57 protein-coding genes and 5 pseudogenes (1 of these 62 cut by a window edge) are annotated in these 55,522 nt (G+C 61.5%); 25 read left to right on the top strand and 37 right to left on the bottom strand.

Translation table 11 applies throughout. The features are described 5' to 3' along the window. From CG471_RS01095 to CG471_RS01070, 6 genes are all read left to right on the top strand, one after another. Positions 1 to 291, top strand: the final stretch of a protein-coding gene (locus CG471_RS01095; RefSeq protein WP_099229973.1) for a F0F1 ATP synthase subunit B. 459 nt of this gene lie to the left of the window's left edge; the window shows 291 of its 750 coding nt (coding positions 460–750); its start codon lies off the left edge, out of view; its stop codon occupies positions 289 to 291. After that, entirely contained in the window at positions 275 to 1,795 is a 1,521-nt protein-coding gene (locus CG471_RS01090; protein ID WP_099229970.1) for a F0F1 ATP synthase subunit alpha, read from the top strand. Before CG471_RS01095 ends, CG471_RS01090 begins: the two co-directional genes overlap by 17 nt. A gap of 68 nt (positions 1,796 to 1,863) precedes the next feature. Further along, on the top strand, positions 1,864 to 2,649 hold the full coding sequence (locus CG471_RS01085) for a F0F1 ATP synthase subunit gamma (protein ID WP_257211375.1): 786 nt from the start codon (positions 1,864 to 1,866) through the stop codon (positions 2,647 to 2,649). Positions 2,650 to 2,909: 260 nt separating this feature from the next. Beyond that, positions 2,910 to 3,563 (top strand): NAD(P)H-dependent oxidoreductase, encoded by a 654-nt coding sequence (locus tag CG471_RS01080; RefSeq protein WP_099229966.1) that lies wholly within the window; start codon positions 2,910 to 2,912, stop codon positions 3,561 to 3,563. A gap of 66 nt (positions 3,564 to 3,629) precedes the next feature. Further along, complete coding sequence (locus CG471_RS01075) at positions 3,630 to 6,005, top strand: phosphoketolase (protein WP_257211374.1); 2,376 nt, start codon at positions 3,630 to 3,632, stop codon at positions 6,003 to 6,005. 135 nt (positions 6,006 to 6,140) lie between these two features. Continuing rightward, positions 6,141 to 6,812: an NAD(P)H-dependent oxidoreductase gene (locus CG471_RS01070; RefSeq protein ID WP_099229964.1), complete on the top strand. Its 672-nt coding sequence runs from the start codon at positions 6,141 to 6,143 to the stop codon at positions 6,810 to 6,812. Between the two features lie 25 nt (positions 6,813 to 6,837). On the opposite strand, the pseudogene CG471_RS01065 reads toward CG471_RS01070, so the two are convergent. Further along, positions 6,838 to 8,363 (bottom strand): annotated as a pseudogene (locus tag CG471_RS01065) (acetyl-CoA hydrolase/transferase family protein). Next, positions 8,363 to 8,557: a hypothetical protein gene (locus tag CG471_RS01060; protein ID WP_099229962.1), complete on the bottom strand. Its 195-nt coding sequence runs from the start codon at positions 8,555 to 8,557 to the stop codon at positions 8,363 to 8,365. The pseudogene CG471_RS01065 and the gene CG471_RS01060 overlap by 1 nt, the downstream one beginning before the upstream one ends. 236 nt (positions 8,558 to 8,793) lie before the next feature. Here CG471_RS01060 and CG471_RS01055 point away from each other — a divergent pair, with 236 nt between their 5' ends. Next, on the top strand, positions 8,794 to 9,321 hold the full coding sequence (locus tag CG471_RS01055; RefSeq protein WP_099229960.1) for a GNAT family N-acetyltransferase: 528 nt from the start codon (positions 8,794 to 8,796) through the stop codon (positions 9,319 to 9,321). Between the two features lie 96 nt (positions 9,322 to 9,417). Here the strand turns inward: CG471_RS01055 and CG471_RS01050 are convergent, their stop codons facing one another. The 4 genes from CG471_RS01050 to CG471_RS01035 form a co-directional block, all read right to left on the bottom strand. Then, positions 9,418 to 10,929, bottom strand: a complete 1,512-nt coding sequence (locus tag CG471_RS01050) for an MBL fold metallo-hydrolase (RefSeq protein ID WP_257211373.1) — start codon at positions 10,927 to 10,929, stop codon at positions 9,418 to 9,420. Between the two features lie 189 nt (positions 10,930 to 11,118). After that, complete coding sequence (locus tag CG471_RS01045; protein ID WP_099230053.1) at positions 11,119 to 11,517, bottom strand: response regulator transcription factor; 399 nt, start codon at positions 11,515 to 11,517, stop codon at positions 11,119 to 11,121. Between the two features lie 82 nt (positions 11,518 to 11,599). Further along, positions 11,600 to 12,223, bottom strand: a complete 624-nt coding sequence (locus CG471_RS01040) for a response regulator transcription factor (RefSeq protein ID WP_099229956.1) — start codon at positions 12,221 to 12,223, stop codon at positions 11,600 to 11,602. Continuing rightward, a complete protein-coding gene (locus CG471_RS01035; protein ID WP_099229954.1) occupies positions 12,213 to 14,102 on the bottom strand; it encodes a PAS domain S-box protein in 1,890 nt (629 codons plus the stop codon). The genes CG471_RS01040 and CG471_RS01035 overlap by 11 nt, the downstream gene beginning before the upstream one ends. Positions 14,103 to 14,580: 478 nt before the next feature. Here CG471_RS01035 and CG471_RS01030 point away from each other — a divergent pair, with 478 nt between their 5' ends. Then, on the top strand, positions 14,581 to 14,769 hold the full coding sequence (locus CG471_RS01030) for an ATP-binding cassette domain-containing protein (RefSeq protein WP_306552705.1): 189 nt from the start codon (positions 14,581 to 14,583) through the stop codon (positions 14,767 to 14,769). An 87-nt stretch (positions 14,770 to 14,856) separates the two neighbouring features. Further along, a pseudogene (locus tag CG471_RS01025) lies at positions 14,857 to 15,171 on the top strand (sigma factor-like helix-turn-helix DNA-binding protein); the annotation flags it as partial. Positions 15,172 to 15,226: 55 nt separating this feature from the next. Here the strand turns inward: CG471_RS01025 and CG471_RS01020 are convergent. After that, entirely contained in the window at positions 15,227 to 17,815 is a 2,589-nt protein-coding gene (locus tag CG471_RS01020; RefSeq protein WP_099229952.1) for a Tn3 family transposase, read from the bottom strand. A gap of 83 nt (positions 17,816 to 17,898) precedes the next feature. On the opposite strand from CG471_RS01020, the gene CG471_RS01015 reads away from it, so the two are divergent. Beyond that, positions 17,899 to 19,482: a DDE-type integrase/transposase/recombinase gene (locus CG471_RS01015; RefSeq protein ID WP_099229950.1), complete on the top strand. Its 1,584-nt coding sequence runs from the start codon at positions 17,899 to 17,901 to the stop codon at positions 19,480 to 19,482. A gap of 10 nt (positions 19,483 to 19,492) precedes the next feature. Here CG471_RS01015 and CG471_RS01010 read toward each other — a convergent pair. Continuing rightward, positions 19,493 to 19,852, bottom strand: a pseudogene (locus CG471_RS01010) (DUF4158 domain-containing protein); the annotation flags it as partial. 157 nt (positions 19,853 to 20,009) lie between these two features. Here CG471_RS01010 and CG471_RS01005 point away from each other — a divergent pair. From CG471_RS01005 to CG471_RS00995, 3 genes and pseudogenes are all read left to right on the top strand, one after another. Beyond that, positions 20,010 to 20,561 carry a recombinase family protein gene (locus CG471_RS01005; protein ID WP_004213210.1) on the top strand — a complete coding sequence of 184 codons (552 nt, stop codon included), beginning with the start codon at positions 20,010 to 20,012 and terminating at the stop codon, positions 20,559 to 20,561. Beyond that, on the top strand, positions 20,558 to 21,343 hold the full coding sequence (locus CG471_RS01000) for an SDR family oxidoreductase (RefSeq protein WP_004213209.1): 786 nt from the start codon (positions 20,558 to 20,560) through the stop codon (positions 21,341 to 21,343). The genes CG471_RS01005 and CG471_RS01000 overlap by 4 nt, the downstream gene beginning before the upstream one ends. A gap of 109 nt (positions 21,344 to 21,452) precedes the next feature. After that, a pseudogene (locus CG471_RS00995) lies at positions 21,453 to 22,292 on the top strand (Tn3 family transposase); the annotation flags it as partial. A gap of 198 nt (positions 22,293 to 22,490) precedes the next feature. Here the strand turns inward: CG471_RS00995 and CG471_RS00990 are convergent. Next, positions 22,491 to 23,051: a hypothetical protein gene (locus CG471_RS00990; RefSeq protein ID WP_099229948.1), complete on the bottom strand. Its 561-nt coding sequence runs from the start codon at positions 23,049 to 23,051 to the stop codon at positions 22,491 to 22,493. Then, the gene (locus tag CG471_RS00985; protein ID WP_099229946.1) at positions 23,048 to 23,677 is read right to left on the bottom strand and encodes a recombinase family protein; all 630 of its coding nucleotides are present in this window, start codon (positions 23,675 to 23,677) and stop codon (positions 23,048 to 23,050) included. Before CG471_RS00985 ends, CG471_RS00990 begins: the two co-directional genes overlap by 4 nt. A gap of 95 nt (positions 23,678 to 23,772) precedes the next feature. Between CG471_RS00985 and CG471_RS00980 the strand changes: the two genes are divergently transcribed. From CG471_RS00980 to CG471_RS00970, 3 genes are read left to right on the top strand one after another with little or no spacing between them, the layout of a single operon-like run. Continuing rightward, positions 23,773 to 26,682, top strand: a complete 2,910-nt coding sequence (locus tag CG471_RS00980; RefSeq protein WP_099229944.1) for a Tn3 family transposase — start codon at positions 23,773 to 23,775, stop codon at positions 26,680 to 26,682. A 43-nt stretch (positions 26,683 to 26,725) separates the two neighbouring features. Continuing rightward, positions 26,726 to 27,376 (top strand): UPF0149 family protein, encoded by a 651-nt coding sequence (locus CG471_RS00975; protein ID WP_099229942.1) that lies wholly within the window; start codon positions 26,726 to 26,728, stop codon positions 27,374 to 27,376. Continuing rightward, entirely contained in the window at positions 27,373 to 27,822 is a 450-nt protein-coding gene (locus CG471_RS00970) for a hypothetical protein (RefSeq protein WP_062069227.1), read from the top strand. Before CG471_RS00975 ends, CG471_RS00970 begins: the two co-directional genes overlap by 4 nt. A 180-nt stretch (positions 27,823 to 28,002) precedes the next feature. Here the strand turns inward: CG471_RS00970 and CG471_RS00965 are convergent, their stop codons facing one another. Beyond that, positions 28,003 to 29,034 carry a tyrosine-type recombinase/integrase gene (locus tag CG471_RS00965; protein WP_231746507.1) on the bottom strand — a complete coding sequence of 344 codons (1,032 nt, stop codon included), beginning with the start codon at positions 29,032 to 29,034 and terminating at the stop codon, positions 28,003 to 28,005. A 153-nt stretch (positions 29,035 to 29,187) separates the two neighbouring features. Between CG471_RS00965 and CG471_RS00960 the strand changes: the two genes are divergently transcribed. Beyond that, complete coding sequence (locus CG471_RS00960; RefSeq protein WP_062069225.1) at positions 29,188 to 30,123, top strand: helix-turn-helix domain-containing protein; 936 nt, start codon at positions 29,188 to 29,190, stop codon at positions 30,121 to 30,123. Between the two features lie 132 nt (positions 30,124 to 30,255). On the opposite strand, the gene CG471_RS00955 is transcribed toward CG471_RS00960, so the two are convergent. Continuing rightward, positions 30,256 to 30,741, bottom strand: a complete 486-nt coding sequence (locus tag CG471_RS00955) for a restriction endonuclease (RefSeq protein ID WP_062069223.1) — start codon at positions 30,739 to 30,741, stop codon at positions 30,256 to 30,258. Between the two features lie 366 nt (positions 30,742 to 31,107). Between CG471_RS00955 and CG471_RS00950 the strand changes: the two genes are divergently transcribed. The 4 genes from CG471_RS00950 to CG471_RS00935 all read left to right on the top strand — a co-directional run bounded on the left by CG471_RS00950 (position 31,108) and on the right by CG471_RS00935 (position 33,844). Continuing rightward, a complete protein-coding gene (locus tag CG471_RS00950; RefSeq protein ID WP_099229940.1) occupies positions 31,108 to 31,629 on the top strand; it encodes a 2'-5' RNA ligase family protein in 522 nt (173 codons plus the stop codon). Positions 31,630 to 31,838: 209 nt separating this feature from the next. Next, on the top strand, positions 31,839 to 32,405 hold the full coding sequence (locus tag CG471_RS00945; protein ID WP_062069214.1) for a hypothetical protein: 567 nt from the start codon (positions 31,839 to 31,841) through the stop codon (positions 32,403 to 32,405). 396 nt (positions 32,406 to 32,801) lie between these two features. Continuing rightward, positions 32,802 to 33,473 (top strand): ParA family protein, encoded by a 672-nt coding sequence (locus tag CG471_RS00940; RefSeq protein ID WP_062069211.1) that lies wholly within the window; start codon positions 32,802 to 32,804, stop codon positions 33,471 to 33,473. After that, the gene (locus CG471_RS00935) at positions 33,470 to 33,844 is read left to right on the top strand and encodes a hypothetical protein (RefSeq protein WP_062069208.1); all 375 of its coding nucleotides are present in this window, start codon (positions 33,470 to 33,472) and stop codon (positions 33,842 to 33,844) included. The genes CG471_RS00940 and CG471_RS00935 overlap by 4 nt, the downstream gene beginning before the upstream one ends. 98 nt (positions 33,845 to 33,942) lie before the next feature. Here the strand turns inward: CG471_RS00935 and CG471_RS00930 are convergent, their stop codons facing one another. The 11 genes from CG471_RS00930 to CG471_RS29980 all read right to left on the bottom strand — a co-directional run bounded on the left by CG471_RS00930 (position 33,943) and on the right by CG471_RS29980 (position 44,306). Then, complete coding sequence (locus CG471_RS00930; RefSeq protein ID WP_062069205.1) at positions 33,943 to 34,659, bottom strand: sigma-70 family RNA polymerase sigma factor; 717 nt, start codon at positions 34,657 to 34,659, stop codon at positions 33,943 to 33,945. Beyond that, positions 34,656 to 34,955, bottom strand: coding sequence for a hypothetical protein (locus tag CG471_RS00925; protein WP_180275584.1), 300 nt, complete (start codon positions 34,953 to 34,955; stop codon positions 34,656 to 34,658). The genes CG471_RS00930 and CG471_RS00925 overlap by 4 nt, the downstream gene beginning before the upstream one ends. A gap of 143 nt (positions 34,956 to 35,098) precedes the next feature. After that, complete coding sequence (locus CG471_RS00920; RefSeq protein WP_062069190.1) at positions 35,099 to 35,299, bottom strand: DUF5818 domain-containing protein; 201 nt, start codon at positions 35,297 to 35,299, stop codon at positions 35,099 to 35,101. Then, a complete protein-coding gene (locus CG471_RS00915) occupies positions 35,292 to 35,561 on the bottom strand; it encodes a hypothetical protein (protein ID WP_143560113.1) in 270 nt (89 codons plus the stop codon). Before CG471_RS00915 ends, CG471_RS00920 begins: the two co-directional genes overlap by 8 nt. An 80-nt stretch (positions 35,562 to 35,641) precedes the next feature. Next, entirely contained in the window at positions 35,642 to 36,532 is an 891-nt protein-coding gene (locus CG471_RS00910) for a CsgG/HfaB family protein (protein WP_062069184.1), read from the bottom strand. Positions 36,533 to 36,701: 169 nt separating this feature from the next. Continuing rightward, on the bottom strand, positions 36,702 to 37,355 hold the full coding sequence (locus CG471_RS00905; RefSeq protein WP_062069181.1) for a hypothetical protein: 654 nt from the start codon (positions 37,353 to 37,355) through the stop codon (positions 36,702 to 36,704). Positions 37,356 to 37,365: 10 nt separating this feature from the next. After that, positions 37,366 to 37,824, bottom strand: a complete 459-nt coding sequence (locus CG471_RS00900; RefSeq protein ID WP_143560112.1) for a hypothetical protein — start codon at positions 37,822 to 37,824, stop codon at positions 37,366 to 37,368. A 118-nt stretch (positions 37,825 to 37,942) separates the two neighbouring features. Further along, positions 37,943 to 38,347: a thermonuclease family protein gene (locus CG471_RS00895; RefSeq protein ID WP_062069168.1), complete on the bottom strand. Its 405-nt coding sequence runs from the start codon at positions 38,345 to 38,347 to the stop codon at positions 37,943 to 37,945. Positions 38,348 to 38,411: 64 nt separating this feature from the next. After that, complete coding sequence (mobF, locus tag CG471_RS00890) at positions 38,412 to 41,672, bottom strand: MobF family relaxase (RefSeq protein WP_062069166.1); 3,261 nt, start codon at positions 41,670 to 41,672, stop codon at positions 38,412 to 38,414. A 2-nt stretch (positions 41,673 to 41,674) separates the two neighbouring features. Then, positions 41,675 to 44,029, bottom strand: a complete 2,355-nt coding sequence (locus CG471_RS00885; RefSeq protein WP_062069164.1) for a type IV secretion system DNA-binding domain-containing protein — start codon at positions 44,027 to 44,029, stop codon at positions 41,675 to 41,677. After that, entirely contained in the window at positions 44,016 to 44,306 is a 291-nt protein-coding gene (locus CG471_RS29980; RefSeq protein WP_143560111.1) for a hypothetical protein, read from the bottom strand. Before CG471_RS29980 ends, CG471_RS00885 begins: the two co-directional genes overlap by 14 nt. A 552-nt stretch (positions 44,307 to 44,858) precedes the next feature. On the opposite strand from CG471_RS29980, the gene CG471_RS00875 reads away from it, so the two are divergent. Continuing rightward, complete coding sequence (locus CG471_RS00875; protein ID WP_062069159.1) at positions 44,859 to 45,083, top strand: hypothetical protein; 225 nt, start codon at positions 44,859 to 44,861, stop codon at positions 45,081 to 45,083. A 219-nt stretch (positions 45,084 to 45,302) separates the two neighbouring features. On the opposite strand, the gene CG471_RS00870 is transcribed toward CG471_RS00875, so the two are convergent. The 4 genes from CG471_RS00870 to CG471_RS00855 form a co-directional block, all read right to left on the bottom strand. Further along, positions 45,303 to 45,608: a hypothetical protein gene (locus tag CG471_RS00870; protein WP_062069156.1), complete on the bottom strand. Its 306-nt coding sequence runs from the start codon at positions 45,606 to 45,608 to the stop codon at positions 45,303 to 45,305. A 342-nt stretch (positions 45,609 to 45,950) separates the two neighbouring features. Beyond that, positions 45,951 to 46,532, bottom strand: coding sequence for a hypothetical protein (locus CG471_RS00865; RefSeq protein WP_062069153.1), 582 nt, complete (start codon positions 46,530 to 46,532; stop codon positions 45,951 to 45,953). 533 nt (positions 46,533 to 47,065) lie between these two features. Beyond that, entirely contained in the window at positions 47,066 to 48,214 is a 1,149-nt protein-coding gene (locus CG471_RS00860; RefSeq protein ID WP_099229937.1) for a DUF2493 domain-containing protein, read from the bottom strand. Between the two features lie 75 nt (positions 48,215 to 48,289). Continuing rightward, positions 48,290 to 48,739, bottom strand: a complete 450-nt coding sequence (locus tag CG471_RS00855) for a DUF736 domain-containing protein (protein WP_099229935.1) — start codon at positions 48,737 to 48,739, stop codon at positions 48,290 to 48,292. A gap of 920 nt (positions 48,740 to 49,659) precedes the next feature. Here CG471_RS00855 and CG471_RS00850 point away from each other — a divergent pair. Beyond that, on the top strand, positions 49,660 to 50,247 hold the full coding sequence (locus tag CG471_RS00850; protein WP_062069147.1) for a hypothetical protein: 588 nt from the start codon (positions 49,660 to 49,662) through the stop codon (positions 50,245 to 50,247). Between the two features lie 81 nt (positions 50,248 to 50,328). Next, positions 50,329 to 50,634 (top strand): integration host factor subunit alpha, encoded by a 306-nt coding sequence (locus CG471_RS00845; RefSeq protein ID WP_062069382.1) that lies wholly within the window; start codon positions 50,329 to 50,331, stop codon positions 50,632 to 50,634. On the opposite strand, the gene CG471_RS00840 is transcribed toward CG471_RS00845, so the two are convergent. The 4 genes from CG471_RS00840 to CG471_RS00825 form a co-directional block, all read right to left on the bottom strand. Next, positions 50,607 to 50,807 carry a hypothetical protein gene (locus CG471_RS00840; protein ID WP_062069144.1) on the bottom strand — a complete coding sequence of 67 codons (201 nt, stop codon included), beginning with the start codon at positions 50,805 to 50,807 and terminating at the stop codon, positions 50,607 to 50,609. The genes CG471_RS00845 and CG471_RS00840 overlap by 28 nt on opposite strands. Before the next feature lie 63 nt (positions 50,808 to 50,870). Next, complete coding sequence (locus tag CG471_RS00835; protein WP_082635349.1) at positions 50,871 to 51,140, bottom strand: helix-turn-helix domain-containing protein; 270 nt, start codon at positions 51,138 to 51,140, stop codon at positions 50,871 to 50,873. Then, on the bottom strand, positions 51,137 to 51,490 hold the full coding sequence (locus CG471_RS00830) for a hypothetical protein (RefSeq protein ID WP_099229933.1): 354 nt from the start codon (positions 51,488 to 51,490) through the stop codon (positions 51,137 to 51,139). Before CG471_RS00830 ends, CG471_RS00835 begins: the two co-directional genes overlap by 4 nt. Before the next feature lies 1 nt (position 51,491). Further along, the gene (locus tag CG471_RS00825) at positions 51,492 to 51,722 is read right to left on the bottom strand and encodes a hypothetical protein (protein WP_062069138.1); all 231 of its coding nucleotides are present in this window, start codon (positions 51,720 to 51,722) and stop codon (positions 51,492 to 51,494) included. Positions 51,723 to 52,081: 359 nt separating this feature from the next. Here CG471_RS00825 and CG471_RS00820 point away from each other — a divergent pair, with 359 nt between their 5' ends. Then, positions 52,082 to 52,546 (top strand): hypothetical protein, encoded by a 465-nt coding sequence (locus CG471_RS00820; protein WP_062069135.1) that lies wholly within the window; start codon positions 52,082 to 52,084, stop codon positions 52,544 to 52,546. Positions 52,547 to 52,550: 4 nt separating this feature from the next. Here the strand turns inward: CG471_RS00820 and CG471_RS00815 are convergent, their stop codons facing one another. From CG471_RS00815 to CG471_RS31630, 6 genes and pseudogenes are all read right to left on the bottom strand, one after another. Continuing rightward, positions 52,551 to 52,745, bottom strand: a complete 195-nt coding sequence (locus tag CG471_RS00815) for a hypothetical protein (protein WP_062069132.1) — start codon at positions 52,743 to 52,745, stop codon at positions 52,551 to 52,553. Positions 52,746 to 52,939: 194 nt separating this feature from the next. Then, positions 52,940 to 53,491, bottom strand: a complete 552-nt coding sequence (locus CG471_RS00810; RefSeq protein WP_062069129.1) for a hypothetical protein — start codon at positions 53,489 to 53,491, stop codon at positions 52,940 to 52,942. 415 nt (positions 53,492 to 53,906) lie between these two features. Further along, the gene (locus CG471_RS00805) at positions 53,907 to 54,383 is read right to left on the bottom strand and encodes a hypothetical protein (RefSeq protein ID WP_143560110.1); all 477 of its coding nucleotides are present in this window, start codon (positions 54,381 to 54,383) and stop codon (positions 53,907 to 53,909) included. Then, the gene (locus tag CG471_RS00800; RefSeq protein WP_008830216.1) at positions 54,304 to 54,603 is read right to left on the bottom strand and encodes a type II toxin-antitoxin system prevent-host-death family antitoxin; all 300 of its coding nucleotides are present in this window, start codon (positions 54,601 to 54,603) and stop codon (positions 54,304 to 54,306) included. Before CG471_RS00800 ends, CG471_RS00805 begins: the two co-directional genes overlap by 80 nt. Positions 54,604 to 54,663: 60 nt before the next feature. After that, the gene (locus tag CG471_RS00795) at positions 54,664 to 55,032 is read right to left on the bottom strand and encodes a DUF3768 domain-containing protein (RefSeq protein ID WP_082635348.1); all 369 of its coding nucleotides are present in this window, start codon (positions 55,030 to 55,032) and stop codon (positions 54,664 to 54,666) included. A gap of 17 nt (positions 55,033 to 55,049) precedes the next feature. Further along, positions 55,050 to 55,400: pseudogene (locus tag CG471_RS31630) on the bottom strand (hypothetical protein); the annotation flags it as partial. Positions 55,401 to 55,522: the final 122 nt, after the last annotated feature.

Below are 55,522 nucleotides of genomic sequence, written 5' to 3'. Positions count from 1 at the left end.
GTCGAGCGACTGGACAGCCTTTCGGAAGAGGAAAGGCGCAAGCTCGCCGACGATTCCCCGCTCGCGATCCATACCCCTTCCTCCATCGGCGCACCCGACCAGGCACGCTATCTCAAAGCGCTGAACGGCTTGCTTCCCGGGGCGCCCGTTTGGGAGTTCGCGGTCGATCCGACCCTGATCGCAGGGTTCGAGGTGCGCGGCGCCCATATACGGATACGCAACAGCTGGCGCACTGATCTCGACGGAATGTTGGCGGCTCTGAAGGAGAGCGACAATGCCCGACTCGCCTGACGACTGGCTCGCGCGGGCAGAGGCGCGCGTGACACAAACCGCGATCGGCGCGTTTCTTCACCAGACCGGACGTGTCGAATCGATCGGCGACGGCGTGGCGATGATCTCGGGCCTGCCCGACGCGCGCCTCGATGAACTGCTGCACTTCGAACATGGTCAGGCCGGGTTCGTCCAGACGCTCGAGCACGACCGCCTCGGCTGCGTGCTGCTCGACGATGCCGACAGTGTCGAGGCAGGCGACACGGTTACGTGCAGCGGCGAGGTCGTGCGTGTGCCGGTCGGCCCGGCGCTGCTCGGCCGCGTCGTGGATCCGCTCGGCCGTCCGCTCGACGGCGGGCCAGCGCTCCAGGCGGAGCGATTCGATCCCGTCGAACGGGCCGCGCCGACGATCATCGAACGCGATCTGGTTACGCAGCCGGTGCAGACAGGCATCCTCGTGATCGATGCCATGTTCGCACTCGGCCGCGGCCAGCGCGAGCTCATCCTCGGCGATCGCGCGACCGGCAAGAGCGCTCTGGCCGTCGATACGATGATCAACCAGCGATCGAGCGACATCGTCTGCGTCTATATCGCGATCGGACAGAAATCCTCCAGCGTCGCGCGGGTGATCGATCAGGTGCGGCGTCATGGCGCACCGGAACGCTGTGTCTTTGTCGTGGCCAGTTCCGCATCGGCGCCCGGCCTGCAATGGATCGCACCGTTCGCAGGCGTCACCATCGCTGAATATTTCCGGGACAAGGGCGGCCATGCGCTGGTCGTGATCGACGATCTCACCAAACACGCCGCGACGCACCGCGAGATCGCGCTCCTGACGGGTCAGCCGCCGGGGCGAGAAGCCTATCCCGGAGACGTCTTCTATCTCCACGCGCGGTTGCTTGAACGCGCCGCGAAGTTGTCACCGGAGAAGGGCGGCGGGTCCCTGACGGCGCTTCCCATTGCGGAGACCGACGCCGGCAACCTCAGCGCTTATATTCCGACCAATCTCATCTCGATCACCGATGGGCAGATCGTCTTCGACACCAGGCTGTTCGCAGAGGGCCACAAACCCGCCGTCGACGTGGGCGCCAGCGTGAGCCGTGTCGGTGGAAAGACCCAGGCAAAGGCGCTCCGCGACGCCACTGGCACCATGCGGCTCGATTACGCTCAGTTCCTCGAACTCGAGATGTTCACTCGTTTCGGCGAACAGCCCGAGCCGCGCGTGAAGGCCCAGATCGAACGCGGCAGGCGATTGCGCGCGCTGTTGGGCCAACCTTTGTTCCAGCCGCTGCGCGTGATCGATCAGGTCGCGCTGGCGCTGGCCCTCGGTCATGGCCAGTTCGATCCGCTTGCCGTTAACGACCTCTCCCGCCTCCGGGCGGCCCTGCCCGATTGGCTCGACGCCAACGCGGGCGATCTTGTCGCCCGCACCCAGTCGGACGGCTTGCTGAATGGCGAGCAGGCGACGGCCTTGCTCTTGGTGGTTCAGCGCCTCGTTGAGAGCCTGCTGCCAAAGGCTGCGCCGTGAGCGCGCTCCTAGCCGACGTCGAGCGACGCATCGCGAGCGTTCACCAGCTCGATGCGGTAGTGAACGCGATGCGCGGCATCGCCGGCGCCCGCGCACAGCAGGGCCGGCAAATCCTGCCGGCTATTCGGACCTATGCGCAGACCGCTGGACGGGCGATCGCACAGGCGCGCAGGATGCATATCGGTGTGCCCGAGCCGGTAGATCATCCCGCCGCGCGGCGCCAGCCAGGCTTGATATTGTTCGGCGCTGAGCAGGGTTTCGCAGGAGCCTATCCCGAGCGTGTCCTCGACGTGGCCGCCAACGACTTTGCCGACGCTCATGTCTTCCTGGTCGGTGCCCGATCGGTCGCTTTGGCTCGTGAGCGCGGCCTTGCTCTCGCATGGCAGACCAGCCTTCCCAGCCGGGTGGCGGAGCTTTCCGGTCTCGCCATAGCCCTTCTGGACGCGCTCTCCGAATATCTCGCTCGCGCCGGCGCAGTTCCGGTGACGATGGTCTATCCGTTCTGGACACCCGGTCAGGGGCTGAAGATCATTCACCGAAAGCTGCTGCCGCTGGATGCCGAGACGGTCCCGGCGACGGGGTCCGGCCCTGTTCCCCTTTCGAACCTGCCCGCGGCGAAACTCCTCGAAAAACTGGTTCAGGAATATGTGTTCGCACAGCTTTGCGAGGCTGCGGCGGAAGCCTTCGCCGCCGAGAACGAGGCACGCATGGCGACCATGGCGGCCGCGAAGACCCATATCGACGGCAAGCTTGCAGCTCTGCAGCTTGAGGAGCGCCTGACCCGGCAAAGCGAAATAACCGCAGAGGTCGTCGAACTCGCGGCCGGTGCGCGCTTCCGCATTCACCGGCGCTGATTTGTTCGCGGTCAAAGAGCGATCTACATTCCAGCCTATCATTCGATCTGACGCGGGCAACCTCCTCCCCGCCCGCGTTCGAAACTCGCCCCGTCCGGCGCAACCGGGTGGGGTGTCCTTTCATCTTCACTTCGCCGAGAGAAGCACGCAAGCGGCTGACTGCCATGCCGATCGCAGGCTGGCGATGCGGGCATTATGCGTAGAATCCCCAAGGGTCTCTGCTGTGCCGACTCAATAGGGTGCGCGCAAAGGAGCCCGGAATGCCGCATCAACCCGCCGCCTATCGTCCGAGGCATGTTGTTATCCTCGCCCATCCCGAACCGGGAGGCTTCAATGGGCTTGTCGCCGACGCCTATTGCGAGGCGGTACGGTCCTGCGGACAGGAAGCGATCGTTCGCGATCTCTATACTATGGACTTCAATCCTGCGCTCAAGGCGTCCGAACGGCCCGGCAAGGAAGGGTTCGCGCTCTCTCAGGATGTCATCTCCGAGATCGATGCCATCCGCAGCAGCGACGTCTTTGTTGCTGTCTATCCAATCTGGTTCGGCATGCCCCCAGCCATCATGGTGGGCTATATTCAGCGCGTGCTTGGCGCCGGCGTGACAGCCCGGCAGATCCAGGACCAAAACGCCGACACGACTATGCGAAGCAAGCGTCTCGCCGTCATCAGCACATCGGGCAACAGCAAGGCGTGGCTCAACCACGAACATCAGATCCAGTCACTCCGGTCGATCATGGGCGAATATCTCGTGCACGCTTTCGGGTTCAAAGACTTTGACGATCTGCATTTCGGCGAGACCGTCGAAGGGCTCGACCAATTATTCGTCGATCAGCTTCTCGCTGACGTCGACCACCGCGCGCGCAGCATCTGTGCCGCGATTTCGGCAGACCGCCCAAGCGATGCCGCAGACTGAGCGCGAACGCCGAGACCGTCAGACCGCGGCGACGTAGCCACAGACGCCTACCAGAATCGGAAAAAGATGATGAGCGACACCCTACTTGCGCTTCCCACGCCGCTCGATAGCGAGGAGCTGCGCCTCATCGACGCTTGGTGGCGCGCCGCGAACTATCTCAACATCGGCCAGATCTATCTGTCGGCAAACCCTCTCGTGCGTGAGCCGTTGCGGGTCGAGCATATCAAGCCTCGCCTGCTCGGCCATTGGGGCACCTCACCCGGGCTCAGTCTTATCTATGCCCATATGAACCGGCTGATCTCCAAATATGATCTCGACACGATCTACATGGCGGGACCAGGCCATGGAGGGCCGGCCCTCATCGCCAATGTCTGGCTCGAGGGCAGCTACACGGATTTCTATCCGGAGGTGACGCGGGACGAAGCCGGCATGCTGCGGCTCTTCCGGCAATTCTCGACGCCCGGCGGCGTGCCCAGCCATGTCAGCGTGCCGACGCCGGGGTCGATCCACGAGGGCGGCGAGCTCGGCTACGTACTGCTCCACGCCTTCGGTGCCGTCATGGACAATCCCGATCTGCTGGTGACGGCCGTCGTCGGCGATGGGGAATCCGAGACCGGACCGCTTGCCGGAAGCTGGAAGAGTATCGACTTCATCAATCCGGTGCGCGACGGCGCGGTCCTTCCGATCCTGCATCTCAACGGCTACAAGATTTCCGGGCCGACGGTCTGGGCGCGGCATACGGACGCCGATCTCACCAAATTCTTCGAAGGCCAGGGCTACGCCGTTGCGTTCGTCGAGGGTGATGATCCCATGACCGTCCATCGGCAATTCGCGCTCGTTCTGGAAACCGCGGTGTTGCGGATTCGCGAAATCCAGGAGGATGCCCGGTCAAACGGCCTCCGCGAGCGGCCTGCCTGGCCCCTTATCGTCCTGCGTACACCCAAGGGTTGGACCGGGCCCAAGGTCGTCGACGGCGTCAAGATCGAGGGGACATTCCGGGCGCATCAGGTGCCGGTGTCCGAGGTGCGGACCAACCCGGAGCATCTGCAGATCCTCGAAGAATGGCTGCACAGCTATCGGCCGGAAGAGCTGTTCAATGCCGACGGGCGTCTCCGGCCCGATATCGCCGCCCTCGCCCCTGCTGGACAGCGCCGCATGGGCTCCAATCCGCAGGCCAATGGCGGGCTCCTCACGAAGCCGCTGAACCTGCCGGATCACACAGCCTTTCAGGTGCGCTTCGAAGAGCGCGCCTGCGAGCGCCTGGGATCCACGGCAATCCTCGGCGCCTATCTGCGCGACATCTACCGTGCGAACCCCGACAATTTCCGGCTGTTCTGTCCCGACGAGACCAACTCGAACCGGCTCGGCGCCGTCTTCGAAGCCTCCGATCGTTGCCTGGTCAGCGCGATCGAGCCGGGCGACGAGCATGTCTCGCACGATGGCCGGGTCATGGAGGTGCTGAGCGAGCATTGCTGCCATGGCTGGCTCGAAGGCTATACGCTCACCGGCCGCCACGGTCTCTTCGCCACCTATGAGGCCTTCGCGATGATCATCGATTCCATGGCGATGCAGCATGCGAAATGGATCGAGCATGCCCGCCGCGTGCCGTGGCGGGCCGACATTCCCTCGCTCAATTATCTGCTCACATCGACCTGCTGGCGCAACGACCATAATGGCTTCAGCCATCAGGGCCCCGGTTTCATCGACACCATCATTCATCGCAAACCGATCGTCGCGCGGGTCTATCTGCCGCCCGATGCCAACTGCCTGCTGTCGGTCGCCGACCACTGCTTTCGGAGCCGCAACTATCTCAATCTGATCGTCATCGACAAGCAGCCGCAGTTGCAGTGGCTGACGATGGACGAAGCCCAGGCCCATTGCGCGCGCGGCGCCGGCGTGTGGCCGATGTACAGCTCCCAGCCGGAGGCGCCTGACATTGTGCTCGCCTGCGCCGGTGACGTGCCGACGCAGGAAACCATTGCCGCCGCGTGGCTGCTGCGCCGGTTCGCGCCCGACCTCAAGGTCCGCGTCGTCAATGTTGTCGATCTGATGCGGCTCTGTCCGGCCGACCGCCATCCGCACGGAATGAGCGACGCGGAGTTCGTCGAGATTTTCACGAGCGGCGCGCCCGTGGTTTTCGCCTTTCATGGCTATCCCGGAGTCATCCACGACCTGCTGCACGGCCGATGTGCCCATGGGCGCTTCCATGTGCGCGGCTATATGGAGGAGGGCACGACCACCACGCCGTTTGATATGGTGGTCCTCAATGAGATGAGCCGTCTTCACCTCTGCCTCGACGTGATGCGCTACGTCCCGCGTCTGCCTGCCGCAAATGACGAACTGGTCGCGCATTGCAAAGGGCTGCTGGTCGAGCATGACGCCTATATCCGCGAGCATTTCGATGATCTCCCGGAAATCAGGGACTGGGCCTGGTCGGACTGATGGCGCCGCGAAGGTGAGCGCAGAGCGAACGTGCCAGGGAACGGCTGTCCGCCCGGCAATGCCCATCATTGCGTATTTTCCCCAAGGGCGAGCCTTGCTACGACCGGCTAGCTTCACGGGGCAAGGAGTCGTTCGATGACTGACGCGACGAAGACCCATGGCCGTCATGTGGTGGTTCTCGCCCACCCGGATCCGACAAGCTTCAACGCGGCGGTGGCCGAGGCCTATTGCCAGGCGGTAAGGAAATCTGGGCAGGAGGTCATCCTGCGCGATCTCTATGCAATGAACTTCAACCCCATACTCAGGAACGATGAGCGGCCCGACAGGCCTGGCTTCGAGATCGCACCCGATGTCCAGGCCGAGCTCGCGGCGATCAAGGGTTGTGATGTCGTCGCCTTCATCTATCCGATCTGGTTCGGCCTGCCGCCCGCGATGATGAAGGGCTATGTCGACCGTGTGATCGGTTCCGGCGTCACGCCTCACCAGGTCCAGGATCGCGCCGGACAAGGGCCTCTCACTGCCGGCCACATGATCTCGATCACAACCTCGGGCGCGCGCGACGCATGGCTCGACGAGCAGGGCCAGATGGAATCGCTGCGGCAACTGTCGAGTCGATATCTCTTCCGCGCCTTCTCGATGAAATCGGCCCACTATCTCCACATCGGGAGTATCGTAGAGGGTCTGACCGAACGCTTCGCCGATCAGCATCTTTTCGATGTCCAGGAGAAAGCGCGCACGGTGTGCGCGACCGTGGCGGCGGAGCGTTATGGAGCAGCAGCCCCACCTACGATATTTGACGGAAGCTGAGAGATCTTGCCGGGCAAACCGAAGCTCATGGCAAGGGCTTGGGCAACATGGTTCCGCTGTCGATAAAGCGCTGATGCCAGGACAGTGCCTCGGCGGGAAGCATCGGCGTTTGAAGGCCGTAGGATCCACGCTGCGCCCTCTCGAAATAGTCTTCGAGCATTGGCCGGAAAGTCGGATGCGCGCAGCGCGCGATGATCAGCTTTGCGCGCTGTTTCGGACTGAGCCCGCGTAAATCCGCCAGCCCCTGCTCGGTGACGAGAATCTGGACATCCTGGGTGATGTGATCGACATGGCTGCAGAACGGTACGATCGCCGAGATCGCACCGCCTTTGGCCGTCGATGGCGTCATGAAGATCGAGACGAAAGCGTTGCGGGCAAAGTCGCCCGAGCCCCCGATGCCGTTCTGGATGCGCGAGCCCATCACATGCGTCGAATTGACGTTGCCGTAGATATCGGCTTCGATCAGGCCGTTCATGGCGATACAGCCCAGGCGCCGGATCAGCTCGGGATGGTTGCTGATCTCCTGCGGACGGATGATCATTCGATCACGATAATGCGCCATATTGGCGTTGATCCGCGCGGCGACGTCCGGACTCAATGAGAACGCCGTGGCCGAGGCCATACGCAGTTTTCCGGCGTCGAGCAGGTCGAGCATGCCGTCCTGGATGACTTCGGTGTATGCGGTGAGATCCGTAAAGCTGCTATCGACCAGCCCGGAAAGAACGGCGTTGGCGATATTGCCGACGCCTGACTGGAGCGGCAACAACGTGGACGGCAGGCGGCCTCGTGCGACCTCATTGTGGAAGAAGTCGAGAAGATGCCCCGCAATCGCCGCGGCGGCGGCGTCGGGGGCGCAAACGGGAGGTTGCGATCCGGTGCCTCGGTTTCGACGATCGCGACGATCTTGGCCGGATCGCAGCGGAAATAGGGCTCGCCGATACGATCGTCCGGTCGGATCAGCGGAATAGGCACGCGGTTGGGGGGAAGCGCGGTGCCGTAATAGATGTCGTGCATGCCCTCGAGCGCAGGGTTTTGCCAGCGATTGACCTCTAGGATGACCTGATCGGCCCGATCGAGCCACGTCTTGTTGTTTCCGACCGACGAGGACGGGATCAGCGACCCGTCCTCGCGGATACCCGAGACTTCGATGACGGCGGTGTCGAGCTCGCCGAGAAAACCCTGCCAGGCCATGGGCGCGACCTGGCTTAGATGCATATCGAGGTAGTCCATCTTGCCCGCGTTGATCTTCTCGCGGGCAATCGGATCCGAATTATAAGGCAACCGAAGTTCGATCCCATCGACCTTGGCCAGTGCCCCATCGAGCTCCGGGCCGGTCGATGCGCCCGTCCATACGCGCAGGCGGAAGGGATTACCGGCGTCGCGCTCCGCTTCGATCCGCGCGGCCAGCGCCAGGGGCACGGCCTTGGGATAACCGGAGCCAGTGAAACCGCTCATGCCGACGGTCGTGCCGGAACCGATGAGAGCGGCCGCCGCCTCGGCTGACATCAGCTTCGTGGCGAGGGAAGGGTTTGCGATTCGATTGGCCTGCATCACCGGGCCGACCACTCCACCATAGCCATTCGATCGTGCAAGGCGGCAACCTCAATTGCCTGCTCGCCGGGCGACGTCATCGCAACGACCCCCTGAACGAGCAGAATCCCGAGCAGGAGGCCAAGACCGACTTGCATCCGCATGCGGCCCTGTTCGTTCCTGCAAGCAACCGCCTTGGCCCTCACGTCTTTCATCGCACGCTCCCAATTGCAACTTTCCTGCGCATCGCTAGCGCCGGGTCGACCGCACCTACATCCGTGAAACTACTAGGATCGGTGATCCGACAGAGCATAGCAAAGCGTGCCAGAGGACATCTACGTAGTGCGAAAGCTTTGCTGCACCTGCACAGGCAGGTGATCCGAAGGAGCGATTTCAGGATGGCCGCTGGCAATTGCCTGATCGACTACCCGATCTGAAAAGAGGTCTTCCCATGACTGATGACATTGCCACCATGCTTGAGACCCGGTCGGGCCTGGTGATTTCCGTTAGGCAAGCCGGGCCGGACGACGCACCGATCCTCGTGAAACTCTTCCACAACGTAAGCCCGGAGGATTTGCGCTTTCGGTTTCTCACCGGCCTGAACGAAGTCGGTGCCGAACAGATCAAGGCAATGACGCAGGCCGATCACAGCACAACTGACAGCTATATCGCTTTCGCACCGGATGGCGAGGCGGTAGCGACCGGCATGCTCGCCTGTGACATGAAGAACAAGCGCGGCGAAGTCGCAATTTCCGTTCATGCCAGCCATCACAAACAAGGCATTGGATGGACCCTGCTCGACTTTCTGGCCGATCGCGCGACGGCGCGGGGCCTGAAGGTCATCGAATCAATCGAGAACAGGGGTAATCGCCAGGCGATCGAGGTCGAGCGCGATTCAGGCTTCTCGTTTCGAGAATATCCCGGTGATCCGACCCTCGTTCTTGTGACGCGCAATCTGGCGATGCCACCTGCCGCCTGAACTGGATTTGCCGGCAGAAAATCCGACGCCCTGACGGGGCCAATCCATCTGCCGCCGCCCTCCAGGCTCCCGGTCATGCGCAAACCGGGCTTTCTCTCACGCCCGCCGGCTGGCCAGAGCATCCATCATTTGACGCAGCACGGCAGATCGCCCGGCGTTTGTCGGAATCGCTTTGAGATCCTCCTTGAGATTGGCGAGAAGGCTCGCGCATTCGTTTCGCCAGTCCAGGCCGATTGCCTCGCTGGCGTTATCACTGGCTCCGTTCAAGAGGGTGGCGGCCCCGCCATGTTCGAGATGGTAGCAATCGCCGATGTCGGGGGAAATGATCGATCGCGCCGCACCCCGCGCAGCCAGCTCGGAACCCAGCGCTTCGATTGTTCGCGCCTCGCCGTGCGTCAGAAACAGGCTGCCCGTGATAGGATGACGATCCTCGATCCATCCGATCAGGCTGTCGCGATCCGCGTGCCCGGCATAGCTCTCAATCTGCCGGATCCGGGCCTGAACGGCGATAGCGCGGCCCGACATGCGCACGCGCTTCGCGCCATCGAGGATGGTGCGCCCCAGCGTGCCGGCCGCCTGAAATCCGACGAAGAGGATCGTCGAATCCGCGCGCGCCAGATTATGCCAGAGATGATGGCGGATACGGCCGCCCTCGCACATTCCGGACGCTGCCAGGATGATCGCACCCGACACATCGTTAAGCGCGATCGAATCGGTTGACGTCTCGACATAATGGAAGTTCGGATGATCGAAGATCCTGCCTCGTCCCATGTCCTCGAGCCCGTCGGCATATCGCTCGTAGACCTCGGTGGCCATCCTTGCGAGCGGCGAATCGATATAGACGGGCACGCGGGGCAGCCGACCCGCATTGAGGAGGCTCGCAATATCGAGCAAAAGTTCCTGCGTGCGTTCAAGCGCGAACACCGGAATGATCAGATTACCGCCTGATGCCATGGCCTGCCTGATTTCGCCCTGAAGCAGCGTGCGTCGTTGCCGGATGGTGGCTTGCTTATGCGTCTTGTCGCCGTACGTGCTTTCGCAAATGACATGGTCGAACCCGGCAGGTGCGGTCGGGTCCGGATAGAAGGCCTTGTGTTCGGGCCCAAGGTCGCCGGAAAAGAGCAAACGAAGCCCTCCAACCGCCAGTTCGACCGAAGCCGAGCCGAGAATATGCGCGGCATTCCAGAGGCGCGCGCGGAAGCCGGGCACCGGCTCGAACCATGTCTCCAGAGGGACGTCACATGTCCGCAGCGCCGCCTGGGCCCCGTCCCTTTCCGTATAAATCGGTTCAAAGGGCTGCTCGCCCGCGCGGTCCGGGCGCCGGTTTCGCCGGGCCGTATCATTCTCCTGAAGGCGCCCGGCATCGGGCAGCATGAACGCGAGAAGGTCTCGCGTCGGCGAGGTACACCAGACCTTCCCGGAGAACCCTGAGGCGACGAGCCTGGGCAACAGGCCGCAATGATCGATATGGGCGTGGGTGAGGATCACCGCATCGATCGCGCCCGGGTCGAACGCAAACGGCCGCTGATTGAACGCCTCCAGACTGCGCGATCCCTGGAATAGTCCGCAATCGATCAGGAGCCGACGTTCTCCCAGCATCACTTCCATGCAGGACCCGGTCACAGTGCGACCCGCACCATGGAATGCGAGTGAAACAGGTTCTTCGTGGTACATTACCGTCCTTCGATCGACCGCCGGCGTTCCGGCGTCTCCTTACCCTTTCCCAATTTCACGATCTTCGACAGCAGCGACAATCGGGAGCGGTTGCTCTGCCTATCATGCGCGTTCGCCCGAAGGTCATCTGCTTTCAGCGATGAGCCGGGACACGGTGTCCGCCAGGCTATGCTCGCGCAGTGGCTTTTCGATGACGCAGGCAAACCCTTCCCGCATCGCCTGTTCGACCAGGCGAGGTGAATGATAGGCGGAAACGAGCACCGCCGGTCCCTTCCAGCCATTGCTGCGCAGCGCGTGCAGGACGCCGATGCCGTCGATCTCCGGCATCAGATAGTCGGTGACAAGGCAGGCAGCCCCCATCGCGAGAGGATCGGCAAGCAGCGCCTTGCTCGAGGCATGGGATCGAATGTCATAGCCTTTTGCCTGAAGAAGGAGTTGGACAGAGCGTCGGACACCCGGATCGTCCTCGACGAGCGCGATGACAGGGCGGGTTGCTTCGGGCGTTGCAAGATGTGCGTTCATGATAGTCCTGACAGACCGGCTATCGAAGTGCCGGATCAGCCAGATGAGGGACATGAGCCCTTTGCGTCTTTACGTAGTGGTCCTAGGCGTCCTTGGCGCCGAGATTGGCCGCGAAGGCGATGCGCAGCGCGTCGGACAGGCTCTTCACGTTCAGCTTTGCCATGAGGTTTGCCCGATGCACCTCGACTGTCCGGGGCGATATGCCAAGGTCGAAGGCGATCGTCTTGTTCGGCAGCCCGTCGGCAAGCCCCTTAAGGACATCCTGCTCCCGGCTCGTCAAACCGGCGATCAGCACACCGGCTTCAATGGCACGCTCCGCGCGCCGGCCCAAACCATCGAGCCGCTCGAAGCCGGCGGTGATTGCCTCGATGAGCGTCGCCTTCACGAACGGCTTCTCGATGAATTCGACGGCGCCTGCCTTCATGGCGCGGACGGCGATGGAAATGTCGCCGTGCCCCGTGAGAATTATCACGGGCATTGCGACGCCGCGCTCGATCAGCGCCTTCTGCACCTCGAGACCGTCCATGTCCGGCATGCGCACATCGAGGAGGATGCAGCCCGGCTCGGCGTGGCGAACCTCTCGCAGGAACGCGACGCCTGACGGATAGGTGGCGACCGTGTAGCCCGACGTCTTGAGCATGAACCCGGCCGAGCGGCGGATAGCCTCTTCGTCGTCGACTATGTGGATCATCCGTCTATCCGTCATTGATCGTCTCCGGGGCCGCACCGACCAGCGTGAAATGAAATTGCGATCCGCCCCCCTTGCGCGGCTCAAGAAAAATACGTCCGTCGTTGGCCTCGACGATCGTCCGGCAGATCGAAAGCCCCAGGCCCATGCCTTCGCTTTTCGTCGTCACAAAAGCGGTGAACAACTGCTGTGCGACATGCTCCGCGACACCCGGACCTGTGTCCGCCACCGTGACGCGAACCATGCCATTATCTTCCTGCCGTGTGCAGACCCATATCTGCCGCTCCGGGGAGTTCGCCATCGCTTCGACCGCATTACGGATCAGGTTGATCAGAACCTGCTGAATCTGCACCTTGTCGACCAGTACCAGCCTCGCGCGGGTATCGAAATCAAAATGGGACTGAACCCCCTTTTCCTTCGCACCAATCAGTCCAAGCGCCGCCGCCTCTGCGATCAGATCGGGCAGGTTCTCGACGGTCTTCTCCACTTCGCCCCGCGCGACGAAATCACGCAGCCGGCGCACGATCTGTCCCGCGCGGATCGCTTCGCCGGCGGCATCGTTCAGCGCCTCGGTGATCATCGGCAGATCGTCGGGATTGCCCTCGGCCAGCAAATCCCGCACCGCCTCGACATAGTTGGCGACCGCCGTGATCGGCTGGTTGAGTTCATGCGCCAGGGTCGACGCCATCGTGCCCATCGCACTGACGCGCGCTACATGGATGAGCTTGGATTGCAACTCCTCCAGACGTTCCTGGGTCTCATGTCGCTCGGAAAGATCGCGGATGAAGCCGGTGAACACGCGTTGCTTGTCGCTGATCGCCTCACCCACCGAAAGCTCCACGGGAAAGGTCGAACCATCACGCCGGCAGGCCAGCACCATTCGGCCAATGCCGATGATCCTGCGCTCGCCGCTGGTAAGATAGCGCTCGAGATAGCCGTCATGGCGATCCTTGTCCGGCGACGGCATGAGCCGGCTGACATTCGATCCGACAACCTCCGCTTCCAAATAGCCAAAAAGCTTTTCGGCGGCGGTGCTGAAGGAGATGATGATGCCCTGCTCGTCGATCACCACCATTGCATCGGGGACCGTCGAGAGGATCGAGCGAAGGTGGCTGGCATTGGCCTCCAACGCACTTTCCGCGGCCCGCTGCTGCGTGGCGTCGCGCACGACCTTCCCGAACCCGCGAAGCGCTCCATCCTCCTCATGCAGGGCAGTGATCGACACATGCGCCAGAAATTCCGAGCCATCCTTGCGGACCCGCCAGTCCTCTTCCTCGAATTTGCCAAGTTCGCGCGCGCGTGAGAGATCCATTGCCGGCTTACCGACTTCCACGGCATCGACCGGATAGAAAATCGAGGAATGCTCGCCCACGATCTCTGCCTCGGTCCAGCCTTTGAGGCGCTCCGCGCCTTCGTTCCAGATTGTAACCCTGCCCTCCGGATCCAGCATGTAGATCGCATAGCCCTCCGCGCCGTCGATCAGCAGGTTCAGTTCCTCAGCGGCAGCGGCCCCCTGACGCAGGCGCGCCGCGACTTGTTCATTCTCCCTGCGGGAGCGTCGTTGCCACGGAGCAATGCCGGCGGCGAATAATATGATACCGCCAGCCAGCGCTAGCGAGGTCACGACGCTTATCGGATCGAACATGACGGATGGTTCAGCCAGTTCTAGCATTATTGCGGCGACGACCGACAGGATCGCAGCGAGCAGCGCCTGGCGCGCGCCGCCTACGGTTGCAGAGATCAAAACGGCCACGCAAAAGAGGAAATAGGGCTCGCCGGCTACAAGCCACGGTTTGAGGGTGTAGCGAGCAACGATCGCGAGCAGGACTGCGGCGACCGTGATGATCGACGCCAGCATCCAGGACCGCTTCACCTGTGTGTCAAAACCCGCCACCATGCGTTCACCAGTCCTCCTCAGGCAGGTGGGGCAATGGATCGGTGCAGGGAGCGGATCTTCCGACAGTTTCTCGCCCCGCCCAACGGCGTTCCAGATGGGAGGCGATCCACCCTGCGAATCGCCTCAAAGAGGGCAGAGACATGACGCACTCCCGCTGCCGCCCCGCCAGCCGGGACGGTTGATCGCGCGCAAACATAGGAAAACGCGCCCTGCGTATTCCCCGAAGGTCTTTCATTTCGCAGGCCGCCCGACCGAAGCCGAGAGCCTATGTTAAACGCGCCAATTGCGACCTTTTCCTCACGATCAAGATCGGTAAAGGCCAGCGCACGCTATGATTTCCGGCGACGCATGTCCACAGGCGAGTTCATTCCGTGCCCCTCAGACAACGCCTGGCTTGCGCCGCGCCGAACTACGTAACCTTACAGATACTCCGGCAACCCTCGACGTGGGAACCTGAGGATACAAAGGAGATTCACGTTTGACCGATATCCTCCTGGAAATCCGAAATCTGTACGTTTCGGTGGACGGCCTGCCCGTTCTGCACGGCGTGAACCTCACGATACCGACCGGCGAAACCCATGTGCTCTTCGGCCCGAACGGGTCGGGCAAATCGTCGCTCCTAGCGACGATCATGGGTCTTGCGCTGTTGATTGCTGCTGAGAAGTGACCCGGGGAAGCCCGTAATTTTCACTGAGAAGTGACCCATGTTTGAACACGTCCCTGGCTTTGAGCGGGGGACCATGGAGTGTTGGACATGGCATTATTGAGCGTCATCCGGCGCTGGCACTACCGCGATCATCTGTCGATCCGAGAGATTGCCAAGCGCACCGGTCTATCGCGCAACACCGTACGCAAGTATCTCAGGTCTGACGCGGTGGAACCGCGGTTCAAGACGCCTGAGCGGCCGAGCAAGCTGGACCCTTTCGTTGAGCGACTGACGGTCTGGCTGAGGCGGGAGATGGGTCGCCCGCGCAAGCAGAAGCGCACGATCAAGCAGTTGCATGCCGATCTGGTGAGCCTTGGCTTTGACGGTTCCTACGAGCGCGTGGCGGCCTTTGCCCGGAGTTGGGGTGACTACACGAAAGTGACGTATCTGCACGGAAAGGGCGAACGGATAGCGAACGTCACGCGGCAAGTAGGGAGTTGACGGCGCGCAGCGGTCGCAAGGCGTCCGGATCGGGTTGATCTTCAACATTCCAGCTATAGTCACCGGTCAGCGAGATATGCTCCCAGCCCAATGGCGCGATGTGGCGTGCGATTTCGTCGGCTGTGCCGATGTCCGCCAGCGCCATTTCGAGATAGCGAGTGTTCCACAAGATGATGGCGGCGACGAGCAGGTTGAGGCCGGAGGCGCGATAGGTCTGGTTCTCGAACCGACGATCGCGCAGTTCGCCGAGCTGGTTGAAGAAGAGCGCGCGGGCGAGCGCGTTGCGGGCTTCGCCTTTGTTGAGGCCCGCCTGGGTGCGCCGGCGCAGGTCGATGTCGCGCAGCCAGTCGAGCATGAAAATGGAGCGTTCGAGGCGGCCCAGCTCGCGTAGTGCGAGGGCCAGTCCGTTCTGTCGCGGATAGGCGGACAAGCGGCGCAGCATTGCCGAAGCAGTGACGGTGCCGGTGCGGATCGACGTGGCGAACCGCAGCAGTTCGTCCCAATGCGCCGCGACATGACCCAATGCGATCGGTTCGGCCGTCATGCCGGCAAGCAAGGGGCCGGATTCTTGGCCGGGAAGGAGGTGTAAACGACGCTCCTTGATGTCGCGCAGGCGCGGCGCGAAGCGGTAGCCGAAGAAGGGCATGAGGCCGAACACATGGTCCGATGCCCCGCCCGTATCGGTGTAGTGCTCCTCGATCGTCAGGCCGGTCTGGTGATACAGCAAGCCATCCAGCACATAGGGCGCTTCGCCAGCGGTCGCCGCGATCACCCGACTTGCGAAGGGGTCATATCGATCCGAGACATGGGTGTAGAAGGCAACGCCTGGTTCGTTGCCGCTGCGCGCGTTGATGTCGCCGATCGCGGCCCCACGGCCCCCGGCATGAAATTGCTGTCCGTCGCTCGACGAAGTGGTGCCGTCTCCCCACAGCGCGGCGAGCGGCATGGCGCGATGGGCGTCGATCAGCCTTCCCAACGCTTCGCCATAGGCGGCTTCGCTGATGTGCCAGTCGTGAAGATGGGCGAGCTGACGCAGACTTGCGCCCCGGCAGGTTTCCGCCATGCGTGTGAGGCCGAGATTGATGCCATCGGCGAGGATGACCGTGAGCAGCGCATTGCGATCGTCGGCTTCCCGGCCCGAACGACGATGGATGAAGCATTCGCTGAACCCGGTCCAGGCATCGACCTCCAGCAGAAGATCGGTGATCTTCACGCGCGGCAGTCGATCATAGGCGGCGCGACGGGCAATCTCGGTGGCGGGCGGTGTTGCCGCCTTCAGCGGCGAGATGATGAGACCGTTTTCGTCAAGCTTAACCTGGGGCAGCTCCCCTTGCCGTGCAAGGACCGTTACCTGCTCGATCGCCGTGTCGAGCCTGGTGCGCCGTTCCTCGATATGGCGCTCGAAATCCGTTTCGATGGCGAGCGGCAACGGCCCCTTCTCGCGCAGCGCCGCAAAGGTCGCCGGCGGTATGAGATAGCTGTCGAAATCGCGAAACTGCCGGCTTCCCGCGACCCATATATCCCCGGCTCGCAACCGCTCGCGTAGTTGCGACAAGGCGCATAGTTCATAAGCGGCACGATCAACGATGCCATCCCGCAGGACGAACGGGCGCCATGCGGGCGGCACAAAGCGTAGCGGCACGCGATCAGGCAAGCGCCGTTTGCCGGTCCGATATAGCTCCGCGATGATGGCCAGCGCTGACAGGAGCCCCTGAACCGCGCCGGCGCCGCGAAACTCGAAGGCGTTGAGAAAAGCGCCGACAAAGAGCTTCACCGTCCGATGCCGCTCGATCAATTCGGCGGTGCGATCGACGGTTTCCGGTCGCCCGAGCACTTCGGCCTGCTCGACGGCCACGGCGAAGTGCTGCCAGTCCAGCGCCTCGATCTGCGCCAGAGAATCCACGCCCTTGCTGCGCGCGTCGATGAGGAGGCGGCAAGACCCCGTGAGCGTCCGGAGGTGGCCTTGCAACTCGCGCACCGTCTTGAGGGCTTTGTCGCGGGTCCGGTTCTCGGCGCGGCGCGCCATGCTGCCCAACAGCTTGTCGAACATCGTCAGGGTGGCGTCGGTCAGGCTTTCCTCAAGCCGGATGCCGGTTGCCGCCAGCGTCGCATGGCGGCGCAGGGCATTGAGTTCGCCAAGGTGCTGGGGTGTGATGCGGCTGCCTTCGTCCGCCAGCCTGTCAAAAGTCAAAGCCGGGATCATGTCGGCACGGGCGCGATCGAGGCCCAGCGCGCGGATATAGGCGAGCCGTTCGATCAGGCGCAGGATGTTGCGCGCTGCCGGCGATTGTGGCGCATTGCGCATCCAGGATAGCCATGTCGCGACCTGCCCCGGTCGTCGGGCCAGCAAATCGTCCAGGCCCTGAAGGGTGTCAGGCAGCAGGCCATTCGTGAGCACTTCATAGGTAAGCTGTTCGGCTTGCTGGCGCGCCCGCCGCAGCACCGCTTCGAGAATCGACGGAGAAGGCAGGAGGATCTGCAGGCGCCGGAGTTCATCGACGATGACGTCTGCCATCTGGCCGGGGTGTATGATGGTCTGCGCGATTGGGACCGAGAAGGCGCGCATTGCCTTGAGCAGAATGTTACCGGTAGGATCGGCGTCCCGACGGAGATGGAGACTGTTCTATCGTCCGGATTCGGGGAAGTCGGATGGTCGGGCGGATCAGCATGGCGACACGATCGGAGTTGGTTGGAGCGATCATCGAACGGTATCGGTCATGCTCCCGGTCGAACAAACGGCAGATCCTGGACGAGTTCGTCGCGGTTACCGGTTATCATCGCAAGCACGCGATCCGAGTGCTGGGTCGCCGGGAGACGAAGCCGCCTCGCAATCGCCGACAGGCGACTCGGTACGGTGCCGATGTCCGGCAGGCGCTGGTGGTGCTGTGGGAGGCATCCGATCGCCTCTGCTCGAAGCGCCTGAAGCCGCTGATCCCGGTGCTGCTACCAGCGCTCGAGCGGCATGGCCGGCTCGACGTCGGCGCCGAGCTACGCGACAAGTTGCTCACGGTCAGCGCGGCGACGATGGACCGGCTACTGTCGGAGGTGCGTGTGGTAGCGCGCGGCGGACAGCGCCGCCGAGCCGGTATGAGTTCCGCGGTGCGGCGTTCGGTCCCGATCCGCACCTTTGGGGACTGGGACGATCCTCTGCCGGGTTTTGTCGAGGTCGACTTCGTTGCCCATTCCGGCGCCTCGTCATCCGGCAGCTTCGTGCAAACGATGGTGTTGACCGACATCGCGACGGGCTGGACCGAATGCGTGCCGGTCCGCAGTCGCGACAGCAGCCTTGTGGTTGGGGCGATCCGGCAAGCGCAGCAGCTCTTTCCGTTCCCGCTCCTGGGCGTCGACTTCGACAACGACAGCGCGTTCATGAACGAGCTGGTGGTATGCTGGTGCCGCAGTCAGGGCCTGGAAGTGACGCGATCCCGGGCATACCGCAAGAACGATCAGGCATGGGTTGAGCAGAAAAACGGCGCCATCGTGCGGCGCCTGGTGGGCTACGGCAGGTTCGTTGGCGCGGAAGCAACGGCGTCGTTGGCGCGTCTTTACGACGTGGTGCGGTTACACGGCAATCTGTTCCAGCCCTCGTTCAAGCTGCGGGAGAAGACCCGGATCGGCGCGCGTGTCATCAAGCGATATCATCCGCCGGTTCCGCCGGCCGCGCGCGTGCTGGCGCATCCCAATGTCGCCATGGCCGACAAGGAGCGGCTGAGCCGGGTGCTGGATTCAGAGGATCCCGTGATGTTGTTCGCCGCAATTCGGGCGGCCCAGGACGATCTGGGAAAGCGCGTCGATCGCAGAGGGCTGAATGCGAAGCTTGAGGAGCCGGCCGTGATCGACCTGCAGCGCTTCGCCGCAAATCTGGAGACCGCCTGGCAGACAGGTGAGAAGCGCGCGACACATCGACGCCCCTACCGGCGGACCAAGCCCTACCCGAAAAGGGGGCACATGCTCGATCCGTTCGAGGCTCAAATCCTCGTCTGGCTCGAGGCTGATCCGGCAATCTCGGCCGCTGCGGTGTTGGAGCGGCTCATGAACGCGGATCCATCGCGCTTCACGCTGAAAAGCGCGAGGACGGTGCAAAAGGCAGTGAAGGTATGGCGTGCAGAAATAACCGGACAGATCATCCTTGGCGGGGACTGGATGAAGAGCCTCGCCACATCACCACCCGCCGCGGCGGGTGGTGATGTGGCGCATCTTGCAGTCGCTCAACTCGGTAACAATCTTCGGTGAGGCAACACGAGGCGACAACTTCACGGAAAGCGTTGCGGTCAAAAATCCTGAACCCGTGCGATCGTCGGATTTCGACGAGATGCTCGCGACGGGTCTGGTCCCGATGGGCATAATCCGCGAAGGCTGCCGGCGCGACGCCGAGTTGCTGCGCCACATAGGCGAGCACAGGAGCGGGCGGGACTTCGCCCGCTTCCAGCGCACGGCCAGGCCATCTCATATATAGCATGAGCATCGCATAGCCGAGCCGGGTGGCATCGCCGCGACGGCGGCCGACAATTTCCAGGTCGTCGCTGGTCAGCGTATAATGACGCGCGATCTCGCGCTCATCGAGCGGCGCGCCATAATGCCTCGCCCAGATTTCCAGGCTCACCAGTCGCCGTCTCGCCAAGCATCATCTCCTTCGCTTTGCGTGTCCGTCAGACGGTCCTCTGGCGGCCAACAGGAATATGTCCGTTAACTCTGGACCTGTAACGGCGATTCGGACAAGATCGCATAATGACGGGAAAACGGACAGGATCGGGCATCATGTGGCGCTGATCGGCTATGCGCGCGTCTCGACCGCAGACCAGAAGCTGTCGCTCCAGCTTGACGCGCTGAACACTGCCGGGTGCGACCGTATATTCGACGATCACGCATCCGGGGCAAAAGCCGATCGGCCTGGCCTAACCGAAGCGCTCGCCTATTTGCGCCCCGGCGACACGCTGGTGGTCTGGAAACTCGACCGCCTCGGCCGCTCGATGAGCCACCTGATCGAGAAGGTCGGCGAGCTTGCGGCGCGCGGCATCGGGTTCCGCTCACTCACCGAGAATATCGACACCACCACTTCGGGCGGCATGCTGGTGTTCAACATCTTCGGCTCGCTGGCCCAATTCGAGCGTGACCTGATCCGTGAACGCACTCATGCCGGCCTCAAGGCCGCACGCGAGCGGGGCAACAAGGGTGGTCGCCGGCCTGTCGTTACCCCCGACAAACTACGTAAAGCGCGGGCGCATATCGCAGCGGGCCTCACTGTTCGTGAGGCGGCGGCCCGGCTCAAGATCGGCAAAACCGCCCTATACAAGGCTCTGGAAAACGCGTGAAACCGCTGGCGATCAAGAACTCGTGGGTGCTGGTCACAGGGGCTTCGACCGGTTTGGGCAGAGCGTCCGCCCTCCGCTTGGCGGCATCGTACCAGGCCAAGCCCCTGATTGTTGGACGAAGGCTCGACAACTTGCGGGAGCTACAGACCGAAATTGACGAGCGGTTCAATGTGCCGTGCGAGATTATAGTGGCTGATCAACGTGAAATCGAGGGCAGGGAGAAAATCGCGGCTAAGGTTGCAGAATTGCAAGTAACAGCCGCTTTGTTGGTTGCCGGAATGACGAGCGTTGGTTCATTTGATGCAGGCCGTGCCGACACTTATGCCGAGGTAATTGAAACAAACATACTCGGTTTCACGGATTTGCTGGCTCGCCTGATTGCGATTTTCAGGGAGCAGCCGTTTGAATCCTCAGTAATCGCCGTGTCGAGCCTGGCGGGCGAAACATCCGTGCCCTTCCAAGCGGTCTACGGCGCGTCGAAAGCCTATGTAAGCACCCTCATGCGAGCGCTTTCCGTGGAGCTTGCCGGGACGGGAGTGAGTGTTGGGTCTTTTGCACCCGGTGGAATCGACACAGACATGGCTGCCCTCAGCGATTTGAAGTGGGGGAGGTTGGGTTTGATGGACGTTGACCGGTGCGCGGCCCATGCAGTCCACGCTCTGGTTTATCGGCAATCCTTCGCCATACCGGGGATGGGCAACCAGCTCACATATTTGGCGAGCAGGGTTCTACCTCGATCGTTGGTCAATCGGATTGCCGCCCTCCCATATCGGCGCCCGTAGGGCGGCACCACATAAAAGGGGCAGGAAAGCCTGCGAATAGCATCTGCTGGCATCGTACCGGATTTGTTCGCCCTTAGCGTGCAGATACGTCACTTTCGTGTAGTCACCCCATGTTTCCGATCAGCGCGCGCCCTATCACATCAACGTGATCTCAGCGGCGACGCATGAGGCGCCCTATGTCCTCGACGGCCTGACCAGCCATGGCACCGATCTGAAAATCGTCGAGCATTACACCGACACCGGCGGAGCGACCGATCATGTCTTCGCCCTGTGCGCCATGCTGGGATTTCGCTTTTGCCCGCGTCTGCGCGACTTTCCAGACCGGCGCCTCGCGCCGATGGCGCCGGTCACGGCCTATCCGTCCATCGCTCCGCTGTTGGGCAAGCGCATTCGCACCGAAGTCATAGCTGAACAATGGGACGACGTGCTGCGCCTTGTCGGGTCGATCAAGGCCGGCCATGTCGCGCCATCGGTCATGCTGAGAAAGCTCGCCGCCTATGAGCGGCAGAACCAGCTCGACATCGCGCTGCAGGAAATCGGCAAGATCGAGCGAACGCTGTTCATGCTGGACTGGCTGGAAAATCCCGATCTGCGCCGGCGATGCCATGCCGGGCTCAACAACAGCGAGCAGCGCCATGCCCTGACGCAGGCGATCTATACATTCCGCCAGGGCCGTATCATCGACCGCAGCCATGAGGCGCAGCAATATAGGGCATCCGGCCTCAATCTGGTCATCGCCGCAATCGTCTATTGGAACACGATCTACATGGATGCCGCCGCCCAGCATCTACGATCAACATCGGTCCCGGTGCCTGATGATCTGCTCGCCCATACGTCCCCCGTGGGTTGGGAGCATATTGCGTTCTCCGGCGATTTCCTCTGGGATCGTGCAGCCGCTTCCACTGGCCGAAAGGCCCTCAATCTCCCGCCGGATAGCCGTGCGGCCTAAGCGTTCGCTGATTGTTCGCCCTTAGCGTTGTTTAGCGTACCATCCACGCTATGCCCTCTAGCAGGCGTCAAAACGGTATTTTCGCGTATTCACCTGGACACCATTTCGGCGGCGATGCCTGCGCGACCATCCGTGCCGCACTTGCCGGGGTGATGTCCTTTCCCGACATTTGAGTATCGAAGCCGGATCACGATCCGCTTAAATATCAGTAAGATCTTCAGGGTACCGGCCTCCACGCTGGCAAAAGAGTTGCCAGGTTTCCTGCCCCCGTCCGGTCACCACCAAATGGACTGACTTGTCTGGCGCATATTCCAAGAGACCCAGACGGATTAGGGGGCCGATGGTTCGATCACCGATTACTTTTTCCCTGTTTCGTCCTGGCATGACCATCGTCCATCCCGGCGTACCACGCTCGGTGAGCGCGGGCTCCAGGTACCCATTCCGGGTATTATCCGCTTCCCGGCCAAGAAAAAACAGGCAGATGCTCCAGAAGGCATCCCTGGGTCGGGGCGGGATCATCGCCCATTCGAGAGGGCCCGTTGTATCGGGCTGCTCATGCACCGTGGTAGTAATTGTTGGACCGTCTCGTACGCCTTCACGATACGCGCGCTCCAGCGCCTGTGCGATAGCGCCGGCGGTGTCGACAGTGTAACCATATTTGCGGTCATGGCGGTCTTTGGCGACGATGCCGCGAGCGATCTCACGGAAGCGTACCTTGCGCCGTGGATCGGGCGGCAGACGTGGCGGCGCTTTTGTCATGCCGCTATTTCCTCGTCAGGGGCGCCATCCGCTCTCGCGCGCCCGACGATTGCAGCGACCGTGTTCTTGCTCAGGCCAAGATCACGCGCGATCCAGCGATAGCTGCGCCCCTCTTCAACCAGCGCCAGCACTTTGGGCCCAAGCCGATCGGACTTGGGCCGTTCCCCCGGTTGCCGTCCGAGCTTGCGCCCCCTCGCTCGGGCCGCAGCCAGCCCGGAACGGACACGCTCGCTGAGCATGTCGCGCTCGAACTGCGCGATGCCGGCAAGCAAAGTGGCCATCATCCGCCCATGTGGTGTGTCGACCTCGAACGTCATGCCGCTCATCGCCACCACGGACACACGCCACCCGGACAAGCGGTTCAACGTGTCGAGCAGATCCTGAGTGGAGCGGCCCCACCGGCTGAGTTCGGTCACAAGGATCGCATCGATCTGGCGTGCCTGCGCCAGCTTCATCACCTGGTTACGTGCCGCCCGGTTCGCCTTCATGCCGGAGGCGGTCTCGCGGAACACTTCCACCACTTCATAGCCGCCCCGCTCGGCGAAGGCGGCAAGGTCGCGCAGTTGCCGCTCGCAAGATTGGTCGGCGGTCGAGACCCTGGCATAAATGGCGACGCGCTGTCCCAATTGAACCCCTCTGAAATTAGGCTCCAAAAAGCCTTGATCTGCGCAGGGTCAATGTTGTCCAAAACAGACTTCTGATCAACTGGGACAATGCGCCTGTGCCAAGACGCCACATCCTGACGGCGCGTCAGCGCTCGGCACTGCTCGACCTGCCGACCGACGAGGCATCGCTGCTCCGCCATTATATTCTGGCTGACGACGACCTGATCCACATCGACCGGCGACGCAGGCCGGAGAACCGGATCGGCTTCGCGCTTCAGATATGTGCGTTGCGCTATCCTGGACGCGCTCTTGCTCCGGGCGAACTGATCCCACAGGCCATCTCAGCCTTTTTGGGTGCCCAACTCGGTATCCCGGGTGAGGCGCTCGTACGCTATGCTGTCCGTCGTCAGACCCGGCAGCAGCACATGGAAGCGCTGCGTCGTATCTACGGCTATCGTATGTTTCCGGGGCAGGGCCGCCATTCTCGAGCCTTTCGGCAGTGGCTTGTCGAGGAGGCCGAACAGGCCCATTCGAATGAAGATCTGGCCCGCCGCTTCGTTACACGCTGTCGCGACACGATGACCATCTTGCCGGCGATATCGACAATCGAGCGATTATGCGCTGACGCGTTGGTTGCAGCAGAGGGTCACATTGAAGCCCGTATCGTGGGCCGGCTTGATGCCGAAATGCGTAAACGATTGAACGCGCTGTTGACCGAGGTCATGCCCGGCAACGTCAGCCGTTTCGTCTGGCTCCGCAAATTCGAGGTGGGCCATAACTCGGCGGCAGCAATCCGCCTTTTGGATCGGCTTGAATTCCTTCAGGGCTTTGGTTTGTCGGTACAGAGCCTCGCCGGTGTTCCGATACACCGGATTGCACGGCTACGCCGGCAGGGGGAGCGTTACTTCACCGATGAGGTGCGCGATACCGGCGCGAACCGCCGGTTGGCCATTCTCGCGGCCTGCGTCGTCGAATGGGAAGCGGCCATGGCCGATGCGGTGGTGGAAACTCATGACCGCATCGTGGGCAAGACCTGGCGCGAAGCAAAGCAGGTGCATGAAACCCGGATCGGCGCTGCCCGCACGAGCGTCACCGATACACTGCGTGCATTTACCGCACTGGGATCGGCCATGATCGAGGCCCGCAATGATGGCGTGGCGATAGAGACGGCACTGACGCAATCGCCGGAATGGGCCAGGCTTGATGAATGGGTGGCGATCGCAGGGCAATTGAGTTCGACGATGGCGGAAGAACCGCTTGCCTATGTCGAGCGCGGATACCACCGGTTTCGCCGGTATGCCCCGCGTATGCTCCGCTGCCTCAGGATTGGTTGTGCTCCTATAGCAAAGCCGCTCTTTACGGCGGCGATGGCGATCGGCGATAACCGGTCACCGATTCAATCTGGCGTCGATTTCCTCCGCCCCAATTCCAAATGGCACCGATACCTCAAGGCGCAGGAGGCCGGGGACGGCCGACTTCGGGAAGTGGCCATTCTTTTCCATTTGCGCGACGCCTTCCGGTCCGGGGACATGTGGCTGACGAAATCCCGGCGCTACGGCGACATCACCCAGGTGTTGGTCCCGTTGGCGATGGCGCAGGAACAGATGGGTCGATTGACCTTGCCGCGCGATCCTCATGCCTGGCTCGATGATCGAACGAGGCGACTGGAAGAGGGGCTGAAGCGGCTCGGGGCTGCCGCCCGTGACGGCACGATCCCCCACGGAAGCATCGAGGACGGTGAACTGCGGATCGATCGGCTCACCGCCGCTGTCCCGGATGAAGCCGAGGAACTGATCCTTGACCTCTACCGCCGTCTTCCTCCCGCCAGAATCACGGACATCCTTCTCGAGGTCGATGCGGCGATCGGCTTCACTGAGGCTTTCACCCACCTGCGAACCGGCGCACCGTGCGAGGACAACATAGGCCTGCTCAACGTCCTGCTCGCCGAAGGCCTGAATCTCGGCTTGCGCAAAATGGCCGAGGCTTCGAACACTCATGATTATTGGCAGCTGTCACGGCTCGCCCGCTGGTACGTGGAAAGCGAGGCCATGAACCAGGCATTGGCCATGGTCGTCGCCGCGCAGGGCAAACTGTCTATGGCAGCGCACTGGGGCATGGGTGCCAGCGCGTCCAGCGACGGCCAGTTCTTCCCCACCGCACGGCAGGGCGAGGCGATGAATACGATCAATGCCAAGTATGGATCGGAGCCCGGTCTCAAAGCCTACACCCATGTCAGCGACCAATTCGCGCCCTTCGCCTCGCAGACCATCCCGGCCACGGTGAGCGAGGCTCCCTACATTCTGGACGGCCTGTTGATGAACGAGGCCGGCAGACAGGTGACGGAACAGTTTGCCGATACGGCGGGCTATACCGACCATGTTTTTGGACTGAGCGCGCTTCTCGATCGCCGGCTCGTGCTGCGCATCCGCGATCTACCCTCCCGGCGCTTCTACGTGTTCGATCCGAGGGCGACGCCGACCGAACTACGAAAACTCGTCGCCGGTAAAATACGCAAGGACATTGTCGTCGCCAACTGGCCCGATCTGTTCCGCAGCGTCGCCACGGTCAACGGCGGCAGGATCACTCCCAGCCAGTTGCTCCGCAAACTGGCGTCCTATCCTCGGCAGAACGATCTGGCCCTGGCCTTGCGCGAGGTAGGCAGGGTCGAGCGTACGCTGTTCCTGATTGACTGGATTCTCGACGCTGACATGCAGCGGCGGGCGCAGATCGGCCTCAACAAAGGCGAGGCGCATCACGCACTCAAGAATGCGCTGCGCATCGGCCGTCAGGGTGAGATCCGGGATCGGACCAGCGAAGGCCAGCATTATCGGATCGCGGGGCTCAATCTGCTTGCAGCCATTATCATCTACTGGAACACGCTCCACCTTGGTAAGGCTGTCGACCTGCGCCGCCGGGATGGTCTCGACGTTCCGCCTGAATTGCTCGCGCACATCTCGCCGCTTGGATGGGCTCATATCCTGCTCACCGGCGAATACCGCTGGCCCAAGGGAGCCGAGCCGTTATAAAATTGTCCGGTAAATCCGTGATCTGTATCTGCAAGAAAGTACGATGGGCCAGTCCAAGGATAAACTGCCAACCGAACGTGCGATCCGCGATCTGCTCGACAAGCATGCATGTCCGGTTCCTTACCATGAAGTGAGGACGCGGCTGCTAGGCAACATCGCCTGTCCCGATCCCGCCGTGCAACCCATGGCGGTCATCGCCGGCTTATGGGGCGGAGCGTTACCCGAGTTCGACAGCGTGGATGATGCCAATGCGCTGCTTGGCGCGCTGGTCATGGGCCTGTGGAATGAACTGGCCGACCATCAGGACCCCAAGAAGCCATTTCGAGCCACTCGTGTTCCCCTGGAGCCAACCAGCGCCAATCTGGGAAATCTGGGTATGGTCCGCGCGCAGGAAGTCGAAGGTTTCGTCGAAGGCCTGTTCAATGGCGAGGAGGAGGCCGGGCTGCCCGAACGCGCCCATGAAGCGGTCACGCATCTCGGGGAAATCAGAGCGATGATGGCGGGCGTCGCCGACCTCATCGAACGCACCAGGGACGAACCTGAGGATCGCAGGCAAATCAAGGAGACGATCAAGCATCTGCGGGTGATGACCGAGATCATGGAGACCGAGATCCATGCCGCGGTTCTGGCCTGCACGCGGGCGCGCGCCCAAGGCCTCCTCGGTATCACTACGCCGTTGGGAACGCGGCATTGAACCAGAATTCAGATGCGGAGCAGCGTCTTCGCGAAAAGCTGCGCAAGATCGAAGACCTGTTCGCCGGCGCTGCCACCGCAGGTGAAAAGGCCGCAGCGGGTGCCGCCGCAGAACGTATCAGGCGCCAGTTCACCGAAACGAGCCGCCGCGAAACGTCGGAAGAGTTCAAGTTCTCGATTCCAGACCCGTGGTCACGACAGCTCTTCACAGCCCTCTGCAGGCGCTATGGCCTCAAGCCGTTCCGCTATTCACGCATGCACCGGCAGACGGTAATCGTCCATGCGCCCGTCAGTTTCATCAATCAGGTCCTGTGGCCCGAGTTCGAGGAGCTCAGCGAGGCCCTCTCCGCCCATCTCCTCGAGATCACCAATCGGATCATCCGCGAGGAGGTCTATGCGACGCCCGGAGAGGCTGATGAAATTGCCGAGCCAGCACGGCTACGATAGCGAAAATCCTTGACTGATCGCTTAGGGTGTCATTTCGCCCCCTACCGGAACTGACCCGAATGATAGATGGGCTGGATACCGCTTGAAACCGACGGCTGCAACCGGCGCCAATTTGACGAAAGTCGGCGCGTGCGAGCTATCGCGGCCCCATCCCCGATCCCGCCCAGGACACCTGTCCTTCTACAAGAATCCCGCACCAGCGTGGTCATCGAAACGCTCAGCCGAGCGGACGTAGCCGAGCAGAACTTTGAGCGACTTGTGCCGCGACACCTCCTGCATCTTAGCGAGCGAGGCGCGGGTGCGCGCCGCCTCGGTCAAAAACCCGGCGCGCAGCGAATGCCCGGCGATCGTCTCGGGATCAAGGCCCTGTAGGGTGGCGTAGCGCTTGACCAGGCGCGCCACCGAGCGATCGGACATCGCCGCCATCGTGAACTCACCCTGGGTGCCCACGCGGGTAAATAGCGGCCCGGGCGCCCCGCCCCGGATCTGCAACCAGGCATTGAGATGGGCAACGGGGCGGAGCACTTCGCCTACCGGCACGGCGATGGTAGCCCCCCCGCCTTCCTGATCGGTCTTGGAATGGCGCACGAAGACGGTAAGCCCCTGGTCGACCAGCTGGATGTCGGCGAGCTGGAGCGCGACGAGCTCGGACCGGCGCAGCGCGGCGGCAAGGCCCAGCGCCAGGATCGCCCGGTCGCGCACCGCACGAGTGTTCAACCCGTCTGCCTTGGCGATCATGCCCGCCAGATCCTTCGCGCCGATCGCCGCCTTCTTCCGGGTCGGTCGTGCGCGCTGCTCGCGGCGGATGCCCGAAAGGGTATCGGCGATCAACTGGTGGGTGTCGCGGGCGCTCGGGGGCGGCAAACCGTCGTGATGATGCCGCCAGGTGATCGCCGCGAGATGGCGGGTGACGGTGCTGTCGGCGCGGCCCGCGCGGGCGAGCGACGCCAGATAGGTGGCGACGACCTCGGGGAGCGCGGGAAGCGGTTCGAGCCCCCTGCCCCAGCACCAGTCCTGGAACTGGTGCCAGTCGCTGGCATAGGCGCGCAGGGTGTTGGCGCTGCGCGCCCGCAGGCGATAGGCCCGGGCGGCCTCAACTTCCGCGGCGAGTTCGGGGGCGCAAGCTGGCGAGAGGTCGCCGGCCGCGACCAGCATGTTCGTTGTGCTCGTCCTTTCTGCCCGCCCTGCCCCGTCGCCGATCTTCTTGTCCACCCGCCCGCTCCGTGCTGTCCGTTCGTGCTTTCACCCGGAAAACCTGCCGCGTTGTAGCCCGATCTATCCTGTCCGTGAAGGGAACTTATCGGACAGTGTACCCAGCCTCATAGCTGAGTTTACCTTTTTGGCATTTCCTATACTCTCGGTCCAATGACCACCTCACCCGCTTCCTGGCAACTCACCCTCGCCCGCATCGAAGGCGCGCTGCCCTTGCTTACCCGAACGGAAGCCACCCTTCTCGCCCGTCGCTCGCTGCGCCGCCTGTGGGCGCACCATGTCCGCGCTTATCCTTTTGAAAACCTTGGCCCCGATCACGATCCTGGCCCGGATGCCGCCGAGCTGGTCCGCACCCACCACACCGCCGAGCGCGATGCATTCTGCTCGTGGATCGCGCGCCGCGCCGCCCCGCCACTCGCCGAAGCCGCCACTAGCGTGCTCACCGCCAAGGGCGTTCCCGAAACCTTTGAGAGCACCTACGAAGCCGCCGATAGCGCGCTCGACCGGCTCGAGGCGCTGCTGCCGGCCGAGGATCCGCTCGGCGCACTAGTCGCGCTCGTCACGCAGTTACGCGAGCAGGAAACCGCCTTCCTCGAGGGCGGCTCGGAGACGTACATCACCGCCGGCCGCACCTTCAGCCGCTCGCCCCCGCGCGGCGGCGCCTGGGCCGCAGCGCTCGCGGTCGCGCTACGCCCGCAGCTGTTCGCCCTGGGTGCAGCGCCGCTTGCGCTTGCCGGCGTTGCCCCGCGAGAAGCCTTCAGCAGTTTCCGCGAACGCTCCATCCCCACGATTCTTGCCGAGGCGCTGCGCACCGGCGCCGCTGCCGTCCGCACCGACATTATCGGTGCCCGCGCCGCGGTAGACCTCGGCAAGGCGCGGCTCGCTGGCACCAACCGTTCGTCGCGGGCCCGCGATGCCTGGCTGCTGCTCGCCGGGCTCGGCCCCCTCACCCGCGCCGAGATGGCCCGCGCTCTGGGTGTCACCAAACGCACCGCCTCGCAGGCCGCCACGACACTCGAAGACGCCGGGCTAATCGCGGCTGCCGGACGGCACGAAGGCCTTCGCATAGTGGCCCTGCGTGAAAGTTGAGCCGGGCGTAGCGTGCGCCCTATCGTCCGGCCGTCAAACCGGGGCATCGCTGAATCTGGTCGTAAAGGTACGCTGGCGAGCCGCTGGCGGTGGCTATCGCCTGTTTGTCTTCATCCCTGCTAGGTTAGGCGACTAGAGGTTTTCGTGGCGGGCACTCCCACGTGATTTTTTAGCTAGCGCGGCGCTGATACGAAAAGCAAGGTCAGGATCGGTGGCGGGGTCTTGGGCGATAGCCTTCAGATCCTTGTGAAGCACGACCTTGATGACCTCTTCGTCCTTGTTGATTTTTCTCAGCAAAGATTTGGCGCCTTTACGCAAATCTTCAGCAGTGGACACAATTACTCCGGTCGCATTCGCGTGGTAAAGGTCCCCGGCTCGCTTGGTCGCCACCCAGAGCCTATCGATCGCTGCCATGGGGACTCGCCCATCTTCGCGCAAGAACTTGGCCTCGCTGACGGTCACTTCGCCTGTCTCCCTATGGCGATGGATACCATCATCGCCACCATCGTTGCTCGGCCCTCGGACCTTCAACTGGTCGGGATCACGCTCGATCAGAGAGTGGGCTATCGCCTCTAGGTCGGCATTTTGCGGATCATAAGCTGGATCTGTCGTTTTCATTAGGCCCCCGAGGTCATGACCCTAAAGGTGGCCACGCATACCCGCCAGATCAAGGTGCCCTCGGCATACCGAAATTGGCAATCGAACATCGAGAAACGGGAAAGACCGAGGCGACGGCGAACACATGAAATGCGCCGGACCCTGCTGGCGGTCGCGGCCAGGTGCCAGACCAACGCCGACACCCCCTGACGAAAAACCCTGCCACCGGCATTGTCGGACACTTTCACAATCCGACATTGAGTTTCGGACATTCCAGGGGATAACAGGACCGCGCAATTCCGTGCGCGCCGGAGTTTGGGCGGAACCACGTGACGACTGTATGGGATTCATGTGGTTTTCGACACTAGACCGGGTATTGAACGCGCTATGCTCTTCGGCATCAATCTTCGCGCCAGTGGGGACGCCACACCTTATTGGGAACTCGTCGAGCGTGCTGCTGCATTAGAGGACGAGCCCACAATTGAGGCCCTTGAGTATCCGCCGCACATTACGCTCGCCAAATATGCCGATGCTAACCCTCAAGAGCTTCAGGCTGTTGTTACCGATCTGTCGGCTATGCGGCCCTTGAAGATATCTTTTGATCGTATTGGGGCGTTCGATCCGGGGTTCTTGATCCTGTGGGCGTCTCCAAAACCGCACGAAGGTCTGCTGGACCTGCATAATCAAGTGCACACCCGCATTGATCCGGGTCGATGCAAGCCGCCATACCGTCCAGACAATTGGACACCTCATTGCTCGATTGCGTTGCGAGTAGCTGACCACCACCGCGAGGCCGCAAATCGGATGGTGGTAGCCGATTTCACTCCATTCGTGCTGACATTCGACGTGGTAGACTGCGTATCCTCGCCGCCGATTTCGGTCATCGCGGAACGCGAACTGATCGGATAACAGGTGAAATACGTTCGGGGAGCTTTTGACTTAACCCATCACTCGCCCGCCAGCCCGCGTCGCAATGGTGTGAATTGGTCGGCAGGCGATCCTGCGTGAGCGTCAGCTATGCCACACGCCTGTTTCAAGCGCCACATTCGCCTATCGCCCCCCTCTCCTGTCGGCTCGGGCGTTGATTATGGCAGCTGCCTCAACCATGTCCTTGGTGTATGAACAAGCCCCAGCTTACGCCTGAGCAGCACCTGAAAGGTCAGCACCATCGACTGATGATGAGCGCCCTGGATTTTCGTCATGCTTTAAGTGCGGCGACATTCTTGATGCAGGACGTCGATTGGGAAATAGGCCGATGCACGCAGGAAGATCGGCGCCGGTTCAAGTGCTACGAAACGTCGATGGTCGTTTCCTACGGTCGGCCATTTTCAACGGCGCGCGGCATGGCAGCGCCATTCAACTGGAAGCATTTGGGGCGAGAGTTCGCAATGTCTGCCGGGGAAACGAGCCTGCACGAGATGCTGCTCGAGGCTCGCAATAAAACCTATGCGCATTCCGACGGCGATCACAGCGACATCACTGCTGCGATCTGGCGAACTGACCTTGGTGAGGGCAGGACTTTCGATTTCCTGTCGGTTGAGGGCGGCGAACTGCTTCTCTTCGACCAAGCACAAGTGCGCGCCATTCATGCATTTCTTTGGAGAGTGAGGAATCACGTAGATAGGGCCGTTCAGCGTCATCCTGCCCCAAGGGATGGCCTACCCGTTCATCTGATCGAAGTTTGATGGCTAAATACTGGTGCGGAGCCACCAGCCCTAGCTGCAGCGAGGCAGTCTAACGCTTAGCATTGGGTGCGATTGCTGAATTTTTGCATTGGAGGGCGCGCCTTTGATACGTACCCCCTCCCCTGCCCTGTTATGTGGCGTTCCGGCAGCCAGCTTCCTTTTGGGTGCCGCATGCCCGTCAATTCGCTGTCGTTTGCCAACCGCTTTATATCGGTATCGGATACGTTTATTTATGGTATACCTTTACGATACCGCTATTAGATATATCCCCATTATCCGCTATGGGTTGACAATCCTAATTGTGAACCGCTAGGAAATGTCCGGCAGCCGATTGCGCATGCAATGTGCGTCGATCACCAATCAAAGCGTAAGGTCTATAAAACGTAAGGTCTATATATGCCCGTCATTTCGATTATGACCACGAAAGGTGGAGCGGGGAAAACTACTGCTACACTTCTCTTGGGTACCGGATTAGCTGAGCAAGGCGCAGACGTTTGCCTGATCGATGCCGATCCGAATCAACCCTTGGTCCGATGGGCCGAGGAAGCGAACCTCCCGTCGAATCTATCGGTTGTCGGGAGCGTGACCGAGGAAAACATCATTGAGACGATCGAGGAGCAGTCCGCCAAGGTTAGTTTTGTCATAGTCGACCTTGAAGGTTCCGCGAACCTTTCAAGCGGATATGCAATCAGTAGCAGCGACCTTATTTTGATCCCGCTCCAGGCATCCAAATTAGATGCGAACGAAGCGGCCAAAACGCTGAAATTCATTCTGAGGCAGTCGAAAACCACCAACAAAAACATCCCGGCTAGAGTGCTATGGAGTAGGGCGCCAGCAGCGTATCAGACACGCAGCGGTCGAGATATGGGTACGCAGTTCGAGGAGGCGGGTATTTCGTTCCTCAACACCCGGGTAGTGGAGCGAGAGGCATTCAAAGGCGTTGTAAATTTCGGCGCTACACTTGCTGACCTTACAGATGAACAGGTCCCGGGGCTAGATAAGGCTCGTGTCAATGCTGCTGCATTAGTAAAAGAAATTATTGAGGTATTGAGGGAGGCGCGCAAATGACTTCGGGAAAGATCAGCCTCGACCTTGATGAATTCAAGCCTCAGCCGGTCAAGATTGACGCGGATTCACGGGCTCAGATCAAGGAAGCCTCCGATAACGCGGGATTTACCGGCCGCCATGCGGTCGCCAAGACTAAGCCAGCATCTCTGCCGGTAAGCGCAGAGCAGGGTGGGGCCAGTGAAGTAAAGCGTCGCGGCCGAAAGCGGACGACGGGTCGGGATGTGCCTTTCACCGTCAAATTGCGACGCGATACAAACAATCAGATTTATGAACTCGCCGATCAACTGGAATGTGGCGCAATCGCTGAGGTGATTGAAATGGCCTTGCAAGCGCTGACGGAAAAAATCGCACGAGGTGAGCCAACCCGTTGAATGCAAACCCTTGGATGATAATGAGGCACCGGCATATCATGAGCACGAAAGGGTATGTTCAAACGCAACTCGTTTCGCCACGCTTGAGCTTATATTTCTTATCGGCTTTCCACCCAACGTTCATAAGCAAACGCCATGGCAGGCATGGCGATAACTGAAGCTAGCAGCCCTACAAATCCACCAAACTCGGCGCCAGCGACTATAGCCGCGGCTCCGGCAGGCAGCACGAAAGCCCGCCCAGCGCCGATAAGCCCATCGACACAGCTTGCACGATGGACAGAGTCAGGTTCTTGAGCGTGGAGGATCGGAGACGGTGTCCATGTCCGCATCGGCGCCGCGACCTTTTGTGTCTTAGGTTTTCGAGGTTTCTTAACCTTGCTCTTCTTCGCCGCGGCCACCGGCAATCCCCGAGCGTCATTAATGCGGTCCACGAACCGGCTATTAGTGATCTCGAGGTCGGGCATGCTCCAGCCTCGCGGTAGCGGATAGGCAGGGTCAGCTATCAGTTCCGGTTCAGCCGCATCGATATACTTTGCTGCTATCCGCATCCGCCGTAAGGCTTCTCGGCGCATCATATCAATGCGTGTTCTAGTGATTCCGAAGCCGTCAGCGATTTCAGCAGCACCGGATTGCGGGACGCCGATTCCGTAACTGAGGCGGATCAACCGCTCCAGACGCGGTGATAAGGTACGCAGTAAGGTGGTCACGAGCTGGCGCCGTTCGAGATCCTCGTGCGGGGAGGGGGCAGCCTCAACAAGTGCTTCTGCTAACACTGCCACAAGATCGCTGTCGAGAAGATCGGCCGAGCGGGTCATATGAGCACCCCGACGATGGTGAGCAGGAAGGCCAGCGATCCCGCTATGATCTTACCAGCGGCCATGGCCTTGGCTGCCGTTCCGTAGCGTACATGGCTCCATGTACGGTCGATACCCGAGACGATTCCAAGGGAGCCATCGACGAGCAGGATCGAGCCCATGACGTAAAGCAGGATGGCAATTGCCTTGACCAGGCCGAGGAGGGACAAAGCACCGAGCGCGAACAGGGCGCCGATGGTGATTGTGGCGTAAGCCTGAAGTTTGGAGGCAAGGTCGAACAGGCCGAGGAGGCGCAAGGGGCTCCTCCAGGGCAGGGGATAGCGCAGCAGGACCATGGGACGGCGGCACTGACGGCATCCCTCAATAGGAGAACCACGCCGCCACTCATGCACTGGATGGCCGCAGTATGGACATTTGGGGAGGTGTCGGGGACCGTGCATCAGTTTGCCGCGGGCCCGAGATAATCAATCTCAATAGCAGCAGCGCCGCGCTTGCGCCCCACGACGCGCACGAGGTTATCCGCTCTGGCGATCGAGTCGATCTCGCCGATCAGCCACCACCACATCCCATCCGTGTCCTTTAGCATGGGGCCGCGCTGCGAAGTCGCTATGGTGCTGGTCAGTCCTATCGTTTCACTCATTGCCTCGGTTCTCCATTGGATCGCTAGGCTTGCCATGAGAGGCGTTAAAGCAGGCCATCTCGCAGTGGAGCATGGGTCGGCCGTGGCTGTGCAACCGCTTCCCGTTCATCATCACGGGGCGCGAAGCGAGCCGTTTGCAGCGGGTATTGGAGCGATCAAGGAACCCACAGGGCATTGCCAGCGGTTCTGCTGGCGTGATGGCGGTGTCCTCGATCGCGGCGTCTAGCGGCTCCTCGCCGAACAGATCCGACTGGGCGTTCATGATCCATGGCTCCAAGCTGGGGGGGAAGGGCAGGGGGCTCATCCTCCTGTCGTGTCCCCCCTTCCATTCCCTCTCCCCTCCTACTGCGCCGGTGTTCCAGGTCCCTGTGCGTTGCCGGTGGAGGCTGCTACAGGAGCCGCTACGGACGCAGCTGGAGCCGCAACACGAGCGGGGACAGCTGACGTCGCGAAAGGTGGCGAGATGCGCCCCTGCGCGTCTCTGGCGAGCTTGCGGAAGGCGTCGAGCAACGCGAAGGACGTGATTTTGCCGATATCGGTGCTGGTGTAGCCGCCGCCAAGCGCACCGATACCTGAGCCCATCAGTGCGCCGCCGATGATCGATATGTCTTTTTTGCGGGCTGAGCCGGTAGCGACAACTTTCTGCAGTCCGGTTTTCACCTCCACGAGAGTTAGCATCGTCTGGCTCTCCAGCTTCTTCGACTTGAAGCCAATCCCGCCTGGAAACAAAGTGCCGAGCCCGCCACCGCTTCCACCGGCATTGCCATCAGAATAAAGAACACGGGCGGTGAGCAGGTAGTCGGCAGCCAACAGGGTCGCTTGCGTATTGCCGTTCACGATAGTGCCGCCCGCGGCAAGCGCGCGTTCGCGCTGAAGCGCATCGAAACCTTCGCCTCGATCGAGCACCTGGAAGCAATTGGACTGCGAGGTCAGCAGCTTCAGTAGCGGCAGTGGGTCGATCTTCTGCGAGCCCCCGCCATTCTGTGCCTCGGCCATACGGATCATGGCGCGAAGCCCTGGAGGAATATCTTCCTCGCTCGGCGCGGCAGTGCGATCCTCGACCAGCGCAATGGTGCCGAGGGGAACATCGCAGCGGGGAACTTCTGAAGTTTCATCGATGCCGATACCACCTTTGCCCGTCTTCTGGGCGGTGGCAGGTGTAGCGGCCAGCGCTGCGAGTGTGAAAGCAAGGCCGGCGCTAAGGTGAGCAGCAGCGGTGAGCATGTGTCCCATAGCTAATTATCCCTGTTGAGCGTGAAGATTGGCCAGCTGAGGGCCTGAAGCTGCCCCTCCGATTCCAGCTAATGAGTCGGTAATTAGGGCCGCGCGCACCTTTTCAGCAGCATCGGTTTCGCACAGCCAGTTGCGGTATTGTCGGTTCATGGTGAATCGATCGTCCTGTTCAGTTGAGAGGGTTGGGTGATCGGAAGTCTGCACTGGTGCGAAGATTACCCCAGCGACTGCGGTGCAGGTCGATTACGCGGGTCCAGTGCGGGTCTATGCGCATGGGTGCGCTGACAGTCTGCGAGACTGTCGAAATTCCGAAATATCGTTGCGTTCCATGCCACTTGTCGCCTTCGACGATCCTGACACGGTAGGTTCCGGGCGGAACGGGTACGACAACGTCTGCATTGCGCCGTGCATAGACCGAGATCACATGCGCCGATGTGTGGGGGTCGTAGAGCTGGACCATGGCGTTGCCGTGTGCAGAGATAATGCGAAGCTGTGAGATCGCTGATTTGGGATCTACGGTCCGGTTGACGGTGACGCTGCCGGAGGTGGGGAAGGGCATCTCGGGATCGTTGTCAGGTAGCCACCCGGTTAGCTTGATGTCGCGCCAGGCGGGTATGGCGATGGCGATCAGTACGACCGCGCCTGCAATCGCCCATCCGTTTTGGCCCGAAGATTTACGCCGCTTCGGCCGCCAGCGGTTCTTCTGATAATCAAAGCCTTGGTTTTTCGCTGCAAACCATGCTCCGTCCTGCTCGACGCGCGATTTGCGATCGTTCCAAAGGGTGCCCCCGAGACCCCGGCGCTTGCGGTAGCGCTCGCGCATGTAGTCGCGGTCATTTATTCCCATGGCCGCCTCTGGATGTCGCTTCGAAGCGATCCTCATGCTCTTGTAGCCATTTCGCGTCGCGTTGGATCTGTTCGGGATCGGTCGGTTCGATCGGCATGGTGGAGGCGATCAAGGCGATGAGACAGACAAAAGCGGCGCAGGGGATGAGCACACCAAGCGCGACTTTCGCGCCATCGCGCCAGGTCGGCACGCGCATGGGGTTATGGGTGATGGTGGGGGTAGCGGTGGCTGCGGGCGTGGATGCGAGCGTCTCGAGGTCGGCTATGCACTCATCGAATGCCTTGACGCAGTCGGTGAGGGAGCGGCGCAGGGTAACGGGCATCTGTATCGTCTCTGGCTCGCGCAGGATGCCGTGTATCCGCCCCGAGACGCGGCGCAGGATGAGCGCATATTCGATCATAATATCGCGGGGGGTGAGTGGTGTGGGAGTTACATCCTCGCGCACGGAGTCCTCCTGTAACAGCCGTTGAGGTGGGGAAAGGGGATAGAGCTGGATAGCGCATCGATCTGCGGGCCGATTCCGGCCAACGACATCTCGAGTGACCCGCAGATTGCTGGGCCGATCATCGCCGTGCGCTTGCTGCCGCGCGCGGGCACTCTCGCGCGACCCGGGTGTCTTGATCCCACCGCGCAATATAGGCGGCTTGCCCACCTTCGATCTGTTGGCACGAAAGGCTCCGGCCCTGCGCGTAGACCATTGCAAGCGTGCGCCCGTAAGGATCTGTGCCCACGCGCTCGATAGACAGAGGCCCGGCCATGATCCTTTGCAGCGAAGCCATGCTCGCGGCGGCCCGCTGCCGGTCGCAGATCGCGCCGGGTTTGGGCACTGGCCTGCACCGGCTGTTGCCGGGATCGTCGGGGGCGTCCACGCCGAGCAAGCGGATACGCTCGCCATTGCATCTGATCGTGTCGCCATCCGTCACGGTGCAGCCCGCCAGCGCGGCGGCGGCAATTATTATCAAAGACATCAGATGATCCTTTCCAACCAAGATTTTGCGCGCCAGGAACAGCAGTCCGCCGGTTTGTCGTGTGTCATAGATCGAGCCCTAGGTTCTTCTCCGGCAGGCCGGGTATCTGATCTGGATCGCGGCCCGGCATGGGCGGGATGCCGCGCAGGTCATCGACGGTCTGATCGACGACGCCGAGGCCATCGCCCTCGAGCCAATGGCGAGGATCTTTGTCTTGATTCCCGTCTTTCCCATCGGCTTCGAAGGCCAGAGAGGCTTTCTCCATGTCCGCGTCGTATTTGGAGTAGTCCGTGTCCGAGGCGCCCATGGCGGGAAGATCATCAAGATCATGCCCGTTCATGAGCGCCTCGACGTGGATTGGTTCGGCTGTCTCGAGTTCGCTCTTGTTCAGCGCGGCCGTCAGGGCATCGTCAGCTGCCTGGCGCTTGGCATCCGGCCCGTCGATTTCCAGCTTTCCGGTCGCCTCGAGCGCGGATGTCTTGTCGCCAGGATTGTGATCGAGCTGGCGCTCCAGCTTCTGCTGGTCATCGACGATCATGGTGATGTCGTCGCGTACACGGGTTACACCAACGTTGAAGAGACGCTGGTTCGAGAGGTTATGCTCGTAGCTGAGCATGACGGTGATCGCCTTGTCGGAGGTTATGCCCTGCGCCATGTGCATGTTGAGCGAGTAGGCCAGGTCGATGCGGGAGAGCATGGGGTCGCCGCGCTCGAGCGTGACCTGTTCCTTCGCGGCATTCTCGACGATGACGCCGCCCGCATCGATAGCGACGATCGTCGCCTGCGCAGAATTAAGGAGACCGCGATCCTTGTCGTTGGTCGTCCAGCGGATCTTGTCGCCCTCGTAGATGGTGAGAGACTGGCGGGTAGAAAGCTCAAGGCGCTCGCGGGTGATGGAAGGATCGATCCGCTGCGGGTCGAAACGAGTACGGCGCCCATTTTCGCCCGTAACCTCGACCTTGCCGTTGGCGTAGACCTTGCTGACCTCGTAGACGCCACGGCCCAGCCCGATCTCATCGACGCGGCCGGTCACATGGAGAGATTGGCCAACAGTGTAGTTCTGCGCATAGCGCAGTTCCTCGCGGGTTTTGCTGACGCGATCGTAGATCGTGACGTCCATGCCACCACCCTTGAGTGTGCCCTCACTTACAAGGCCCTGCTGGATCTCCTGATTGATCGTCGCCCGGGTTTCGCGGCCTGACGCGAATACGGCTGTCACATCGCGCTCGTCTTTGGGCAGCGCCAGCCACGTCTCGGCTGCGTGTTCGGCAGGGCGGTCGTTCTCGATGACCTTGTCGCCGAGCACCTTGAGCGCCTGACTGGCCTTGCCGACGTTGGCTAGGGCGGCGACCGTGCGCAGCTGGTCGGTACGCTGGCGGATATTTTCGTCCATGCGCTCCATGGTGGCGCCGGCGGCCTGGACCATCGCGAAGGCCTTGCCCCAATCGATCGGCATCAGCTGCTGGCGGTCGCCGACCATGGCGAGCTTGTCGATTCCGAGCCCTTCGCTGATCTCGAGCAATTTGAGCATGTCGGCGCTGGAAACCATCGAGGTTTCGTCGACGACGATCGTGGTATCCTTCAGCTCATCGCGACGTTGCTGCGCGGCCGCGCCGGTGGGATCGGCAAGATATTGCTGGTTCTGCCAGATGAAGGAAGCGATGGTCTGTGCCTCGAGGCCGGCCTCCTTCATGGTCTCGACGGTCATTTCCCTGGGCACCATGCCCTCGCGCATGTCGGCGACCATCTTGTTCTGAAAGGCGAGGCCGAGCACCTTGCGGCCTTCCTCCTGCGCTACGGTAGTGACGGCCTGCAGCATGGTTGACTTGCCGGCGCCGGCGACGCCCTGAACGACCACATAGCGATCGGTGCTCGAAACGATCATGGTTGCGGCCGCGAGCTGTCCTTCGTTCAGCTGGTGCGGGGAGGCGGCCTGCACGCGGTCAGGGGCCGAGGCTGGAGCGATCATCGCCTCAGCCGTACCCTTGCCGGCTTCCATGCGGTCAAGGATCGCCTGTTCGGTGGCAAGGGCCTCCGGTGTGGTCACGGCCTGTTCCACGCGGCCAGAGACACGAATCTCGCCCGGTATGAGCTGGCCTTTCGCGACAAGGCGATCAACTCGGGCCGAAACCTCGTCGATCGTCACGCCCTTCAGTCCAAAATCCAGCGCGGTTTTGGCGACCTTGCCAATGTCGAAGGCTGCTTCGCGCTGACCGAGATGCCGGATGGCGGAGGCGACAGCGATCTGCGCGCGGGCCTCTGCCGGCGACTGGACAATGCGGGCGATACCCTTGTCTACCAGAGGATCGGGTGAGCGCAGGAGGCCGGATACGAACTCGCGCGCAGACTTCACGACTTCCACCATGGCCTGGTAGCTGCGACCGATCATGGTGTCCTGCTGTGGAGAGGCGGACACGCGCAACGCGGTGGCGAGAACATCCTTGCCGGTGAAGCCCAGCTCTTGGGCCTTGTCGATCCACCCCTTGATCAGGCCATCGCGATCCTCGACGTTGAGTTTCGGATCTCGTGTCCGGGCCGTCACTTCACGAAGGCCCTGAGTGCTCTTGATGCCAAGGTTCTGAGCGGTGGCGACGATGTCCGCGCGGCGCTGGCTGAAAACCTCTATCACCTTCTTAGGCACACCGGACAGTTCGAAGGTGCCGTGCTTGCCCTGCAGCTCGACCTTGTAGCCCAGCTTCTCCATCTCATTGCGCAGGAAGGCATGGTAGATCGAGCCGATGACCGAGTTGTTGCCCCATATGCGATCGGCATGGAGCGCTTGCCATTTGCCGTCCGGCATGCGCGTCATGTTGGCGACGATGGCGTGGATGTGCGCCTGAGGATCTAGTGCGCGGCTCGTATCGTGCTGGAAGAGGGCATAGACCAGATTTCCGGTCTTTACGGGCACGGTCTTCCCGTCCGCGGTCTTGCGCCCCTCGGCCAGGTTCTTCTCGACCCACGCCATGGTTTTCTGCACCGCGTTGATATGCGCACCCTCTGGACCAAGGATGCGTTTGTCACCTGCAATGTAGGCCATGACGGATACCGATTTGGGCGCGGAGAACGTCAGGTCGTAACCGGGCCTTCGGTTCTCCTTCGCCTCGATCTGCTCGCCGGTCGGAGTTTCGCCCAGAAGCACCTTCTCGAAGGCTTCGCGCGTTACGGCGGAGCCTTCAGCGATCGGGGTATCCTTCAGCCCCTCGCCGCCCCACTGGCTAACGTCGCCGGCCTGCTCGCTGGTATAGTAGTCACCGGCGACGAAATCGTCGTTGGTGAAGTATTTTGCGGCGCCGCCGGCGGAGCGGACAGAGGCGATGGAATGCATGGTCAGTCACCCATGCCAAGGCCGTCGTCATGACCATGACCATGATCATGATGGTGATCGATGCCATCGCCGGTCCCGAAACCATCACGCGCCTCCCGCACGCCAAGATCTTCCTCGTGGGGCAGGGGATTGTGATTTCGGAACTCCGATCCCCGCGACTGAGTGGAGGCGCTGTCCTGGCCGGCGTCGAGGTCGCGCACATCACGATCACGCTCGTCACGCCGATCGCCATCGTCTTTGCCATCGGCGGGGGTCTGGACGCCCAGATCCATGCGCTGAGCAGCCTCGTTCTCAACTGCCTCGCGCTGCTGTTCCTCGGTGGGCTGGGAGAGAATATCGGCGGCAAGCGCGATCGGCGTCACCCCCATTTCCATGTCCTCTGGCGCGGGGGTCAGGCTCTCACCACGCCCACCGTCATCTCCACCCTTCGGCTTTCCCCCACCTCCGCGAACCTTACCGTCCGGATCGCCCGGCTTTGACGGTGGTCGGCGCATGAAGCCCTCGGCAACCTTGGCATAGTGCTGCCACTCCAGCTGGATGCGCGCTGCAGGAAATCCATCCGGGAATTTTACGAAGCCATGCATCGAGGGCAGGTTCATGATGTCATCGGGAATAACGAGCGGTTCGATCTGCTTGCGCGGTGTCAGCGTCGATGCGTCGCGCGTGGAATTGTAGCCGTAGGAATAGCCCTCATCCATTTGCCGGATTTCGCGATTGCCGATGTAGCGGGCGCACTGCTCGGCGGTGTCGAGATCAGCGGCAGCTAGCATCAGCTTTGTGCGCGCAAGCGAGGAGAGGTTACGGGCGTTTTCTTCCCCGTAGACCTGCACCAGCTTGTCGAAGGAGTGCAGGCCAAGGATCATGGCTCCGCCGAAGTTACGGGCGGTCTGAAGGCCGTTCTCGATGGCGGGTAGCCGGTGAAGTGCACCCAGCTCGTCGAACATGAACCAGGTGCGGAGCGAACGGGTGTGCGGCATGGTCATGAGCGAGTGAATGGCAAGGTTAGACCAGAGGGTCAGGAGCGCCTTGTTCATCTCGAGGTCGGTATAAGTACAGGTGGTGAAAAGGATCGATCCGGGCTTCTTCTCGCCGGTGATCCACTTCTTGATCGAGTATGGCTCGCCCTCGTCGGGAAGGAACCGTAGCGCCTGCGCATTGGTGTTGAAAACGGCGCGGATCGATTCCGCCATTCGGGCGGCTTCCGGGGCAGTGAGCGGATCGGCAATCGTCTTCTGAAGATGACGGTGGACCTGCTTGAGATCGGCCGTCATCAGGTTGTCGGCGAGCGCCTGATTGGAGGTCTGCCCTTTCTCAATGAGCTTCATGCACATTTCGATGAAGAGGGTGCGCGCGGCGAGGGCCCAGAACGGTTCCGACGATCCACCATCGGAAGGGATCAGGGCTGCAGCGGCGGCGGTGAACTCGCTGTATGTCGAGCAGTCATTGAAGATCGACCATGACGGGCAGCGCACGTCCATGGGATTGAGGATCGTGTCGCGTTCAGGGTCGTAGAATGCTTCGACGTAAGCACCGGTAAGATCGAATACTACGGCGGTATCCTGACGTTCGCGCATCTGAGCCAGGTGTCGCCGAAGGACCGTGGTTTTGCCGGTGCCGGTGGTGCCGAGCAGCATGGTGTGGGATTGCTCGAGGCGGTGCGGGTAGGGGATACCGGCAAGATAATAGGGATGGTGGATGCCGGCAGCCTTGCGGGCATCGAATGGCATTTTGAGAACAGCTTGTGGTTTCTTGTCGGGGAAGAGGTCTTTGGCCTCCTCGACGAACTTCATATAGTTGTGCTGGTTGATCTCCTTGTAGAGCAGATCACGATCCACCAGCATGGCGCCGCGCTCGTGCCGCTCTTCCATGATCGAGCCGCCGCGCCGCCGAGAGAAATCGACATACCAGATCGAAGCCGGGATGGTCGCAAACGAGGCGATCAGGATCGAACCGATGACGCCGCGTACTGCCTTGTGCCAGGCGAGAGCGACCTCGGGAACATAGGGCACGTACCCCATGTAGGTATGGCGCACGGTATGGTCTGGCAGCTGCAGGTTGGCCTGCTTCATGGGATCGAGGGCACACCAGTCCCAGAGCCAGGACAGAATGCGCATGCAGATGAGCTGGAAATTGTTCTCGTCGAGGGTGAACGAGAGGATCGTGAAATAGGAGAGGGCGAAGATGCCCAGCCACATGAGGAAGGGCATCTTCGCGCCCTGCAGCCACATGATGACCTGGGTGTTGAGCAGCTGGCTCCCGCGCACGAAATTGCCGTTGTTACGAGGCGTGTCGCCGCGCGCGGAATGGTGCTTGAGAGGGACGGGCCGACCGTCGTTGCGGATATCAGCGCGAGCCATGATACCGCTCCATGCGCCGGGCCGTTTCCGCAAGGATGCTTTCGCGGTGTTCGGGGTGATCCTGGAGGATGATCGTGTCGAGCGCGGCCTGAGTATATTCGGCGACTTGTGCGACACGACGCGCACTGGAAGCAACGGTATCGCGCTGTTCGAAATAGTCGCTGATTATCGACCGCAGAAGTTCCGAAATCGAACGGTTCTGCTGTGCAGCGATCTTTCGTAGTGCCGCGTACTGTTGTGTTTCGAACCGGACGGTTCGTTGATGTGTCGATGACAATCCAACCTCCTAGCAGGGAGGCTGGTGGGCTTGCGTAAAGTGCGAGTTAGATATTGCAAAATCGAACTAAATGCAAGTTTCTTTGGGGGATCTTGCTACAATGCGTGTCCCAAAAAGTCCCACGTATGTAGTTGTAATATCACGTTAATTGTATGTGAACCCGTTGGGACACAACATGATACCCGTTGGGACACAATCGAATTTTCATCTAAAACTTTGTTTTTACGTCATAATCCTGCAACGACGTTGCGTTCGGTGTGCTACTGTAGCTGACATATCGTTGTTGGAGCCTCGGTCTGTTCCTGCGTTCGTCTGGTGCGGATATGATTCCGGTTTCCGGTGGGCACTGGGCCGCCGTGAGGCGGAAACGCCGGAGGGAATAGAGCGCTTCGCGCGGGTGAAATGGGCCAGATGGCGCATGATTTCTCCGTGAGTGAAGGGGTGATTTCGAAGGGTTGCCGTAGGGGAGTACGTCGCGGGTTTTCGCATGACGTGAGAGCGGTTATGGTGGCGGGGTTCAGAGCCGATCAGCCTGACCGAAAGGTACGAGTAATGGCGAAGTCACTGGACGCGGAAATGGCCGCGATCGAAGCCGAGGAACGCAAGCTGGTGGAGCGTCGCAAGGCGCATCAGCAGAAGGTGCGGGAAGCGGCGATCGGGACGGTCGAGAAGGCGGGGCTTTTCAAGCTCCCGCATGATCGACTGGAGCGGATCATGACGGCGGTGAAGACGCTGGGCGTGGATGAAGTGGAGAAGCGGCTTCAGGCTTCAGCCTGAGCCGGTTCGCCACCGAACAAACGACCGATGGCCGCACGGATGGGCTTGCCCATTCGGGCGGCCATTCCTTTAGGGGCGGGCCCCGGCGATGCGTAGCCTTGGCCGCCAGGCCAAGGCGAGCGAGCCGGGTGGAGTCGCGCAGCGGTCGGGACGGCATCAGACAAAAAAAGGGAAGCGCGGCCCTGTAGGGCTGCGCCTCCCGTGCGTAGCGATTCCGGCTCACCAATTGAGCGGATTTTCCATATACGCGGCATAGAGTGCTTCGGATGCCATGTGCATCTCGTGATCGATCTCGATCATGGTGTCGTTGAGGCGGTCTGCGTGGTTGTGGACCGTCTCGCGATCGTCGATCGTCATGGCGTTCCAGTCGATCATTTCGAGGAAGTCGTCGCGGCGGTCATGGATGCGGCAGGCGCTGTGCATTTCGGCTTCGAGCGAGGCGATGCGACGCTCGATGCGGATCTCCTTATCCGACTTGGGGATGAACTCGATCTTGTCTTCGGGGAGGGTAACTGACGTGCTCATAACGCTCACTCCTTAGTCAAAACGACAGTTACGGTCGGACCTTCGGCGCGCGGTCGGGTCAGGGACGCGAAAGGCGAGCCTTTCGCGCCGCGTAGCGGCGGTGGGGGTCACGATTTTCTTTGGTGGCCGCTGCGGTGTGATTGGGGCGGGAATGCCGATCCACCGAAGAAAATGGTGGGGCCCCGCCGTCCTTGACGCGGCCGCGCCCCGAAGGTCACAATGGGAAGACTGTGTGGTGGTTTTATCTATCGGCGTGGCGCGGTCGGCGATGCGTAGCCCTGGCCGTCAGGCCAAGGCGAGCGAGGCGAGCCCGCGCGGGCAGGTGAGGGGCTTCACCGGGCGCTATGACCAGACCATTCGAAGGGCGCAGCTGGGCGAGGAAATGGCGGCCATCTGGTTGAGCGCCGGCAGGTATCGGGCAAGGCCCGGCTCGGCATCGAGGCGGCTTGCCATGACGGGATCGGCGAGGCTGCCGCGCAGCTGCTCGATGCTGATCGTGCCGCAGCTATCGAGGTCGAGGCCGAGCATCGCAAGGATGGCGTAGGCGTTCGAGTTGGAGACGTTCATCTCGGGTGCGGCGTCGGGGTTCGTCGAGAGCGTCACCATGATGTCGGGTTCGTCATCGCGGCGCGCGATGCGGATGCGACGGCCAAGGAATTGGGCTGTCTCGATCAGGGCGATCGCGTCGACGTCGAACGTGAAGTGACGGGCAATCATGGCGATCGGCACCATGGCGGTGCGGGCCTCCCATGCGAAGACCTGTTCGTCGAGCGAGCCGTAGTCGTGGATGATGAGGTCGAGGCCGTAACGCTCGCCGTATGCGGCGAGGGTTTCGCGCAGGGCGCCCATCTGGAGGGCGTCGATCATGACGGGGCGCAGGTTGTCGGTTTCGGCGTCATCTTCGATGCGGAACGTGATGCTCATCGGGAACCTCCTTCGTTAAACTCGCCTCGTCTCTCCCTCTCTCCTCCAGTGCCGATCCGGCGACGGATCGGGGTCGTTAAAGGGCGCACTGGGTGAAAGGGCGAAATGACACCAGAAGGGGCAGGGCAGGGCGGTCCCGATGGTCCTGATCCGGGAGCCGCGGCGCTGGCAGACCGGCGCGGATCTGTGTTCATGCTCGCGGCAGCAGCGCGCGCCGGGTTCGATGCCCGGCGCGCGCTCCCCCGCCCTCGATTTCTCGGGGCCAGGTCGAGCGGCGCGGGACCGATCGTCTGGCCTGCGGCAGCTCCCTACCGGAGGGGGGAAGGCCGCCGCGCGCGCCGCCGCCAACGAGCCCCGACGGGGGCGATGTTGGCGGCGGCGCGCGCGGCGGCCTGGCGTGGGGGGAACCGTAGGGTTTCCCCCACCTGGCACAAGGGCACGACAAAGGGCCAGCGCCGGGGAAGTCCCCCGATGCTGGCCCGATGCTCCTGCCAAGGAAAGGGTAGGGGCGGCGCTGGTCCGCCCCTGTTATCTCATCCCCAATTGTGCCGCTTGGCGTCGGCGGGCATGGGTGCCTGTGCATCGTAGCGGAAGGCGTGAACCGGAACGCTTGCGGCCTTCAGTTCGTCCAGCAAGTGCGACTGAATGCCGGTGCCTTGGCAAATGATCGCTTCGACGGGCCGGAGGCTGACAAGCTGGTCATTGCGCTTGAAACCGGCGCTCTTTCCGAAGCGCTGGGCGTTGGGGGCAAAGGTGACAATCGGCACGCCAGCTTGTGCGGCCCAAGCTGCGGCGATGGCGTCGCATCCCTTGCGCTGGCCGGTGGTGCAAAGGGTCATGCTCGGGATGCGGGCCTTGATCTGGTCGAGGCGGGCGTAAAGCTGCTGATAGTCGTGCCATTCCTGACCGCCGGAAAAGACGACAAGGGGGCCGGTGGGATTGCGCTTTTCGCGCAAGGCGGTTGCGCGCGCCTTTAGGAAATCGGCCGATGCGATCTGGCTTGCGGTGGTGGCGCTGGAAACACGCGATCCGCGCGCGGTGCTCCATGGGCGGCCGGTCTGCGAACGGTAGCAATCGGCGGCATAGTCGCGCATGCATTCGATCGCGGCGCGCTGTTCCATCTTGGTACGCGCACGGATCTGCAAATCTTCCATTTCCGTTGCATAGATTTCGCTGCGGTCGTCCTGCTCGATCCGGCTTTTCAGGTCACGGCAAAGGGTGTCCTCCTCGCGGGCCAGCTTGTCCGCTTCGTAGTGAAACGAATTGACGATGCCCCATGCGATCGCCTGCGCGCTCGGCTCAAGGCGGGTATCGCGGAAAAGGTCAAAGATGGTGTTGATGATGGCGTGACATTCTGCCTGCGCCTCGGCGGGCTCGGGCATGTCCAGTTCCTGCCGCTCGCCTCCCATGTCGAGGATGGAAAGGGCGGTCACGTCGCCGAAAGCCTCGGTGAAGCTGTCGAGCACGGAGTCTTGCGCGATCATGTCGGTAATCTCCGCCTGCCGTGCCATCTCATCCAGCTCGTCGGGGGTGGCTGCGGTTCCGGCTTCGTCCTCGGCGCGCTGGGTGTCGGCAATCGCCTTGTCGAGGTACTGCTTGCGCAGTTCGGCGGGCGTGGTGCCGATGGCCTTGGCCAGTTCGGCAAAGCTGCTATAGCTGCGGTTATTCGTTTCCTTGGTCATGATAACTCATCCTTGGCAGGGGATAGCGAAAGGGTCGGGAGAGGGCGGCAATCCCTCTCCCTTCCCGTCGGGGGATTAGAACGCGGGCACGTTGTCCTCTTCGTTCTCGGCGGCGATGCGGCCATCTTCGGTTGCGTTGCCTTCACCGAAATTGTCGTCACGCTGGCGGCGGCGGGTCTGGCGGCTGCCGTCCATGTTCTGGCGCATGGGGGCCGGACGGTTCCAGACGACGCGATAGCCGTCCTCGTCGTCACCAAAGACCATGATTGCCATCTTCTCGGGCAGGCTGGGGTCATCAAGGCTTCCCTGATAGAAAACCTCGCCGGTGGAATTGCTGGTCGCTTCCCAAAGCGCGCCGACCTGCACCCACTTGCGGGCGACGTTAAGCGCCATGATCTCGAACGCGGGGGCCTTCTCGTTCGCGCTTTCGACGGGGCGAAGGCCAAGGCGGGCAAGGTCGACGGTCAGGGTTGCGATCGAACCGATAAGCTGGCCGTTCTTGAGGGCGAAAGAACCGATGTTCATAGCTATTACTCCTATAGTGTGGGGCTTGTCCCCTTGTCTTTGGTCCGGGGCGTCTCCCCTTCCCTTCCGACACACTAATTCTACTCCCTAAACTCTAAATACTGAACTGCATTGATTTCTTGACAGCTATTTACCGTACATGGTGAACCTGAGCCTAAATAGTTGGCGCGGTAGCGACATTACAAAGAAACGTCGGCCCGCGAGGGCCGTCATTACTGACCAACAGAGCGCAAGGGGGTGGGTTGTCATTCACCGCACACGGAGCCACCTTCGCCTGTGTCCCAAGTGGCACGCCGGGGATCGCTCGATCAAAAGACGTCGCGCTGCGACCTAGCGGAGCTAGCCGGTCCGCGCTGGCTGTCTGCGACTAGCAGACAAAAGCCAGCCAGCGCGGACCGGCTAGCGCAGCTTGGTTGGAGGCAGCTTTTGATTGAGCAACCCGGTGTGCGACGCCGGGACACTGGCGGGGGTGGCGCAGTGTGTGGTGAATGACCTGGCGCGAGGTTGGTGCCGGGAGCCGGCGTCCTCGCCGGTTCACGGCATAGACAAGGGAACCGGCCCCGAAGGGGACGACAACAGCCGCAGGCTACTGGCGCTGTGCGTGAGCCAGGAGCGCCGTTGAGGTGTAAAGGAAGGGCAGGAGGCTTCATTGCAGCGCAGGGCCTTCCAGGATCGTTGCAGACCCGCTGAGAGGAGGGCAGGGCGCCCGGGCAAGGGATCGTTGCCCGTCAGGGTGGAGACCCGCAGGGGCTCCATGAGCCGAAGGCGAGCAGAGCCCGGTCTCGCCGCAGGCGAGATGACCCCATTACTTTGAGATGTTGTGAAAGCCGATTGCCAAGAAGGGGTTAATGGAGGAGAATTCCGATATATCACGAAAGATCGATGATGCTTGAAATTGAGCATCAGCGGAGATTCAAGCCATGGCTTTTGAGATAGCTCGCGTTCCGTTGCCTGAAAGGGGAAGTTTCTGGTCTCCTTTCGTGTTCTTGATTCCTGCACTGATAGGCACGCCGCTGATTTATGCGTACCGCTGGTTTGTGCCTGAGCCTTATTTGCTGATTGGCGCGGGGGTGATGATTGCGGCTGTCTTTGGATACCTCTGGTACTGGTGGTTGAGCGGTGCAGATGAGCGTCGGGCGGCAGCGGAGCGTCGGGCGGTTCGTGATGCTGAACTGGCGGCATCGAAGGCGCGGTATCGCGCCCAGCAGGCAGCGGAACTGGCGGCACTGCAGGAAAGCCTGGAGCCCGCCTCGTTGATGGAGATCGAGGAGATGGTTGCAAATGCGCCGCCTGAGTGGCGCCGGGTGTTGGTGCGGCTGTTAGGGGAAGAGGCGCAGCAGGGCCGGCAGTTTTCGAAGGGGACGATTGGTCGGCTGAACGATTATGTTCATGGTCGCCTGTCTGAAGACGAGATGGCTGGGCCGCTTGTTGCATCAGATGGTCTCGAGCATGGAGCGCAGGCGGATTTCATTATGAAGTTGCGGCGTCGTTACGATCGCAGCTGGTGAGGCATGATGCGGCTTAGCCGTTTCTCTGGCCCGCAGGGCCTATCAGGGATTAGAAAGCTAGTGGTTGAGCGTAACATGCCCATGGAAGAGACTTCGACATTGACGCGCGCGGATCTTGCGGAGGCGCTGCACCGAACGATCGGAATATCACGGACCGATGCGCTTCACATGGTGGAACAGATCCTCGAGCGCATGTCGGATGCCCTTGCAGCGGGCGAGAATGTGAAGATTTCGAACTTCGGGACGTTCCTGCTGAACGACAAGGCGGCGAGGATCGGTCGTAATCCCAAGACTGGCATCGAGGTGCCGGTGTCTGCGCGCCGTGTGGTGACGTTCAGGCCGAGCCAAGGCCTGCGCGATCAGGTGGCGGGATCACGCGGAACGTAGGTTGCCAGGCCGAGCCAAGATCCGTTACCGCCGCGAAACTGGCGCACGACGTCACCTTGATCCCAATGGCCGGTGAAGATGCCGCGCCGGTTGATGCCGCCGACAGGGCGGGTGCGTGCCGCGAGAAGGCGGGCGCGGCGCGTGTCTCGATCGAGGTGCCGCAGTGGTTCCATGGCGGTGGTCCTTTCTGAATGAGGGATCGAGGAACGATCCGTGGCGACGCTTTGCCGCGCACTTCACTCAGGAAGGCGCGGCTTTGCAGATATTGGCGTGAGAAGATCGATCACGGTAATGTCGAGCACATCCGCCAAATTATGCATTGTTGCGAGGGTCGGGTTCGCTTTGCCGTGGATGATATGGGAGATGTGCGAGGCGGCGACCCCGGATCGCTCGGAAAGTGCAGTTTGGGTCATCCGGCGCGAAGCGCAGAAAGTAGCAAGGTTTGCGGCCAGCGTTTGTTTGAGTGTCGAGGCGGGGATCGTCTCGGAGAGAGGTAGTCGGGTCATATGTGCATGATCGACGAATAGATCAGGCAAGCGGCCAATAAGCCTCCAGTTATCCATGCAACGCGCGTCGGGCCGACCATGCTGAGGCATAATCCGCTGATTGAAAGCACGATGATCAGCATCCAGGGATTTTGGCCGGTGACGTAGTTGTAGACCACGATGGGCACCCCGAGGGCGAGGGGCAGCCAGATCCAGTTGCGAAGCGCAAAGCGGCGCAAGCGTTCATTTCGGGTGATCGGCGGGGCACCAGCTGGCCGAAGCTGGAAGACGCCTGATGCTCGGGTGGTGGCTACCGCCCGGGCCATGGGGATGACCGTGAACAAGATCGCCAAGGGAAGGGCGGCTTTCATATCAAATGTCATCCTTGGCGCGATGGTCCTGAACAAAGTCCGAGGCGAGAACGATCGCGGCGCCAATGATTGACCATGCCGCGATGGCGACGACTGACCAGGTTTGCCATGTCCGAACGGGCACCCCTGTAAAATTTCCGAAGAGCGTTCCGAAGGAAAAGAGGGCGATGAGCACCCCCATGATGGACATCCATGGCGTCCATAGAGGGCGATCGAGGATCTTGGTGAGCATCGATAGTTCCATCCGGTTCATGGGGAGGGCATTGGAAAAGCCGACACGATTGTCTCGGTAACTGTGAAGCATTCGGTCGACCCACAAGGCAAGAGAAAGCGCACCTGATGGCGGGTCGCCGGTCTGGCAAAGACTTTGGGACAGGGGGTGTCGGGATTGCCAGACCGGCGGGAACAAGACTGCATCTCGCTCGCGAGAGCAGGATTGAGGTTCAATTCCTAACAAAGGGTTAAAATCCTTTGAGACCAAAGTTCCCGAAAAATGAAATCGCCCGTCATTTGAAAGTGATGATCGGCTTGACTGGGCCGTTCACTTAATGTTCTAAATGGCGCATAGGTCTCACCGAAGGAGGACAACCTATGAAGATGAAGGACGTACTGGAGGGGTACAATTACGATCTGCCCCTGATGGACGCGATGAACGATGTCGAACTTCGACCTGTTCGCCGGCTGCTGGCGGGAGCCCTTATGGGTGAGAGCCTGGATGCCGGATACTTCGCGACCCGTGAGATGGCGGATGCCTATTTCGACCTGTGGAACGACAACCGCAAGGGCGTGCGCTATGGCGAGGGCTATCTGGCCTTTGAGGAAATCCTCAAGGACAAGAACCCGCTGCAGATGAAGCTGTGGTATCTGACCTGCGAACGGGATCTGCAAGAGACCGTGAAGGACATGCGCTGGCTCGCGATCCTGGCGAACCGCCGCGCCTATATGGCTCGGGCTGTTCGGGAATCCGGGGCGCCAGTGCTTCATGTTTCGGCGCGCAATCTGGTCGCCGGCAAGACGCCCGCCGAACTGGTGGCGGATCAGACGGTCTGGAATTGAGCGCTCAGGCTACGAGCGCAAGGATGGTTTCCGGCTCGGTCGGCTGATGCCGCGAGACGCGGAAGGGTTGCAGAGGGTTGTCGGTGCGCACGACGAACTGGTCGGCGCCGGTGGTGTCGCGAAGCTGACAGGCGACGGCATAGCACTTCTCGAACGAGGTGAGATGGCGGCGGCGGGCTGAGAGAGACGAGATAGTCATAGGTTTGTCCTTCGGGTGATGTCCTTCGGGTGATGTGCGCAAATGCGCGGGAACGAGCCATGCAGGTTCGTTCATGTTAAATTGACCCATTTGCGATCTATTATGGATGGAGCCGGAGTCGACGTTCAGGCGTTGCTCTGGTTGATCCACGGTAATGCATGGGTCTCATTCAATCGACGGGGTCGAAGCCGCTGCTACGGTTTCGGCCCCGTTATTGTTTGCAGCCGCCTTTGTCGTTCGGCCCGTAATGCGACGACGACTTGCGGATCGGCGTGGCTCTGGATCAGACGCAGAAGCGCGTCATCGGGTAAACTGGCTGGATCGAGGCGTGGTCCTTTAGTCCTGGGCGCAGCACGGCCGAGGCCGAGCAGGACGATGCGGTTGCGCACTTCAACGAGGCGCTCGCCGCGCTCCGCGCGCGTGAAGGCTCGATCAAGGCCGTAGAGCCAACCGGAGTTGGCTTGGGCCAGCATGGCTTCGCAGCGGGCCAGATCGTCGGCGTGCCGGCAAAGCCGGATGCGCTCGACGGTGAGTTCGCGCGCCGTGCAACGCACGCGCTCGTAATGATCGCAGCTGGGGCTTTCGACTGCGAAAAGCCGGTTCATGTGTCGGACCCATGAGGCCATGCTTTCCCATGCGAACGCGGCGGGCGGTGATTTCTCGGCCTTGCGATATGCGCGAAGCGGCGGCGCCGATCGAGGCGGCTGCTTGTCGCCGAAGAAAAGATCGGGTTGACGGATTGGCATAGCAGCCTCCATAGGTTGCTAAGTGATTGATTATTAACATAATAAGTCTTATCAATCTTATGCTAGGCCCATATTGCAGGGTACGCGCGCGCGTGTGATGATCCCCCTGTCGATGCAGGAGCAACGCGGATGATGGACCCGAAACAGATGACCGACGAACAGTTGGTCGATGAATGGGATAAAGTCGAAGACGGTGAAAACCTTACGGATTTCGAACAAGCCGTGCTCGATGAAATCGAGAGGCGTAACATCGACTTGTAAAATATCGTTAGATTTATGACGATTTGTCCAAGTGCGCCGCAGGCATCTTGAACATGGACACGATAATGCTAATGGCCGCGACAGGTGCCGGGTAAACGCGACCGCCCGGCACCGCCATCATTATCGTCCCCCCTCCAAAGAAGCCTTCAGTTCCTCAGCGCCGGTTGACCGATCGCCCGCTGCGACTGAGAAATTCGGTGACGATCTTCGTAAAGAACCCGGGCGTTACCATTCCGTAGCGGTAGTCGCCGTTGGCTCGTGCGCGGACATCAAAGCCCATCCAGTCGAAACTGTTTGCCTCTGAGACAACGACAAAGCTCGAATCAGGGTACGGCAGGCCCATCGCCTTCCCGACGTCGCCGGGGATCTTGATCGTGTTGGACGGGTTGATCTCGCCTTTGGTCGTAACAGCAAGGACGATATAGCCTTTGCCATCGGCAGCGATAACGATGACAGGACGTTCCTTGAGGCCCTCGTCTCGGCCTCCGGCTTGCTCGGCTGCAAAAAGGTAGACGTAGTTTATGACCTCACCGCGCCGCGGCGGCAGATCGTCACTGCTGCCAGTCGAAGCGGCCTGCTGCGATTTCGGCTTCGCTTGGAAGGCTGGCTTCAATACGCGCCGCGTCGTCATCGGTCATGGTCTCACTGGTGAACACCCGGCGATTGGCGTGCAACGCTTCAAGCGCAGCTGCAGCACGATCGAGATAGTCGATGCTGACCACGGCCGCATAGCGCCGCCTGTTCTTCGTCAGCACGACTGGACCATGCTGGCTTTGATCGACAACAGTGCCAGGGTGGTTATGGAAATCGGTAAGAGCAACGGATGCGAAGCTCTCGGCATTGGTGGCCATGATAATCTCCGTCGAAGCCTTCCAGCCAATATAGCCAGAATGGCCAGAATGGCAATGCGGCTAAAGATCCTCACGGACCATGATCGTCATGACCCTGCGCGTGACGCTGGCGTCCGTGGGATCGGGCGAACCCCATTTCAGGTCGGCGTCATAGGCGTCGATCTGGAAATAGACGGTGGTGCCCCGGTATTCGATCTGGCCGCGATCGCGCTCGGTCCTATCGTCGTCAGGATAGGTGAATTTGCGCACCTCTGCGAGGATCTGGGCCTGGGCGACCAGTTCGGTCATCGTATTGTTGGCAAAGGTGCCGAGGCAGGTGCGGGTGATGACGATGCGCCCGGTACGGTCGAGACCGTGCCGGCAGCGATCGTTGAGACGTGCGATGATTTCGCGTTCGGACATGCCGGCTGCGACGGTTGCGAGGGACATGGCATTTCTCCTGTGGGTCAGGCGGCGAGACGGGGGCGCTGCGATGCGGGCACCGCAGCATTGAAGCGTTCGATCCAGCTGCGCATGGTCGGGCGCTCGTCGACGGGGATCGAGGCGGCGACGTCCTGAAACTGGATCAGGTCGAGCGGGGCTTCGCTGATGATCCGGTCAATGTCGTCGGCGGGCAGCAGCCGTTCATGGCGGATGAAATCCGTCATGCGGCCCGGCCTCGCGCGCGTGGATTTGCGCCAGAGACCTTCAACCGTGTGAAGGCGCGGCGCGGCGCGTGCTTCAACAAGGACGATCAGGCGAAGGCACCATACCGGCAAATCGCGGACCTCTGAAGGCGACATTCCTATGCAAAACCATTATGTCGCCATTGAGACGATCCATTCCCTTTGACGGGATAAGGATATTGTCCCATTATCGATCGGGTCGGGGCAATAAAATGGAAACGCCCAGTGTCATGTCGAGGGTTCAGTGCATCTTT

Source organism: Sphingobium sp. IP1 (assembly GCF_002708645.1).
In the GTDB taxonomy this organism is placed as follows: domain Bacteria; phylum Pseudomonadota; class Alphaproteobacteria; order Sphingomonadales; family Sphingomonadaceae; genus Sphingobium; species Sphingobium yanoikuyae.
The sequence above is the reverse complement of the archived record's forward strand: the minus strand, read 5'-3'. Positions and strand labels throughout refer to the sequence as shown.

Coding starts and splice junctions, on each gene's coding strand:
- CG471_RS00930 (WP_062069205.1), bottom strand. CDS start 34,659: ATGACCCGCTCGGCCGATCTTCTCGACAGCGATCTTGTGGCAGTGTTA.
- CG471_RS00860 (WP_099229937.1), bottom strand. CDS start 48,214: ATGACCAAGGAAACGAATAACCGCAGCTATAGCAGCTTTGCCGAACTG.
- CG471_RS00915 (WP_143560113.1), bottom strand. CDS start 35,561: ATGAACGCCCAGTCGGATCTGTTCGGCGAGGAGCCGCTAGACGCCGCG.
- CG471_RS00855 (WP_099229935.1), bottom strand. CDS start 48,739: ATGAACATCGGTTCTTTCGCCCTCAAGAACGGCCAGCTTATCGGTTCG.
- CG471_RS01085 (WP_257211375.1), top strand. CDS start 1,864: ATGCGCGGCATCGCCGGCGCCCGCGCACAGCAGGGCCGGCAAATCCTG.
- mobF (WP_062069166.1), bottom strand. CDS start 41,672: ATGCATTCCATCGCCTCTGTCCGCTCCGCCGGCGGCGCCGCAAAATAC.
- CG471_RS00870 (WP_062069156.1), bottom strand. CDS start 45,608: ATGAGCACGTCAGTTACCCTCCCCGAAGACAAGATCGAGTTCATCCCC.
- CG471_RS01070 (WP_099229964.1), top strand. CDS start 6,141: ATGACTGACGCGACGAAGACCCATGGCCGTCATGTGGTGGTTCTCGCC.
- CG471_RS01040 (WP_099229956.1), bottom strand. CDS start 12,223: ATGACGGATAGACGGATGATCCACATAGTCGACGACGAAGAGGCTATC.
- CG471_RS01090 (WP_099229970.1), top strand. CDS start 275: ATGCCCGACTCGCCTGACGACTGGCTCGCGCGGGCAGAGGCGCGCGTG.
- CG471_RS00975 (WP_099229942.1), top strand. CDS start 26,726: ATGGGCCAGTCCAAGGATAAACTGCCAACCGAACGTGCGATCCGCGAT.
- CG471_RS00815 (WP_062069132.1), bottom strand. CDS start 52,745: ATGACTATCTCGTCTCTCTCAGCCCGCCGCCGCCATCTCACCTCGTTC.
- CG471_RS00990 (WP_099229948.1), bottom strand. CDS start 23,051: ATGACAAAAGCGCCGCCACGTCTGCCGCCCGATCCACGGCGCAAGGTA.
- CG471_RS00950 (WP_099229940.1), top strand. CDS start 31,108: ATGCTCTTCGGCATCAATCTTCGCGCCAGTGGGGACGCCACACCTTAT.
- CG471_RS00935 (WP_062069208.1), top strand. CDS start 33,470: ATGACTTCGGGAAAGATCAGCCTCGACCTTGATGAATTCAAGCCTCAG.
- CG471_RS00960 (WP_062069225.1), top strand. CDS start 29,188: ATGACCACCTCACCCGCTTCCTGGCAACTCACCCTCGCCCGCATCGAA.
- CG471_RS00825 (WP_062069138.1), bottom strand. CDS start 51,722: ATGCTCACCAAGATCCTCGATCGCCCTCTATGGACGCCATGGATGTCC.
- CG471_RS01060 (WP_099229962.1), bottom strand. CDS start 8,557: ATGAAAGACGTGAGGGCCAAGGCGGTTGCTTGCAGGAACGAACAGGGC.
- CG471_RS00905 (WP_062069181.1), bottom strand. CDS start 37,355: ATGCGCGAGCGCTACCGCAAGCGCCGGGGTCTCGGGGGCACCCTTTGG.
- CG471_RS00910 (WP_062069184.1), bottom strand. CDS start 36,532: ATGGGACACATGCTCACCGCTGCTGCTCACCTTAGCGCCGGCCTTGCT.
- CG471_RS00830 (WP_099229933.1), bottom strand. CDS start 51,490: ATGAAAGCCGCCCTTCCCTTGGCGATCTTGTTCACGGTCATCCCCATG.
- CG471_RS00865 (WP_062069153.1), bottom strand. CDS start 46,532: ATGAGCATCACGTTCCGCATCGAAGATGACGCCGAAACCGACAACCTG.
- CG471_RS00840 (WP_062069144.1), bottom strand. CDS start 50,807: ATGGAACCACTGCGGCACCTCGATCGAGACACGCGCCGCGCCCGCCTT.
- CG471_RS01020 (WP_099229952.1), bottom strand. CDS start 17,815: ATGCGCGCCTTCTCGGTCCCAATCGCGCAGACCATCATACACCCCGGC.
- CG471_RS00875 (WP_062069159.1), top strand. CDS start 44,859: ATGGCGAAGTCACTGGACGCGGAAATGGCCGCGATCGAAGCCGAGGAA.
- CG471_RS00835 (WP_082635349.1), bottom strand. CDS start 51,140: ATGACCCGACTACCTCTCTCCGAGACGATCCCCGCCTCGACACTCAAA.
- CG471_RS01080 (WP_099229966.1), top strand. CDS start 2,910: ATGCCGCATCAACCCGCCGCCTATCGTCCGAGGCATGTTGTTATCCTC.
- CG471_RS00805 (WP_143560110.1), bottom strand. CDS start 54,383: ATGACGACGCGGCGCGTATTGAAGCCAGCCTTCCAAGCGAAGCCGAAA.
- CG471_RS01075 (WP_257211374.1), top strand. CDS start 3,630: ATGATGAGCGACACCCTACTTGCGCTTCCCACGCCGCTCGATAGCGAG.
- CG471_RS00810 (WP_062069129.1), bottom strand. CDS start 53,491: ATGCCAATCCGTCAACCCGATCTTTTCTTCGGCGACAAGCAGCCGCCT.
- CG471_RS00955 (WP_062069223.1), bottom strand. CDS start 30,741: ATGAAAACGACAGATCCAGCTTATGATCCGCAAAATGCCGACCTAGAG.
- CG471_RS00795 (WP_082635348.1), bottom strand. CDS start 55,032: ATGTCCCTCGCAACCGTCGCAGCCGGCATGTCCGAACGCGAAATCATC.
- CG471_RS00940 (WP_062069211.1), top strand. CDS start 32,802: ATGCCCGTCATTTCGATTATGACCACGAAAGGTGGAGCGGGGAAAACT.
- CG471_RS01035 (WP_099229954.1), bottom strand. CDS start 14,102: ATGGTGGCGGGTTTTGACACACAGGTGAAGCGGTCCTGGATGCTGGCG.
- CG471_RS00920 (WP_062069190.1), bottom strand. CDS start 35,299: ATGAGTGAAACGATAGGACTGACCAGCACCATAGCGACTTCGCAGCGC.
- CG471_RS00820 (WP_062069135.1), top strand. CDS start 52,082: ATGAAGATGAAGGACGTACTGGAGGGGTACAATTACGATCTGCCCCTG.
- CG471_RS01055 (WP_099229960.1), top strand. CDS start 8,794: ATGACTGATGACATTGCCACCATGCTTGAGACCCGGTCGGGCCTGGTG.
- CG471_RS01015 (WP_099229950.1), top strand. CDS start 17,899: ATGGTCGGGCGGATCAGCATGGCGACACGATCGGAGTTGGTTGGAGCG.
- CG471_RS01050 (WP_257211373.1), bottom strand. CDS start 10,929: ATGGAAGTGATGCTGGGAGAACGTCGGCTCCTGATCGATTGCGGACTA.
- CG471_RS00895 (WP_062069168.1), bottom strand. CDS start 38,347: ATGTCTTTGATAATAATTGCCGCCGCCGCGCTGGCGGGCTGCACCGTG.
- CG471_RS00885 (WP_062069164.1), bottom strand. CDS start 44,029: ATGGCTCGCGCTGATATCCGCAACGACGGTCGGCCCGTCCCTCTCAAG.
- CG471_RS00845 (WP_062069382.1), top strand. CDS start 50,329: ATGGAAGAGACTTCGACATTGACGCGCGCGGATCTTGCGGAGGCGCTG.
- CG471_RS00945 (WP_062069214.1), top strand. CDS start 31,839: ATGAACAAGCCCCAGCTTACGCCTGAGCAGCACCTGAAAGGTCAGCAC.
- CG471_RS01045 (WP_099230053.1), bottom strand. CDS start 11,517: ATGAACGCACATCTTGCAACGCCCGAAGCAACCCGCCCTGTCATCGCG.
- CG471_RS00800 (WP_008830216.1), bottom strand. CDS start 54,603: ATGGCCACCAATGCCGAGAGCTTCGCATCCGTTGCTCTTACCGATTTC.
- CG471_RS00850 (WP_062069147.1), top strand. CDS start 49,660: ATGGCTTTTGAGATAGCTCGCGTTCCGTTGCCTGAAAGGGGAAGTTTC.